Source organism: Luteimonas wenzhouensis, assembly GCF_007859305.1.
Taxonomy (GTDB): Bacteria; Pseudomonadota; Gammaproteobacteria; order Xanthomonadales; family Xanthomonadaceae; genus Luteimonas; species Luteimonas wenzhouensis.
In genome coordinates, this window is record NZ_VOHE01000005.1 from 1 (window position 1) to 55,357 (window position 55,357).

Sequence of the window (55,357 nt, forward strand, 5' to 3'; positions counted from 1 at the left end):
TGCGCTGGCTGCGCGACGCGGCGATCGGCCCGGCCTTCATCGCGCCGGGTAGCCCCTGGCAGAACGGGTTCGTCGAGAGCTTCAACGGCAAGCTTCGGGACGAGCTTCTGAACCGGGAATGGTTCCGCAGCCGCGCCGAAGCGAAGGTGCTGATCGAACGCTGGCGGCAGTTCTACAACGAGCAGCGGCCGCTCAGCGCCCATGGCTACAAACCCCCGGCGACCGTTCGCCGGAACTGGTCGGAACCCGATACCATTCGCCCCGGACTCACTGCCTGATTGGCTACAAGTTCCATACTCAGGTCAGGAGGAAGCACCATCTGCATTCCAACGGCAGGGCTAGTCTTACAGCCTGCAACAAGCACGACTATCAGAGCAGCGGCGGCGATTGTTCTGAAGCACTTTGCAGAGCTCTTCAAGTGAGCCTCCATGGCCTGGCGCGCGCCTAACACCAGAATTAAGCCGCGCCGCGAAGCGGTGTCGGCTTGAATGATTTGTTAGGCCGCAGCTTGCGGTATGCCAGCGATGCCAGCAACGCACCCACCGCCCATGCGACAAGGGTCTTGGTACCGAAAGTGAGCTGGCCCGCCAGCCCCATTGCAAGAAGCGCTGCGCCGAGGAACGATACGAGTGCCCAAGCAGCGTCCGCTTGGAACATGCGAAGCGCGACGAGCTGGGCGAGCAGCGCCACAAGTGCGGCTCCAATCCCGAAGACTACGACGGCCTCCCAAAGTACCAATGGTGCCCAAGACGGCATCACGAATGCGTTGGTGTAACCAAGCGCGGCGACGGATACGAAGTAGGTGGCGATACCCGACACCACGCCTGCAGCGATGCTCTTAAGTGGTCCTTGCATGATCCTCTCCCTTTGGCCTAACGCCTGAATTAAGCCGACCCGCGAAGCGGGTTCGGCTTGAATGAATTGTTAGGGGCTATGCGACTGGCAAATCAAGCTTGACGCCAAAGTGCCCCTGATCTGTCCGAGATCGACGCCACCCACCTACTACCATTGCATCACACCTACAAAGGATCCGCTCGTGCCCGAGCCGCTTGAGTTGCTGGCGATACGAGCGAGCATCCTTGCGAGACAAGTAGCCAACCGTTCGGCCATCAATGTCTACGCGGACCGCCAGATTGTCGTGCGGATTCGAATCCTCAAGGTGCAGAACGGCCTCAGTCATGTGCTCAGCACTGTCCTCGGTGCGGCCACCACAGATCGCCTCAAGTGCATCTTGGTACTTGGACTCACCAACAATGTCGAACTCGTATGTGCCGGGACCTGGCAAGTGGCCTTGCACGGATGGTCCGCCACGTTGAACAGATCGCTTGCGCCAGAAGAAGTAGGCGAGCGCTGCTATAGCCAAGAATACGAGAATGCTGGACATAGCCCCTAACACCTGAATTAAGCCGCGCCGCGAAGCGGCGTCGGCTTGAATGAACTGTTAGTTAGACCGCACCTGCCTCGTCCGCGATGACGCGAGAGGCGCATGCCGCAGTACTGAGGTCAACATTGCGAGCCATTTCCGTTGGTTCATATGCGTAGCGCCAGCTGATAAACACGTCCTTGGTGGCTGCGAGAACCGCGGTGATCTCTAGGGTCTGACTATCGCCACTATTTTTGTTTCTTGTTTTAGCAATGCGCTCGTACCGCTGCTCAAGGTTGCGCTGCACGTCAGCTGGCAAGGCCTTGAAGAGTTTAACGTGATCATGCGTACGTAAGGCCTTCCCGTGGTGCTTCAAAAGCAAGGCTTTAAGTGCTACTTCGATACTCAGCGATGTCAGAGCTACCGCACCAACAATGGGTCCGAGCGTAGCTGGATGAACCATGCCGGATTTCGTCTTTCGGGTCCTGCTGAAATCAAAATCATCCAAGAGCTTGTAAGCAGCCCACTCATACGCCTTCGCAAGATTTGTTGCTGCTTCACCTGGTGAGGACATGTCTGTGCGGTCTAACGCCAGAGTTAAGGGGTGCCGCGAAGCGGCATCCCCTTGAACGAATTGTTAGGTGTCAGTCTTACGTAGCGACTGAACCCACTCGTCGACTTTGTATTGCAGGGATAAGAACGTCTCGTCCGAAATGCGCTTGATTTGCCGCGCCAAGAAGCTGAGTGCATCTTTGTGCACCACCCTAACCGTACAGCTAAGTCGATCCGGGATATATGCGGTGAAGTTGAGCGAGGTGCAGTCGACCTCTCGAAGCCGGAGTTCTCCGTCGTCTGCAACCATGCATTCGAATATCGGAGCATCGACGACTATGACCGGAATCACAAATTTGTACCGTTCCGTCTTGCTATGTGATTCCTCGAGTTGGGCCTTTGCTGCCTTCATGACAGATATGCAGGCAGCATAGGCCGGATCATTGTCCTTGCAGAAGGCTTGTCTAAGCCCGTACCCATTCACGTGGAGGGTTTGCAGGGCGCTTCCCAAGCTGTGGCGCGTCGAAAGTGCCTCGGCGGAAAGTGCCTCGCGAGTCTTCTGGGTGGTGAGCCCAAGTGAGGAATACGTGTTGCCGGAAGGGCTTGAACTTACGAGCACGACCCAAGGGTTTGGTGAAGCCTTGCACTCAATCACGGCATAGCCCTGCAGCAAACCCGTGCCGTCGCGCGCATACGCTACGACATCGATTTCTCGCCCCTTGTCCAACTGAGGGTCTGCATAGACTGCGGAGTGTGTCACCTCGAAGTTCTGTTGTTTAAAGGCTGAGGCAGCAGCAATTTCTAGCGGCAGCCCTGTCTTGTGGAGCCACTCAGAGACCTTCGATGGCAAGGACTGTTGCGTCATGACACCTAACACCAGAATTAAGCCGCGCCGCGAAGCGGCGTCGGCTTGAACGAATTGTTAGGCCGCGCTCTCACTGCTTTAAAACCCCCTCGAGAACAGGCTCTAAAGCAAGCACGTGCCAACTGCCAAACACTACGACGACACGATCATGGTCGCGCAGTGCCCTACGAATTTCCGTGAGCAGATGTCGGTCCCGGACCGCATTTGTTGAGCGAGCCAAATCGCTGAGGCGTCCGGTGCGTTTGATTGGACTAAAAAGATCTCGATCCCAAGTGCCCGGCGAGAGCGGTTGGCCCGTGACGTTCTCATAGGCATCTAGAAACCCGCTCCAGGTTTTCCATTCCACTCTTGCAGGAAACCCGTTCCCGACTAAGTACCGCGCGAAGAACTCGGGGTACTCGGCGGCAGCGGAGTCCAGATTCGGAGCTTTCACATTTCCTATCAGACGCTGTGCCGTTAAGAAAACCAATACATCCTGTGGCGAGTACATACCAAGTAAGGCGTTGATCTCGTCCCTTAGAGGAGCGTCAGCGCTACGGGTTGCGGCGCCGTGCTTGCTTGCAAGGTGAACGGCAAATCCAAGGTCTGCCCCGACCTTGATTGCTTGATCTCTAGGCATGCTCTTCAGTTCCGCAGGGGCTTCACTTTCGTGCAGAACAAGCTGTGGCCGGACACGGCTAAAAACCTTCTCAATGCGCGGATACATCGGGGAAGTTGGGTCGAAAGCATGACGCGTGCCGAGCACAACGATGTGCTTGCCCCGGACACTTCGCTCCCAGATGTAAGGGAGTGCGTGCGGTTCGCCAGACGCGTCAATGGGCAGTTCAAGGTAGCTCCTTGTGCCAGTGACTGCTTCTATCTCTGTCGCATGAGAGCCTGTAAAAGCGCATAGCGTGCCTACGACAATGGCGGCGATTCTTGAAGTGGGCGAAGTTCTCTTCATGCTGCCTCGACAGTCAGAAAGCGGCCTAACACTAGAGTTAAGCCGTGCCGCGAAGCGGCATCGGCTTGAACGACTCGTTAGGCGCGCCCTTCATGGGACGTTGCCTACGGAAACCGCGCCCGTCTCTGTTACGGCGACATACCGTTGCATCACACGGCCTGACGTAAAGCCACGGGAGAACACTACATAGATTGTCCGGCCGCCCAAGTCCACATAGCCGCCCTCGTAACTGATCTGTACGCCATTGGCGTTGAAGCCATTGAGGCCGCGGAGCTGATGAGGCTGAAGCGTGAAATTCTTTCCGAAAGCCTCAATCCTGAGAAGGCTAATGCCACCATCGGATTGCGCTCCTGACACCTTGACCGGGCCCGACTGGCCAATGCCTGGCGACTCCAGAGCAAATGCGTTAAGAGGAAGCAGACCCTCTTTCGAGCCAGAGACCTCGCTCGATGCAGCCAGAAGGCCAAACACAAGAAGCAGGGAGAGCGACAATCTAGCCATAAGCGCCTAACACCTGAATTAAGCCGACCCGCGAAGCGGGTTCGGCTTGAATGAATTGTTAGACGGCAGGCTCACGAGCCCTGCTCGTCTGAAGAATGGCTGCCGCGACGAGCGCCTATTGCAGCACCAAGCGCGACACCAATAGCGATGCCAAGCGCGACATTGCCGATTATCAATCCAATAGCAGCGCCAAAGCCAAGGCCAGCGCCGATGCCTTTAGCCAAGCTGCTGCTTGAGTGGGCGGCTCTCCTCTTTAGGAAGTCCATTCCTGTCTCCTGCCGTCTAACGCTGGACTTAAGCCGCGCCGCGAAGCGGCGTCGGCTTGAAGGACTTGTTAGGCTGCTGTCCGCTCATCATGCAGCCGCCTACGTGAGATGACCTGGCCAAGGTATACGCCGAGTGCGACCGCTACCAGTGACGTGACCAGGCCCAAGGCGTTGAACTGAAGGATGCCAAGAACCGAAGCCTGCCCTGTTGGTGCGGCAACCTGATAAAGCAGAAAAACGATCAAAGTCCATAGGGCGCCCCAAACGGCAACGGCCGGGACGATGAATCTAGAACCGGCGTACCAAGCTGCAAGAAGGGCGGATACCAACCAAACAATCGGAACGTCAAATCCGTAAATCGTCCACGGCTCGATGCCCACGGCGGACATGATCTCACTAAGGATGATGTGCGCAGAGAAAAAGATCAGAGCCGCAACCAAGATCCGTTTGTTGATCACCTATGTTCTCTCCATAGCAGCCTAACACCTGAATTAAGCCGCGCCGCGAAGCGGCGTCGGCTTGAATGAATTGTTAGGTGCTAATCGAGATTCACAAATGAAAGATTTCTCTCCACAATGTTGCCGTTTGCATACATGGATATCAATCTCACGGATCCTGCCTTGACAGGGGTAACAGTGTGTTGCGTTGGTCCAAAGCTGAAGGTAATGCCGTTGTCAGACTCCACATATGAGTTGTCACCGGCCATGTCTGAACCTTCAAGCAATTGCCGAGAAATCTCTTCGCCTGTAGCAGGTGAAATTACCAATGCAATCTTCTTTCCAGGGAAAACTCTCATGTATAGCCTGTAAGGCTCAGTAGATGCATTGGGAGAATTGAGCGCGAATGGCTCTGATTGATACAGGCCGACTCGTACTTCAATTTCCGAACTGCAGCTCTGGCAGAAGTTTCGCTCGGTTTTGCTCACCGACCAAATCTTCTCGCGGTTGTCATAACGAAAGCAGACATCGCTACCAGGAAAGTCGTTGAAGCTGAAGTTGATGGTCTGAGTGATCAAACCGTCAACCATGAATGTTGCACTGTGTTGTTTCGCTGACTTGAGAACAGCAGCGGAGGCGAACGTACCTGGACGCAGAGCATCCAATTCGTATCCATTGTTGAACGACACGCCATGCATCTCCCCCACCTTGCTAGGCATGCCGCCGCTTATGCAGGCCAAAGCCTCATCTCCCATGATCGGTCTCGACCCGTATGCCGAAAACGCGAGGAAACTCATAATTAACAGTGCGAATGTTCTCATGGCACCTAACACCTGAGTTAAGCCGTGCCGCGAAGCGGCATCGGCTTGAACGAATTGTTAGGCATCAGGCCCGATACTCCGACACGCGCCACCGAATACACCGAATTCGCCTAAATCTACCGTAAGAGCTTTGCTGAGGGAGGAAAAATTGCCGCCAAGTTTGTTTGACGGGCCCCAAAGCTGAAGTTGATCTCCGACCTCTGTGATGTGTCCGAAGTAGCTGACTGTTTGACTGGGGAGCTCGACCCAAGCAGAACCGCTTGAGTCGCTCCATAGCCCAACCCAAGGGCGATAGGTCTCTAGCTTGAGGAAGATGGTTGAGGGTTGCTCGGCGCCACTGGACGAGAGAGTGCCAGAGCACTCATAGCGTGACTCCACCGCTGAGAAGTTTGCGACGAGCAGGAAGAGAGCGATGGCAACGACTAAGAGCCCCCCTAAAACTTTCAGAACCTTCATACGCTTCCCCTGATGCCTAACACCGGAGTTAAGCCGCCGCGCGTAGCGCGGTCGGCTTGAACGAATTGTTAGACATCATTTACCAACTGACTTGATGATCTCGCCTTTCACAAAGCGAATAAATTCTTCCAAGTGATCTGCGCGTGAGGCCAAGTGATCTTCTTTTTGTCCCAGATAAGCTTGCTTAGCTTCAAGTAAGACGGGCTGATACTGGGCAGGTAGGCGTTTTATTGCCCAGTCGGCAGCGACATCCTTCGGCGCGATTTTGCCGGTTATTGCGCTGTACCAAATGCGGGACAACGTAAGCACTACATTTCGCTCATCGCCGGCCCAGTCGGGCTGCGAGTTCCATAGCTTCAAGGTTTCCCTCAGCGCCTCGAATAGATCCTGTTCAGGAACCGGGTCAAAGAATTCCTCCGCTGCCGGACCTACCAAGGCAACGCTATGTTCTCTTGCTTTTGTAAGCAGGATAGCTAGATCAATGTCGATCATGGCTGGCTCGAAGATACCCGCAAGAATGTCATTGCGCTGCCATTCTCCAAATTGCAGCTCGCGCTTAGCCGGATAACGCCACGGGATGATGTCGTCATGCACGACAAGGGTGACTTCTATAGCGCGGAGCGTCTCGCTCTCGCCAGGGAAAGCCGAAGCCTCCATAAGGTCATTGAGCAATGCTCGCCGCGTCGTTTCATCAAGCTTTACGGCCACAGTAACCAACAAATCAATATCGCTGTATGGCTTCAGGCCGCCATCCACTGCGGAGCCGTACAAATGCACGGCCAGCAACGTTGATTCCAGATGGCGCTCAATGACGCTTAGCACCTCTGATAGTTGGTTCGAAATTTCGATGGTCACCGCTACCCTCATGATGTCTAACACCAAGTAGACCCCGCACCCGGGGAATATGGCCGAGTATTCAGCCGCCCCCTGCCCCAGTCAAATCGGAATTCCTACCCTGGATCAGGCATTTGCCCGATCCTCCGGCCCGGTGTCCCGGGCCACGCTGGACCCGGATATCGCCATGGACGGGGCGGTATCGATTCTCCGGCCGGAAACGGGTGATAAGCATGGATGCGAGTGAGCGGCAGGCTCCGCGCCTGTTCGACGAGGTTCGCCGCAGGATGCGGTTGCATCACTACAGCCTGCGGACCGAGCGGGCCTACCTGGGGTGGATTCGCCGGTTCATCCTGGCCAACGGCAGGCGCCATCCGCGCACGATGGGCGCGGTGGAGGTCGAGCGCTTCCTGACCACGCTCGCGGTCGAGGGCGGGGTCGCCGCGAGCACCCAGAACCAGGCCCTGTCGGCGCTGCTGTTCCTGTACCGGGAAGTGCTGGGGATCCGCCTGCCGTGGATGGACGAGGTCGTCCGCGCCAAGCGGCCGGCGCGGGTGCCGACGGTGCTCTCGCGCCGGGAAGTGGCGGCGCTGATGGCGGGGATGGACGGGCGCGCCGGCGTGGTGGCGCGCCTGCTGTACGGCACCGGGATGCGGCTGATGGAGGGGCTGCGGCTGCGGGTCAAGGACGTGGACTTCATCCGCAACGAGATCGTGGTGCGCGACGGCAAGGGCGGCCGCGACCGGCGCACCGTGCTGCCGGCGACGCTGGCCGGGCCGCTGCAGGCCGAGCTCGAACGCGCCAGGGTGTTGCACCGCGGCGACCTGGAGGACGGCTTCGGCGCGGTCTGGCTGCCGCATGCGCTGGCGCGCAAGTATCCGTCCGCCGCGCGCGAGTTCGGCTGGCAGTACGTGTTCCCCGCCCTGCGCCGCTCGAGGGATCCGCGCGACGGCGTCGTGCGCCGCCACCACCTGGACGACGCGGTGGTCTCGCGCGCGATCCGCAGGGCGCGGCGCGCGGCCGGCATCGACAAGCCGGTCTCGGCGCACACGCTGCGCCACTCCTTCGCCACCCACCTGCTCGAGGACGGCTACGACATCCGCACCATCCAGGAGCTGCTCGGGCACAAGGACGTCGCCACCACGCAGGTCTACACCCACGTGCTCAACCGGGGCGGCCGCGGCGTGGTCAGCCCGCTCGACCCCGGGCGGGCGCCGGCAGCGGCAGGCCGCGGTAGCCCTTGATGGTGCGCAGCACGAAGCTTGAATTGACGTCGGCCACGCCGGCCTGGGCGAGCAGGCGGTCGAGCAGGAAGCGCGAGAAGTGCTCGAGGTCCCCGACCACGATATGCAGCAGGTAGTCCATCTCGCCGGTCAGGGCGTGGCAGGCCACCACCTCGGGGCAGTCGTTGACGTGGGCGGCGAAGGTGGCCAGCGCCTCGGCGTCGTGGCGGGCCAGGTGGACGCGCACGAAGGCCTGCAGGCCCAGGCCCAGGCGCTCGCCGTCGAGTTCGGCGCGGTAGCCGGCGATCACGCCCTCGCGTTCGAGCCGCTGCACGCGGCGCAGGCAGGCCGAGGGCGACAGGTGCACCCGCTCGGCCAGCTCGGCGTTGGTCTGGCGGCCAGCGCGCTGGAGTTCGGCCAGCAGCTGGATGTCGATGCGGTCGAGTTCGATCGCGGTCATTTCGCGCGTCCTCCCGGCGTTGTCCGCACGAATGGTGCGCGCTCGCGCCCATGCGATGCAACGTTCGCAATCCTGTTGCGGCCGCGGCGCGATATCCTGCCGGTTGTATCCCATGCCCGCCGGCCAAGAGGAGACCGCCATGTCCACCGCACCGCGCCGCGTCGAGAACCTGCACACCGACAAGGGCAAGGTCCCGGTGTACGCCACCGGCATCGTGGAACAGCCCTGGGACGATTACAGCGCCGCCGACCATGCCACCTGGGCCACGCTGTACGCGCGCCAGCGCGGGGTGCTGGCCGGGCGCGCCAGCGCGCAGTTCCTGCAGGCCCAGGACGCGATGGGCATGAATCCGCGCGCGATCCCGCGCTTTCGCGACCTCAACGCGGTGCTGGGCCGGGCCACCGGCTGGGAGCTGGTGGGCGTGGAAGGCCTGCTGCCCGAGCTCGACTTCTTCGACCACCTGGCCAACCGGCGCTTCCCGGTCACCTGGTGGATCCGGCGCCCCGACCAGATCGACTACATCGAGGAGCCGGACCTGTTCCACGACCTGTTCGGCCACGTGCCGCTGCTGATGAACCCGGTGTTCGCCGACTACATGCAGGCCTACGGGCGCGGCGGGGTGAAGGCGCACGGCATCGGCCCGGAGGCGCTGCAGAACCTGACCCGGCTGTACTGGTACACGGTGGAGTTCGGCCTGATCCGCGAGGCCGGCGCGCTGCGGATCTACGGCGCCGGCATCGTCTCGTCGTCGGGCGAGTCGGTGTACGCGATGGAAAGCGCCGCGCCCAACCGGATCGGCTTCGACCTGGAGCGGATCATGCGCACCCGCTACCGGATCGACAGCTACCAGAAGACCTACTTCGTAATCGACAGCTTCGCGCAGCTGATGGACGCGACCCGGCCGGATTTCACCCCGATCTATGCCCGCCTGGCCGGGCAGCCTGCGATCCCCGCGGGCGAGGTGCTGGACACCGACCGCGTCCTGCACCGCGGCACCGGCGAGGGTTGGCCCGACGACGCCGACACCTGACGCCGCCCTCCCGACAGCACCTGTAGGAGCGGCTTCAGCCGCGACCCAAGGAAATCCCGGACCGACGGCAATCCCCATGTCCGCAGCCCCGTCCCCGGGCCGCCGCAGTTCGCGGCGGCGCGGGCGCGTTGCCGCGAATGCGCGGTAAGCGGAGACATCGGTCGCGGCTGAAGCCGCTCCTACAGGGATGGGATGGAGACGAAGGCGGGGGCTGGTGGGGAACGTTCCGGCCGCAACGAACGCGGCCGGCGTGGAGATCGCTGCTAGAATCAGGCGGTTTTTCGCCGCGGCCCGCGGCGCCCCTCCCCTCCTCCTGCGACGACTGCCGCCGTGTCCTTCTTTGCGAACGTTGAACTGGTCCCGGGCGATCCGATCCTGGGCCTGACCGAGGCCTACAACGCCGACCCCCGCGCCACCAAGGTGAACCTGGGCGTGGGCATCTACTACGACGAGGACGGGCGCATCCCGGTGCTGCGCGCGGTGCAGCAGGTCGAGCGCCAGCTGGCCGAGCAGAGCAAGCCGCGCGGCTACCTGCCGATCGACGGCCTGCCCGACTACACCCGCGCCACCCGCGACCTGCTGTTCGGCGCGCAGTCGCCGCTGGTGGTCGAAGGCCGCGCGGTCACCACCCAGACCATCGGCGGCAGCGGCGCCTTGCGCGTGGGCGCCGAGCTGCTGAAGAAGACGCTGCCGTTCGCGCGCATCGCGATCAGCTCGCCGAGCTGGGAGAACCACCGCGCGGTGTTCACCGCGGTCGGCTTCGAGGTGGTGGAGTACGCCTACTTCGACGCCGCCACCCGCGGCGTGGACTTCGACGGCATGCTCGCCGACCTGCGCAGGCTCGAGCCGGGCACCGTGGTGCTGCTGCACGCCTGCTGCCACAACCCCACCGGCGCCGACCTGACCCCGGCGCAGTGGGACCAGGTGGTGGCGCTGCTGCACGAGCGCGGCCTGTTCCCGTTCATCGACATGGCCTACCAGGGCTTCGACCGCGGGATCGAGGAGGACGCGCATGCGATCCGCTTGCTGGCCGCCTCGCCGATCCGCAACTTCGTGGTCGCCAGTTCGTACTCCAAGTCGTTCTCGCTCTATGGCGAGCGCGTGGGCGCGCTGACCGTGGTCGCCGACAGCGCCGACGAGGCGCGCCGGGTGCAGTCGCAGATCAAGCGCCTGGTGCGCGCCAACTACTCCAGCCCCTCCACCCACGGCGCGGCGCTGGTGGCCGGCGTGCTCAACGATCCGGCGCTGCGCGCGCAGTGGGAAGAGGAGCTCGGGCAGATGCGCACGCGCATCCACGCCCTGCGCGCGGGCCTGGTCGAGCGCCTGGCCGCGCACGGGGCGCCGCAGTACGACTTCATCCAGCGCCAGGCGGGGATGTTCTCGTACTCGGGCCTGTCGCGCGCGCAGGTCGACCGGCTGCGCGACGAGTACGGGATCTACGCCGTCGGCACCGGCCGGATCTGCGTGGCGGCGCTGAGCGCGCGCAACCTCGACTACGTGGCCAGCGCGGTGGCGGCGGTCAGCTGACCGCCCCGGGGAAGAGACGGTTGCGGTGGAAATCTTTCCCCATCCGCGACCATGACGATCGTCCCGCGCCGGCGCTCCGGGCACCGCATAGATTGCGGTGCATGCCCCCGATCCCCGCCCCCGCGCCGATGAGGGTGCGCCGCCCGGTCCTGCCCCTTCGCCTGCGCGCCTGCGCGCTCGCCGTGGCGCTGGCCCTGCCCGCGCTCGCAGCGGCCGAGGACGCGGCCGATGCGGTGACGCTCGACCGCCTCCAGGTCACCACCGCGCGGCTGCGCGACGTGCCCGCGTTCGAGGTGCCGGCCTCGGTCACCACGATCGCGCTCGACGGCGACGCCGCGGGCCAGGGCGTGGCGCTGGCCGAGGCCCTGGCCGGCGTGCCGGGCCTGGCTGCGCGCGAGCGGCAGAACTTCGCCCAGGACACCCAGCTGTCGATCCGCGGCTTCGGCGCGCGCTCGACCTTCGGCGTGCGCGGCCTGCGCCTGTATGCCGACGGCATCCCGGCGACCATGCCCGACGGCCAGGGCCAGGTCTCGCACGTCGTGATGGCCGGCGCCGAACGCATCGAGGTGATGCGCGGGCCGTTCTCGGCGCTGCACGGCAACTCCTCCGGCGGCGTCGTGCAGGTCACGAGCGCCGAAGGCCGGGCGCCCACGCGCGGCCACCTGCAGGCCAGCATCGGGCGCGACGATGCGCGCGCGCTGGCCGCCAGCCTGCGCGGCGCCGGGGACGTGCTGGGCTACGCACTGGCCGCGAGCCGTTTCCAGACCGACGGCTGGCGCGACCACAGCGCGGCCGAACGCAGCTGGCTCAACCTCAAGCTGCACGCCGGCCTGCCCGGCGACGGCCGCCTGGTGCTGGTGGGCAACCATTTCGATGCGCCCGATGCGCTCGATCCGCTCGGCCTGGACTGGGACCAGCTGCAGGCCGATCCGCGCCAGGCCACCGGCGTCGCCCACCAGTTCAACACCCGCAAGTCGGCGCGCCAGGACCAGCTCGGCCTGCGCTGGGAGCAGCCGCTGGGCGGCGGCCACGCGCTCGAGGCGATGGCCTATGCCGGGCAGCGCGACATCGAGCAGTTCCTCGCCATCCCCGCCGGCGCGCAGGCCAATCCGCTGCACTCGGGCGGCGTGATCGACCTGGACAACGACTACGGCGGCCTCGACCTGCGCTGGCGCTGGGGCGGGTCGCTGGCCGGGCGCACGGTCGAACTCACCGCCGGCGCCAATGCCGACCGCCAGCGCCAGCACCGGCGCGGCTACGAGAACTTCGTCGGCGAGGTGCTGGGTGTGCGCGGCGCACTGCGGCGCGACGAGCGCAACCGCGTCGACAACCGCGATCTCTACGCCCAGGCGTGGTGGCAGCTGGCCGACCGCTGGTCGCTGCTGGCCGGCGCGCGCCGCAGCCAGGTGCGTTTCGATTCGCGCGACGGCTATGTCACCGCCACCAATCCCGACGACAGCGGGCGCGTGGACTACGCGCGCACCACGCCGGTGCTCGGCCTGTCGTTCGCGCCCACCGGGCACTTGCGCCTGTATGCCTCGGCCGGACGCGGATTCGAGACGCCCACCTTCAACGAACTGGGCTACCGCGCCGACGGCGGCGCGGGCCTGGCCTTCGACCTGGCGCCGGCCACCAGCCGCAACCTCGAGCTCGGCGCGAAGTGGCGCAGCGGTGCAGGCGCGCAGGTCGAGGCGGCGCTGTTCCGCGTCGACACCCGCGACGAACTGGCGGTGGCGCGCAACGTGGGCGGCCGCAGCAGCTACCGCAACGTGGGGCGCAGCCGGCGCGAGGGCGCCGAACTCTCGGCCGCGCTGCCGCTGGCCACGGACTGGTCGCTGGAACTGGCGTGGACCTGGCTCGACGCGCGCTTCCGCGATGCGTTCCCGGTCTGCACCGGCGCCGGCTGCACCGATCCCTCGGTGCGGGTGCCGGCCGGCAGCCCGATCCCCGGCACGACCCGCCAGCAGGGACATGCCCGCCTGCGGTGGCAGCCGCGCGCGTGGAGCTTCGCGCTGGAGGCCTCGGGCAGCGCCTCGACCGCGGTCAGCGACACCGGCGCGCGCGAGGCGCCCGGCCACGTGCTGGCCCACCTCGAAGCGGCGCGCACTTGGACCACCGCGCACGGGCGGCTGCGCGGCTTCGCGCGCGTGGACAACCTGTTCGACCGCGACTGGGTCGGCTCGGTGATCGTCAACGAGGGCAACGGGCGCTATTACGAACCCGGTCCCGGGCGCGGGCTGCTGCTCGGGCTGCGCTGGGACTGGAGCGCCGGCGCCGACTGAACCGCGGGCGGCGCGCTGGCGCGCTCGACCAGGGCCTGGGCCAGCCAGCGCGCGGCCACGCGCAGCTCTGGCACGGCGGTGATCTCCCAGTAGCGGCCGCGCAGCAGCGGACCGAGGCAGTACAGCCCCGGCACCACCCTGCCGCGCGCGTCCACCACTTCCAGCGCATCGGTGGTGTCGAGGCCGAGCTCGTGCGCGTCCGGGCGCACCATGCCCGATTCGCGCAGCTGGGCGAGCAGCGGGTGCGTGGTGCGGGCCACGTCGGTGTTCAGGCCGGTCGCGCGCAGCAGCACGTCGTAGCGCTCGTGGCGCACGTCGCTGGCGCCGCGCGGCCGCAGCAGCACCGACACGCAGTCGTCGGTGCGGCCGCAGCGCATCGACCAGCGCGCGCCAGTCGACGAGGTTGGACAGCGCGCGGATCCGGCGCACCAGTTCGCGCAGGTCGTGCCCGGCCAGCACCTGCAGGATCGCCGGCGGCAGCGACACCGGGGCCAGCGGCTGCTCCGGATGCTCGGCCGGCAGCAGTCCGTGCCGCGACAGCACGTCGATGCGCGCGCGGTGGCCGCGCTGGTGCAGGGTCAGCACCACGTCGGCCATGGTCAGGCCGGTGCCGACCACCAGCACCCGCGCATCGGGATCGATGCGCTCGATCGCGTGCTCCTGCCAGGGCCAGCCGATGTAGGACGGATGCACCGCCAGGCGCGGCCCCACGCCGGCCAGCGGCGGCGGCGGCAGCGCGCCGACCGCCAGCACCACAGTGTCGCCGAGGATCGCCGCGCCGTCGTCCATGCGCACCGCGAAGCCGCGGTCCACGCGCTCGATCGCCACGGCCTCGCGCCGCACCGCGTGCACGCGCGCGCCGGGCGCCTGCAGCAGTTCGTGCAGGCGGTCGCGCAGGTAGTCGCCGTAGAGCTGGCGCGGCAGGAAGGCGTTGCGGCCGCGGTCGCCGAGGTTGAACCAGTTGGCGAAGTCCTCCGGGTCGTCGGCGTCGAGCCCGAGTTCGCGCGCACGCACGTTGAGCACGTGCTCGGGGCGCGCCTCGCCGTAGGCGACGCCGCCGCCGAAGCCGCGGTCCACGCCGACCAGGTGGATGCGCGCGTCGTCCGGCGCGATGCGCTGCAGCGACGCGGCCAGCGCGACGCCCGAGAACCCGCCTCCCACGATGGTGATCCGCATGGCCTGCTCCTGTCGCCAACGGGCCACTGTTTACGCAGCCGGGCGCGGCGATGCGTGAAGCGCGCGTTATCCGCGCAGGCGGGTTGGTTGGGTGCACATTCCGGATCGGCATGACGCGGCGCCGGAGCGGGTTCGCGCGCGCTCGACAGCGGGCGCGGCGGCAGGGAGCGGCGGCGTGGATGGCCGGTGGGTCGGGTCGCGGCTGAAGCCGCTCCTACAGAAGCCGCTCTTACAGTAGTGGCGCAGGGTTGCTGGCGGTCAGCTCGCGACGCGCGGCTGGTTGAGCACCAGCCAGTACAGGCCGATCTGCTTGACCACGTCGACGAAGCGCTCGAAGTCGACCGGCTTGCGGATGTAGCTGTTCACGCCCAGGGCGTAGGTGGCCTCGACGTCGAAGGGTTCGTCGCTGGTGGTGAGCACCACCACCGGCAGCGAGCGCGTGCGCTCGTCGCCGCGGATGGCCTGCAGCACCTCGCGGCCGTCGAGCTTGGGCAGGTTCAGGTCGAGCAGCACGATCGCCGGCAGCTGGCGCACGTCGCGCCCTGCGTACTGGCCCTTGGCGAACAGGTAGTCCAGCGCTTCGGCGCCATCGCGCACCACCACCAGCTGGCGATCGATGCCGGCCTGCGCGAACGCGATCCGGGTCAGTTCCGCATCGTCCGGATTGTCCTCGATCAGCAGGATGTCGTTCTGGTTCATTGCCCTGGTTCCGCGCCAGCGCCGGGGGACGCCGCCGGCAGTTCGATGAAGAAGGTACTGCCCTGCCCGGGCCGCGACTCGGCCCGGATGCTCCCGCCATGGCACTCGGCCACCCGCCTCGCGATCGCGAGACCGAGTCCGTGGCCGCCGCCCTGGTTGCTGCCGTGCAGGCGCTGGAACGGCAGGAACAGCTTGTCAGCATAGCGCATGTCGAAACCGCATCCGTGGTCGGTGACCGCCAGCTGCAGGCGCCCGTCGCTGACCGCGCCCTCGACCGTGATCCGCACCTCGTCGCGGTCGGCCGAGAACTTCCATGCATTGTCGAACACTTCCCGCAGCAGCACCTTGATCCAGTGCTCGTCGCCGCGCGCCCACAGGCCCGGGGCCACCTCGATCCGGGCTGCGCGGCCGCGGTCGCGGTCCTGCAGTTCGGCCGCCACCCACTCGCACAGCAGGCTCACGTCCACCGGCTCCTGGCGCATGGGCTGGCGCGAAGCGCGCAGGAACTCCAGCAGCGCCTGCACCAGCTGGTCGGCGCGCGCGGCGGCGGCGCGGATGCGCTCCAGGTCGGGCCGGCCGTCCGCCGCCACCTGGCCGGTCTCGTCGAGCCGGGCGGCGAATCCGGCGATGCTGCGCAGCGGCGCGCGCAGTTCGTGCGACAGGCCGTGCGCCAGGTACTCCTGCAGGGTGGCGCTGTCCTGCTCGCGCAGGTGGTGCGCGCGCTCGGCGGTGAGATCGTCGCAGCGCAGCAGCAGCGCGCCGCCATCGCCGGGCAACGGCGACAGTACGATCCGGCGGGCCGGGCCGGCGGCGGCGTCCGCGCCGGACTCGAGCACCAGCCGCGGCGCGCACGCCTGCGCCGGGGCGGCGAGCAGGGCGTCGATGGCATCGGCGACCGCGGGCTCGAACACCTGCCGGTGCGCTCGCTGGCCCTGCAAGGCCGCCGCCGGCTGCCCGGCCAGGGCGGCCAGCGCGGCATTCACCAGCAGCCACTCGCCCTGGGGCGAGAGCACGGCCAGCCCGGCATCGGCGGATTCGAAGGCCAGGCGGTACAGCGACGTCGGCTTGGTGTCCACGACTCCCCGCATGGCGCACGCTGCGCGCGCCCAATGCGGCAAGTCTACGAGACCCGGGGGTGGATGCGCGGTGCAGGGCCGGGGCGCGCAGGCCGCCCCGAAGGCACGGTTCAGAACAGCTGGCCCTGCGCCCCGGGCGCGGGCGGGACGCCGAAGGCGGACGTGTCCAGCGGCGGCAGTCCGGGGAACCCGAGCCGCCTGCGCGTGCGCGCGAAACGCTGCGCCAGCAGCTGCGCGAACGGCCCCTGCCCCTGCATGCGCCGCCCGAAGCCGCCGTCGTAGTCGCGCCCGCCGCGCATCTGCCGCACCAGGCTCATCACGTGCGCGGCGCGGTCGGGAAAGTGCAGTTGCAACCATTCCTTCCAGATTTCGCCCAGTTCGTGCGGCAGCCGCAGCAGCGCGTAGCCGGCGGCGCGGGCGCCGGCCTCGTGGGCGGCTTCGAGGATCGATTCGAGCTCGTGGTCGGTGATCGCCGGCACCACCGGCGCCACCAGCACCCCCACCGGCACGCCGGCGTCGGCAAGCGCGCGGATCGTGCGCAGGCGGGTGTGCGGCGCGCAGGCGCGCGGCTCCATCCGCGCCGACAGGCGGTTGTCGAGCGTGGTCACCGAGACATGCGCATTGACCAGGCCCTGCGCGGCCAGCGGCGCGAGCAGGTCGAGGTCGCGCTGCACCAGCGCGCTCTTGGTCACCAGCCGGAACGGGTGGCGGAACTCGGCCAGCACCTCGATCAGTTCGCGGGTGATCCGGTAGCGGCGCTCGATCGGCTGGTAGGCGTCGGTGTTCACGCCCAGCGCGATCGGCGAGCAGCGGTAGCCCTTGCGCGAGAGTTCGGCGCGCAGGCGTTCGGCGGCATTGGTCTTGGCGAACAGCCGGGTCTCGAAGTCCAGCCCCGGCGACAGGTTCACCCACGCGTGCGACGGGCGCGCGTAGCAGTACACGCAGCCGTGCTCGCAGCCGCGGTAGGGATTGATCGACTGGTCGAAGCCGAGGTCGGGCGACTGGTTGCGGCTGATGATGCCGCGCGCGGCCTCTTCGTGGACGCGGGTGTCCGGGTGCGGGGCCGGGGCGGTGTCGTCGCCGGGGTCGCGCGCGTCCCAGCCGTCGTCGCAGGCCTCGATGGTGGTGGCCTCGTAGCGGCCGGGCACGTACGAGGCCGCGCCGCGCCCCTTGATCGGGGCGGTCGCCGGGGCCCTGGCTTTCGTCGCCATCGACATCCCGCTAGCCTAGCGCCGGGGCGTCGCAGCCGACGCGACGACGGGCCTGCCGTGCCGATTCTCGATCTCCTGCGACAGGGCTGGGACGCGCTCGCGGCGGTGCGGCACCTGCGGCTCTACCTCGCGTTGGGCTGGGCGGTGTACCTGCTGCTGCTCGGCGGCTGGATCGTGCTGCAGAAACGCGAGCCGGTGGCCACGCTGAGCTGGCTGCTGGGCCTGGCCCTGCTGCCCTACGTCGGCTTCCTGGTCTACCACGTGTTCGGCCCGCAGCGGATCCGCCGCCAGCGCCTGCGCCGGGCGAAGGTGCGCGGCGAACTGCCGACCCAGGACCTGGTGGACAACGAGGAGGTGGCCGAACTGGCGCGCATGGCGCACGAAGTCACCGGTCTGCCGATGACCACCGCCACCGACGTGCGCCTGCTGGTGGACGGCGCGGCCAAGTACGACGCGCTGCTGGCCGACATCGCTTCGGCGCGCGCGCACATCCACCTCGAGTACTACATCTGGCACCCCGACCGCACCGGCACCGCGCTGCGCGATGCGCTGGTGGAGCGCGCGAAGGCCGGGGTCAAGGTGCGGCTGCTGGTCGACGCCTTCGGCGGCGGCAAGTGCGCCAGGCTGTTCCGTCCGCTGGTGGAGGCCGGCGGCGAGCTGGCCTGGTTCCATCCCACCCGCTTCGGCCGCGTCTGGCAGCGGCCGTGGGCCAACCTGCGCAATCACCGCAAGCTGGTGGTGATCGACGGGCGCATCGGCTACACCGGCGGGATGAACATCACCGACGACCAGAACGAGCGGGTCTATCCGGCGGCCTACCGCGACCTGCACCTGCGCCTGGAAGGCAACGTGGTACGCGCGCTGCAGCTGGTGTTCGTCGAGGACTGGGCCTACGCCACGGGCGAACGCGACTTCATCGGCGAGGTCGCGCGGCAGACCCCGCGCCAGCCGACCGGCCCGGTCTGCGCCCAGGTGGTGCCGTCCGGCCCCGATTCGCCGTGGGAGGCGATCCACCGCATGCACGTCGGCGCGATCCATGCCGCGCGCGAGCGGGTATGGCTGGTCACGCCGTACTTCGTGCCCGGCGAGGCGGCGATGATGGCGCTGACCTCGGCCGCGCTCGCCGGCCTGGACGTGCGCCTGCTGGTGCCACGGATGAGCGACTCGCGCCTGGTCACGCTGGCGGCGCGCTCCTACTTCGGTCCGCTGCTGGTGGCCGGGGTGAAGATCTACGAATACGGCCCGCGGATGCTGCACACCAAGGCGCTGCTGGTCGACGACAGCACCGTGCTGGTGGGCAGCGCCAATTTCGACCACCGCAGTTTCCGGCTCAATTTCGAGGTGTCGGTGCTGTTCGAGGACGCGGCGATGGGCGCGGCGCTGGCCCAGCTGATCGAGGGCGAGCTGGCCAGCGCCCCGCGCGTGCGCCAGGGCCGCCGCCGCAGCCTGCTCGGCGCGCGCCTGCCCGAGGCCCTGGCGCGGCTGCTGTCGCCGTTGCTCTAGCCGCGGCCCGGACCCTCGCCCGCCGCTGCCGCCGGCCACGTCCCGACGCAGGCGCCGGCCGCGACGGTACCGCTCCGGCGCGGGCGCGGCCACGGGTCGCCGAAGCGGGGCCGCCGCCACGGCACGGGCGGTCGCTCCGCGGCGCCGGACGGCGTGCGCGCGCGGCGACAGGCGGTAGACTTGCGCCATCCCCGCAACGGAGCCTGCGCATGCCCTGGTTGTTCCTGTTGCTCGCGGTCGCGGCGCTCGCGATCGCCTTCATGGCCTCGTCCATGGCGGTGGTGGTGGTTTGCCTGCTGGCGGCGATGGTCCTGCTGGTGCTGTGGGTGCTGGGCCTGCTGTCGCAACGCATCGACACGCGCAGCCGCGACGATGCGCAGATGCTCGACCCGCGCGAACTGCAGCGCATGCGGGAACTGGCCGAGGCCCGCCGTGCCGGCGCCGAGCAGCCGCAGGCGGCCGCGCCCGGCGACCCGCCACGCGCGTCGTGAGCATGGCGATGCCTGGATCCCGGCGCCCGTGAGCACGCGACTGAGCGTCAACCTCAACAAGATCGCGGTGCTGCGCAACTCGCGCGGCGGCGCGGAGCCGTGCGTGGTGCGCGCGGCGCGCACCTGCCTGGACGCCGGCGCCCACGGCATCACCGTGCACCCCCGGCCCGACGCCCGCCACATCCGCCACGACGACGTGCTCGCCCTGGCGGAGGTGTGCAGGGAGTACGGCGTCGAGTTCAACATCGAAGGCAACCCGTTCGCGCCGCCGCGCGAGGGGTACGCCGGCTTCGTCGCGCTGTGCGAGGCGGTGCGGCCGGCGCAGGCCACCCTGGTGCCCGACGACGACGCGCAGATCACCTCCGACCACGGCTTCGATTTCGCCCGCGATGCCGATGCGCTGGCGCCGCTGGTCGCGCGCCTGAAGGATGCCGGGTGCCGGGTCAGCCTGTTCGCCGACGCCGGCAGCGAGGTCGCGCACGCGGCGCGGATCGGCGCCGACCGGGTGGAACTCTACACCGGCCCCTATGCCGAAGCGTTCGCCGCCGGCCGCGCCGGCGACGTGCTGCCCGCCTTCGCCGCGACCGCGACGGCGGCGCAGGCCGCCGGACTCGCCGTCAATGCCGGCCACGACCTGAGCCAGGCCAACCTCGGCGCCTTCCTCGACGCGGTGCCGGGGGTGGAAGAGGTCTCGATCGGGCACGCGCTGATCGGCGAGGCCCTGTACGAAGGCCTGGCCACCACGATCGCCCGCTACCTGGCGATCCTCTCCCCGCGCTAAAAAAAACGCCGCCCGAAGGCGGCGTTGGAAACGTGTGGCGGTAAGCGGCCGGCGCGCTGCAGGCGGCGCCGGACGGTCGAGCTTTACTTCTTGACGAACCCGATCTTCTGCATGTGGGCGTTCTTGGCCGCCGCCAGCACCTTGGCCAGCACGCCGTACTCGGCATCCTCGCTCATGTCGATCTCGAGCGTGGGCTGGTTGCTGATGTCGCGCTGGACCTCGGCCTCCATCATCTGGCGCAGGGCCGACAACGGGGTCGGGCTGTCGTTCCAGTAGATGGTGCCGCCGGCGTCGATCCGCAGGCGGATCGGCTCCGGCGGATCCACCGGGTTCTCCGGCGGGTTGAGCGAACGCTGCGGAAGGTCGATGTCGATCGGATAGGACACCTGCGGCGCCGTGACCATGAAGATGATCAGGAGCACCAGCATGATGTCGCACAGGGGAATGATGTTGATGTCGGCCATCGGCGCGCCATCGCCACCACCTGATGAAAAAGCCATCGTGCGTTCTCCCGATCAGTTCTTTTCGCGGGCCGAGACGAAGCCCACCTTGCGCATGCCCTTCTGCTGCGCAAGGGTGACTACCTCGTTGACGATCCGGTAGGGCGTGGTCGCGTCCCCACGCACGTTGACGGCGGGTTGCGGCGTCTTCTGCGCTTCCACCGCCAGCGTGCTGTCGAGCAGGTCCATCGTCACCGGCTGGTCGTTGAGGTAGAGGTTGCCGTTGGACGTGATCGCGACCGTCAGGGGCGGCACCGGCGGTGCCGTGTCCGGACGCTCATCGAGGTTGGCCTGGGGCAGGTCGACCTTGACCTTGTGCGCCATCAGTGGCGCGGTGACCATGAAGATGATCAGCAGCACCAGCATCACGTCGACCAGCGGCACGATGTTGATCGTGGCATTGACGTTGTTGTGGCCGCCGTCACCGCCTGAACTGAAGGCCATGTCGGATCTCCGTCAGTCTTGGGTCGGGATCAGCGCGACTCGCCGACGCGGGAGCCGGTGGCGAAGAAGTCGTGCAGGTCGTGCGCGAAGGTGTCGAGCTTGTTGTTCGTGCTGCGGTTCAGGCGCACGAAGAAGTTGTAGCCCAGCACCGCCGGGATGGCCACGGCCAGACCAATCGCGGTCATGATCAGCGCCTCGCCCACCGGGCCGGCGACCGCGCCGATGTCGGCCTGGCCGGTGGCACCGATGCGGATCAGCGCGTTGTAGATGCCCCACACCGTGCCGAGCAGGCCGACGAACGGAGCGGTCGCACCGACGGTGGCGAGCACGGTCAGGCCGGCTTCCAGGCCCAGCGACTCGCGGGTCACCGCCTGGCGCAGGGCGCGGTCGACGAACTCGGAGCGGCTGAGCGACTCGGCCAGGCGCGAACCGTCGTGGCGCTGGTGGTGGGCGGCGGCCTGCGCGGCGTCGAGCGCGATCTTGGAGAACGGCTCGCTGCGCGGCTGCTCTTCCATGAAGCGGATCGCGTCCTGCGCGTTCGGGGTCTCCCAGAACGTCGCGATCACCCGGTCGGAGTTCTTCTTCAGCCGGATGTTCTTGATGAAGTTGTAGATGATCCAGTAGATCGACAGGACCGACATCAGGATGAGCACGATGAACACGATCCAGTTGACCACGGTCATGTGTTCAATCAGGTTCGCGAAGCCCATCTGGGTCAGTGCCTGGGCGTTGCCGGCTCCGGCAGCTGGGGCGGTGGTTTCCTGCAGCATGACGCTTACCTTCTAGATGTTGTTGAGTGTAGGAGTTGGAACGGTGTAGCGGGTTGGAGAAACCTGCGGGGACCGGTGGCCGTCAGCCACCGAGCCTGAAGTCGACCGGCACGCGGACGCGACCCGGGGCGGGCTGGCCGTTGACGATCGAAGGGTTGAAGCGCCACCTGCGGGCCGCCTGCATCGCGGCGCGGTCGAGGTCGCGGTTGCGGCTGGACTTCTCGACCGACACGTTGGTGACGTTGCCGCTCGCATCGACGTCGATGACCAGGATCACCGTGCCCTCGATGCCGGCACGCGCCGCGGCGGGCGGGTATTGCGGCGGGTTCATGTTCTTGGACGAGATGTCGACGCTGGCGCCGATGTCCGGCTGCGGCGCGGGCGGGGTCGGCGGGGCCGGCGGCGGCGCGGGCGTGTCCATCGGCGAGGGCTCGTCGAACACGACCGGCGGCTCTTCCGGCGGCGGCGGCAGCGGCGTGGGCTGCGGCGGCACCAGCTCCTTGATCGGCTGGGGCTTGGGCGGCTCCGGCGGCGGCGGCGGCGGCGGCGGCGGCGGCGGCGGTGGCTCGATGATCACCACGCGGGTGGTGTCGTCGTCCTGCTGCTCGGCTTGGGGTGGCGTGGCGGGCGCCAGCAGCAGCAGCAGTGCCGCTGCGTGGATGGCCACCACGAGGGTGAATCCGGCGATTCGCGCCCAGTCCAGACCTTCGTCTTCGTCTTTCTTGTCGGTCGTCGGCAAGCGGTCGGTCATGCGTTGAACTCAAGTCTGGCTGGGCGCTCGGCGCCCCGTGGTCGTGTCGTAAACCGCCGCCGGTTTTCGGCGACGGGAATCCCCAAGCTTATACCAATCCGCTGGCGCGATACCAACAGGTTTCCCGTGCAATTGGTCAGTTGCTGCGCGAGAGGATGCGGCGTGCTTCCTCGGGCGAACGGATGCCCTTGTCGAGGGCGCGCTGGGCCGCTTCCTTGGCCTCCGCCAGGCGGCCCTCGTTGGACAGCAGCCTGGCGAGATTGAGGTAGGTCTCCCCGGTCGGCGCCAGCGGCGCGGCCTTCTGGTAGGCCGCGATCGACTCGGCCACGTTCTGCGGCTCGCCGAAGTAGTGCGCCTGGGCCAGGGCGATGTAGGTCTGGTAGTCGGGCGGCAGGATGTTCTTCTCCAGCCCCTCATTGATGATGCCTATCGCCCTGGCATGGCCGTCGTCCAGGCTCAGGTAGGAGGCGATGAGGTTGCGGTACTCGCGCTCCTCGGTCAGCTCGCCCCGGGCGCGCAGGGCCTCGTAGACCCCGGCCGCCTTCTCGTACTGGTCGGTCTGCAGGTAGACCGCGGCCAGGTTGAGCTGCGAGCGCTTGTCGTCGGGGGTGGCGGCGGCGATGCGCTCGGCCAGGCGGGTGGCCTCCTCGCCGCGGTCGCTCTCGGCGTAGGCCGCCATCAGCAGCTGCTGCCACTGGGTCTTGGCCTCGGGCGATTCGGCCAGCGGCTGGAGGGTGGCGATCGCCTCGTCGTAGCGCTCCAGGCGCAGCAGCACGTTGCCGCGCAAAGCGGCGATGTCCGGATCGGTGGTGCTGGTCTCGGCGACCAGCCGGTCGATCGTGGCCAGGGCCTGGTCGTAGCGTTCGTCCTGCGCGTGCAGCTGGGCGATGATGTACATCACCTCATAGTGCTCGCGGTTCTTCAGCCCGTCGAACTCCAGCGCGCGCTCGAAGTACTCCAGCGCCTTGGCTTCGTCCTCGCCCAGCATCAGCGCGCCGGCGATGCGCGCGGCCACCGAGCGCTCGTACGCGTTGGACTTCTCGTCGGCGATGATCTCGTCGGCCAGTGCCTGGGTCCGGGCCACGTCCTGCGCCTCGTAGGCGTCCGAGAGCTTGCCCAGGCGGGTGCTCGACGCGCGCGAGGAGGCCCTGCCTTCGGGCTCCTTGCGGGTGGCGCCGGCGAACTTGTCGACCTGCTGCGCTTCGTCCGCCTTCGCCGCGCGCTCGGCCCGCCGCTGCTCGGCGCGGCTCGTGCCCTGGGCCAGCGCGGCAGTGGTCGCCAGCATCAGGCCGGTTGCCATCATCGCGGTCAGCAGGCGGGTCGGGAGCGTCTTGTGGGGCATGGGTCTGGCCTCGTGGCACGCGCGCTGTGGGGCGCGGGGGTTGGAAGGGTATTGCGAAACGGCGTCGGGGCGAAACCCCGGGGGGCCGTTCAGCCGCAGGCGGGTCGTCGTCCTGCCGCGCGCGCCTGCTGCCAGGTCGGCACGAGCTGCTCGGCCCGCGCCCGCAACTCGGCGATCCGGCTCTGGGGGTCGGGGTGGGTGGACAGCCACTGCGGCGGACGGCTGCCGCCGGCGGCGATCATGTTCTCCCACAGGCCCACCGCGGCGCGCGGGTCGAATCCGGCCTGGGCCATGAGCCGCTGGCCGACGACGTCGGCCTCGCTCTCCTGGGCGCGCGATCCCGGCAGCAGGAACCCGGTCTGCGCCAGCAGCCCGCCGCCCTGGGTGGCCAGCTGGCCGTAGTCGCCGGCGAGCGCGCCCAGCAGCTGGACCACGCCGGCCGCGCCCATCTGCCGGGTGATGCGCTCGTCGTGGTGGCGTTCGACCACGTGGCCGATCTCGTGCGCGACCACCGCCGCCAGCTGGTCCTGGCTCCTGGCGACCTTGAACAGGCCGGAATTGATGCCGACCTTGCCGCCGGGCAGGGCGAAGGCGTTGGGCTCGTCCTGGGCGAAGACCGCGGTCTCCCACGCCAGCTGGCGCTGGGCGGCCGGAAGCTGGCGCACCAGCGCGTCGACCACGCAGCGCACGTAGGCGTTCTGGCGCGCATCGGTGCTGAGCGGACCCTTCTGCCTGGCCTCGGTGAAGGCCTGTGCGCCGAGCTGGTGGAGCTGCTGCTCGGACACCGCGCCCACGTACTGGGTCCGCCCGGTGGACGAGGTCGTGGTGGCACAGGCGGACAGGACGCCGACCATCACCAGCGCGGCGAGGGAGTGCTTCATGGACGTGGGTTCCGGGTACTGCAGGTGGCGAGTTTGGCGACGAAGATCTTAATTTTTCGTCAATCGGGCGTGATCGCCGCCACTGTATGCCGACTTCGTCGGGCTGCGCGTCCGATGCCGCATGTTCCCGCCACCGCCGCCCCCCGCCGCGGCGGCCCCCCCGGGGGCGCCGCGAGCGACGAGCACCCCGGGGTCAGATGTCGAGGTTGGACACCTTGAGCGCGTTGTCCTCGATGAACTCGCGCCGCGGCTCCACCACGTCCCCCATCAGGGTGCTGAAGATCTGGTCGGCGGCCACCGCGTCCTCGATCCGCACCTGCAGCAGGCGCCGGGTCTCGGGATTGACCGTGGTCTCCCACAGCTGTTCGGGGTTCATCTCGCCCAGGCCCTTGAAGCGCTGGATCTGACGCCCCTTCTTGGCCTCCTCCAGCAGCCAGGCGTGGGCCTGGGCGAAGCTGGTCACCGGCTGGGCGCGGTTGCCGCGCAGGATCTGCGCGCCTTCGCGGACCAGGCCGTGGAGCAGGTCGGCCGCGTCCTTGAGCGCGCGCAGCTCGCCGCCCTCGAAGGCCGACAGCGGCAGCACCTGGATCGCCTCCACGCCCATGTGGCGCCGATGCGCGATCAGCGCCGCAGGGCGGTCGCCCTGCGCCGGCTGCCACTCCAGGCGGTAGCGCGGGCGGCCGAGGCCTTCGTGGTTGAGGCGCTTTTCCAGCGCGTCGAGCTCGTGGCGCTCGTCGGTGTTGGCGCTGAGGATCTCCGGCTCGAGCGGGGTGAAGTCGATCAGCGCCTCGAGCAGCTGCGGGTCGTAGCGGTGGGCGTTGCGGGCGATCGCCTCGCGCGCGCCGGCGTAGGCCAGCAGCAGCTTCTCCAGCGCCGCGCCCTCGATCGGCGGCTCGCCCTCGGCCGGCACCAGCGCCGCGCCCTCGACCGCGTTCGCGGCCAGGTAGGCGTCGAGCGCCGCGTCGTCCTTGAGGTAGAGCTCGGTCTTGCCCTGCTTGACCTTGTACAGCGGCGGCAGGCCGATGTAGACGTGGCCGCGTTCGATCAGCTCCGGCATCTGCCGGTAGAAGAAGGTCAGCAGCAGGGTGCGGATGTGGGAGCCGTCCACGTCCGCGTCGGTCATGATGATGATGCGGTGGTAGCGCAGCTTGTCGGGGTTGTACTCGTCCTTGCCGATGCCGGTGCCCAGCGCGGTGATCAGCGTGCCCACCTCGGCCGACGAGAGCATGCGGTCGAAACGCGCGCGCTCGACGTTGAGGATCTTGCCGCGCAGCGGCAGCACCGCCTGATTCCTGCGGTTGCGGCCCTGCTTGGCCGAGCCGCCGGCCGAGTCGCCCTCGACGATGAACAGCTCCGACAGCGCCGGATCCTTCTCCTGGCAGTCGGCGAGCTTGCCGGGCAGGCCGGCGATGTCCAGCGCGCCCTTGCGGCGGGTGAGGTCGCGCGCCTTGCGCGCGGCTTCGCGCGCGCGCGCGGCCTCGACGATCTTGCCCGCGATCGCGCGGGCCTCATGGGGGTGTTCCTGCAGGAACTCCTCCAAACGCGCAGAGAACGTGCTGTCAACGACCGGTCTCACATCCGATGAGACAAGCTTTTCCTTGGTTTGCGAGGAAAAGCTCGGGTCCGGCACCTTCACCGACAGCACCGCGATCAGGCCCTCGCGCATGTCGTCGCCGGTGAAGCTCACCTTGGCCTGCCTGGCGATTCCGCTCTGCTCGATGTAGTTGGTGAGCGTGCGCGTGAGCGCCGAACGGAAGCCCTGCAGGTGGGTGCCGCCGTCCTTCTGCGGGATGTTGTTGGTGAAGCAGAACATCGTCTCCTGGTAGGAGTCGGTCCACTGCAGGGCGACCTCCACCGTGATGCCGTTCTGCTCGCCAGACACCGAGATCACGTTCGGGTGCAGCGGGGTCTTGAGCTGGGCCAGGTGCTCGACGAAGCTGGCGATGCCGCCCTCGTACTGGAACACGTCGCGCCGGCCCTCGCCGCGCTCGTCGGCCAGCACGATCCGCACCCCGGAATTGAGGAACGACAGCTCGCGCAGGCGCCGGGCGAGGATGTCGTAGTGGAACTCGGTGTCGGTGAAGATCTCCGTCGACGGCCAGAAGCGGGTGAGGGTGCCGCGGCGGGTGGACGGTTCGCGCCGCTCGAGCGGATGCAGCGGCTCGCCCAGGGCGTACTCCTGGTGGTGGTGGTAGCCGTCGCGCCAGATGTCCAGGGTCAGCTTCGAGGACAGCGCGTTGACCACCGACACGCCCACGCCATGCAGGCCGCCGGACACCTTGTAGCTGTTGTCGTCGAACTTTCCGCCGGCGTGCAGCACGGTCATGATGACCTCGGCCGCCGAGCGCCCTTCCTCCTTGTGGATGTCCACCGGGATGCCGCGGCCGTTGTCCGCGACCGAGACCGAACCGTCCTCGTGGATCGTCACCACGACCTCGTCGGCGAAGCCGGCCAGGGCTTCGTCGATCGAGTTGTCGACCACCTCGAACACCATGTGGTGCAGGCCGGTGCCATCGTGCACGTCGCCGATGTACATGCCCGGGCGCTTGCGCACGGCCTCCAGGCCGCGCAGCACGGTGATCCGGCTCGAATCGTAGGTCGGGGCGGGGGTTCCGCCGGTTGCTTGGGGCTGTTCGGTCATTGCACCACCAGTGCAGCGGCGCGGCGCGCAGGGGCGCCACGCCAGCGACACATTAGTAATAGGGACTCAGGCGACATTATACCGCGCGCACCGGCCACCACCGCGCCGGTGGTCGGGACCGTTTGCCGGCGGTTGGGGGCGCGGGCCGCAGCCCACGTGCGTGAGTGCCGGCGGAACCGTGGCGGCACCGGGACGGCGCGGGCGCAGGCTCCGCCAGCCACCGCGCACAGGCCAGGCGGGTCGTGACGGCGCCGGCGGCAGCGGGGGGCCGCGCGGACGGGCCGCGGGCGTCTCCACCCAGTCAGGCGCGCGGGGCAGGGCACACACCTGGGCCCGGCGCACCCCGGCCGCCACGCCCCCGCCTTCCGGCCCCAGGTCGCGGCTGAGCGGGACCCGCCCTCCGGACCCGCGATGAGGCCGACGCAGGCAGGAGCGCGAACACAGGCGTCAGGACGCACAGCCGGGCTGGCGACGCCCCGCCCTTGGCCGGGGCAGGGCGTCTGTCAATGTGCGTTGCTGGCGTCCGCGGCGTCCGCGCGCCGGACCCGACCGTGTTCCACGTGGAACACGGCTGGCGTCCAGCCGCTGGCCGCCAGCCCGGCGGGCACATCGGTCCCGGTCACGAAGACCTGGGCGCCGCTGGCGCGCAGGCGGGCCAGCAGGCGTCCCTGGTGGCCGCGGTCCAGTTCGGCGGTCAGGTCATCGAGCAGGAAGACCGGCCAGTGGCCCCGCCGGGCGGCGTAGTCCTCGGCCTGCGCCAGCAGGCAGGCCAGGGCGGTGAGCTTGGCTTGGCCGCGCGAGAGGGCTTCCCCCGCCGGCCGCAGTGCATGCTCGATGCGCCAGTCCGCCCGGTGCGGCCCGACCGACGTGAAGCCGGTCGCCAGGTCCCGTTCGCGCGCAAGCAGCAGGGCGTCGGCCAGCGGCAGCTGGTCCGCACGCCAGCCCGGCCGGTACGCCAAGCGGCCCTCGCCGAGCTGGGGCACGAGCTCCGCGGACAGGGACTGGACCAGCGGCTGCAGGCGATCGACGTAGGCCCGGCGCTGCCGGTCCAGCGGCTCGGCGGCCTGGACCAGTTCCGCATCCCAGGCATCGAGCTGGTCCGCCGCCACGCGCTGCTTGAGCAGGGCATTGCGCTGCTTCAGCGCCCGCGTGTAACGGCGCCACACGGGGCGGAAGGCTTCGTCGCCGTCGTGTTCCACGTGGAACAGGCCCCAGTCGAGATAGCGTCGCCGGGCCTCGCTGCCGGCGGTGACCAGGGCATGGCTGCCGGGTTCGAAGGTGATCGCGGCCAGTGCGGCGCACAGATCGCCGAGCTGTTCCACCGGCTCCCCGTCCAGGCGACCGGTCCAGGCCTGGCCGCCATGCCGCAGCCCCGCGCGCCGCCGCCCCCCGGGCTCTTCCCATTCGGCGAACACCTCCAGTGCCGGGGCGCCGGTCCGGACCAGGCCGTCGCGGACCCGGCCGCGGAAGCTGCGCCCGTAGGCCAGCAGGTGGATCGCTTCCAGCAGGCTGGTCTTGCCCGCGCCGTTGCCGCCCAGTACCAGGTTGAGGCCGGGATCCGGATGCAGTTCGAGCGGCTCGAGATTGCGGACCGCGCTGACCGTGAGCCGGGTCAGATGCATGCGCACCCCCGCGGGTCGGCTCGACCGGCGCCGGAGTCCGGCCGGGAAAACGAATTCGCCCGGCACGGGCCGGGCGAATCAGGACGTTCCACGTGGAACATGGCCAGGGTCACAGCCGCAGCGGCATCACCACGTGGCGGCAGCGCTCGCTGCCCGCCTCGCGCACCAGGGCCGAAGAGTTGGCATCGCGCAGCTGCAGGACCACGAACTCGTCGCGCAGGGCGCCCAGCGCGTCGAGCAGGTAGTTGACGTTGAAGCCCACGGCCAGGCCGTCGACCCGGGTCTCGGCCTCGACCTCTTCCTGGGCTTCCTCCTGCTCGGGGTTGTGGGCGTTGATCCGCACCAGTCCCGGCGACACCTCCAGCCGCACGCCGCGGTACTTCTCGTTGGACAGGATCGCCGCACGCTGCAGGGCGGCGCGCAGTGCTTCGCGGTCGATCTTCACCTCGCGGTCGGCGCCGATCGGAATCACCGCCTCGTAGTCGGGGAAGCGGCCATCGATCAGCTTGCTGGTGAAGGTCACGTCGTCGCGCTTGACCCGCACGTGGCTGCGGCCCATTTCCAGTTCGAGCGTGCGCTCTCCGCCCTCCAGCAGGCGCTGCAGCTCCTGCACGCCCTTGCGCGGCACGATGATCTGGCGCTTGGCCTGCACCGCCGACTCCAGCGCGGTCTCGCACAGCGCCAGGCGATGGCCATCGGTCGCCACGCAGCGCAGGCGGGTCTCGGCCAGGTCGAACAGCAGGCCGTTGAGGTAGTAGCGCACGTCCTGCTGGGCCATGGCGAAGGCGGTGCGCTCGATCAGTTCCTTGAGCGCAGCCTCGGGCACGGCCACGCGCTCGGTCGCCTCGACCTCGTCCACGGACGGGAAGTCGTTGGCCGGCAGGCTCGACAGGGTGAAGCGGCTGCGCCCGGCCTGCACCGTGATCTTGTCGCCCGACTGCGACACCGTGACCTTGCTGCCGTCGGGCAGGGCACGGACGATGTCGAACAGCTTGCGCGCCGGGATCGTGGTCTCGCCGTCCTGGGAATCGTCCACGCTGCTGCGCGCCACCATCTCCACTTCCAGGTCGGTGCCGGTCAGAGACAGCTCCCCGCCGGAGACCTGGGTCAGCAGGTTGGCCAGCACCGGCAGGGTCTGCCGGCGTTCGACGACGTTGACCACTTGCGCGAGCGGCTTCAGGAGGGCTTCGCGTTGCAGGCTGAAACGCATGCGTAGGATTCCTGTGGCAAGGCTTCTAAGAAACGGGAAAATCTTGAAAAGCGGTGGGGCTGGGGGGCCTGCACAGCGGGAATAACTCACATAACCCACTGTTTTGTATGGTTTTTCTTCTCCTGGGCGGGTGTGGACAAGTGCCCGGCCTGCAGGCCGCAAAGCTGTGGATCATTCCGTCCCCTGCGGCTTGTCCACAGCTTGTGCCACTGCTGTCCACGCACACCCCAACATCTAGTGTAGCGAAGGTTTCAGGCCGCAGGTGGGGCCGGCCCGGCGGCTTCCTGGCCTGTCCCCGGGCGGGCGTGGGAAGGGGCGGGAGGTCGGCGCGGGGAAGCGGCCGATCCGGTCCCGGAGCGCCTGGCCGCGTCCCGTGGGCGCCACTGTGTACTCGCTGCGTCCCATTGGCACGTCTTGGCGTGGGCGTTGCAGGGGCAGCCGGCCCGGTCCCGGCCGCGTCGCAGCGGTGCGGCCGGCCGCGCCGGCGGGCCGCGCGCCGCCGACTCACTCCGAAAGCTTGCGGATCAGCTTGTCCCAGTCCTCGCGCAGCTTGCCGTCGGTGGCCATCAGGTTGCGCACCTGGCGGCAGGCGTGCAGCACGGTGGTGTGGTCGCGGCCGGCGAAGGCGTCGCCGATCTCGGGCAACGAGTGCTCGGTGAGTTCCTTGGCCAGCGCCATCGCCACCTGGCGTGGGCGCGCCAGCGAGCGGGTGCGGCGCTTGGACAGCAGGTCCTTGATCTGCAGCCCGTAGTAGTCGGCCACCACCTTCTGGATGTTGGGGATGCCGATCGACTGCTGCTGCGCCCGCAGCAGGTCGCGCAGGGTCTCCTGGGCGAACTCCACGGTGATCGTGCGGCCGGTGAAGTTGGCGCGCGCGGCCAGCGAGTTGAGCGCGCCCTCGAGGTCGCGCACGTTGCCGTGCATCTTCTTGGCCAGCAGGAACGCCACCTCGTCCGGCACCAGGATGCCGCGCTCCTGGGCCTTGGCCAGTACGATCGCGGCGCGGGTCTCGAAGTCGGGCGGGTCGATCGCCACCGACAGGCCCCAGGACAGGCGCGACTTGAGTCGCGGCTCGAGCCCTTCCACCTCGCGCGGGTAGCGGTCGCAGGTCATGATGATCTGCTGCCGGCTCTCGAACAGCGCGTTGAAGGTGTGGAAGAACTCCTCCTGGGTGCGGTCCTTGCCGGCGAAGAACTGGATGTCGTCGATCAGCAGCGCGTCGACCTGCTGGAACTGGCGCTTGAAGCGGTCGGTGGTCTTCTCCTGCAGCGAGCGGAAGAAGGCGCTGTAGAACTGCTCCGAGCGCAGGTAGAGCACGCGCGCGGACGGGTTCTGCCGCCGCATCTCGTTGCCGGCGGCGAACATCAGGTGGGTCTTGCCCAGGCCGGTGCCGCCGTACAGCAGCAGCGGGTTGTGGGTGCGGTCACCGGGCTTGAGCGCGGCCTGCCAGGCGGCGGCGCGTCCGAGCTGGTTGCTGCGGCCCTCGACGAAGTTGTCGAAGGTGTAGTGCGGGTCGAGGTGGCCGGCGAAGGCCTCCATCGGCGGCGCGGGCTGCGCCGGGGCGGCGGCCACCGTGGCCGGCGCCGCGGCCGCGCGCGGCAGCGAGCCGATTTCCAGCGCCACCTCGTCGCTGCCGCCGAAGTGCGCGAGCAGCTCGCGGATCCGCTGCAGGTAGCGGCTCTCGACCTCGTCGCGGACGAAGGCGTTGGGCGCGTACAGCACCGTCCGGCTGTCCTGTCGGCTCGCCTGCAGCGGCTTGAGCCAGGTATGAACGTCCTCGGCGGGCAGTTCGGCTTCGAGGCGTTCTAGGCAGCGGGGCCAGGCATCCATAGGGTCGTGACGGAGGAAATCGGGGCCGGCCGGCCCGCTCGGGGCGGGCCGGTCGTCCGGTGTGGCGGGAGCAGGCCAGCCTACCACCCGCACCCCGGGCGTGCATCCGCCGGCGCGCCCGTCGACTTGACCCGGATCGTGGGCCGTCGCTAGAATCGCCGGTTCTTTCCGCCCGCCGTACCCACAGCATCCCGCCATGGCCACCAAGCGCACCTTCCAGCCCAGCAACCTCAAGCGCAAGCGCGACCACGGCTTCCGTGCGCGCATGGCGACCGCCGACGGCCGCAAGATCATCGCCCGCCGCCGCGCCAAGGGCCGCAAGCGCCTGTCGGCCTGAGCCGCGCCGGACCCGCGCCTGGACCGGGTCCTGTCCTGCCTCGCATGAGCCAAGCGCGCTTCCCGCCGACGGCGCGGGTCCGGGCGCGCGCCGACTTCGACCGCATCTTCCGCGACGGCCGCCGCGTCGCGCTGCCCGTGCTCGCCCTGCACTGGCGCCGCGAGACCGGCCCCGCGCGGCTGGGCCTGGCGGTCTCGCGCAAGGTGGATCGCCGGGCCGTGGTGCGTAACCGCATCCGCCGCGTCCTGCGCGAACATTTCCGCCTGCTGCGCAGCCAGCTGCCCGGCGGCGACTACGTGCTGGTGGCCCGGCCCCCGGCCGCCAGCGCCAGTGCGGCGGCGCTGCGCGAGGCCTGCAGCCAGCTGCTCCGGCGCGCCGGTGCGTTGCCGCCCCCAGCCGCGGACGGCACAATGCCGGCCCCGCATTCCTCCCCGGCCTCCCCGCCTTCCTCCGACCCGCCGCCGCTTGCCGGCGAATGAGCCTGCCCGCCCGATGAACCAGACCCGCACCTTCCTGATCCTCGCCTGGCTGATGGTGGCGGTGCTGCTGTGGATGGAGTGGAACAAGGAGCAGTCCACGCCGCTGGCCCCGCCGCCCGCCGCGCAGGCGGCCGCCGACGTCCCGGCCGCGGTGCCGTCGGCGCCGGCCGCCGCGCCCGCGGGGGTGCCCGATGCCCCGGCGGTGGCACCCGCCGGGGCCCAGGCCGAGAGCCACGCCGCCCCCGCCTCCGGGGTGGTCGAGGTCGAGACCGACGTGCTGCGCCTGCTGGTCGACGGTGGCAGCGTGCTGCGCGCCGAGCTGCTGGCGTATCCGCAGACCCGCGACCCGGGCAGCCCGCCGGTGGTGCTGTTCGACAACAGCGGCACCAGCTTCTACGCCGCCCAGAGCGGCTGGGTGAGCGCCGGCGGCGCCGCCCCCAACCACCTGCAGGGCTTCGTGCCGGCCGGCGACAAGCGCCGCCTCGCCCTGGCCCCGGGGCAGGACGAACTGGTGGTGCCGTTCGTGTGGCAGGGCCCGGACGGGGTGAGCATCCGCCGCAGCTACGTCCTGTCCCGCGGCCAGTACGCGATCACCGTGCGCGACGAGATCGTCAACGCCGGCGGCGAGCCGTGGCAGGGCTTCGCCTACCGCCAGCTGATGCGCGGCAGCCCGAACGTCAAGCGCGGGATGACCAACCCCGAGTCGTTCAGCCTCACCGGCGCGACCTGGTTCGGCGATTCGCAAGGCTACCTGCGCCGCTGGTTCAGCGACTACGAGGACGGCGCGGTCAACGCCACCGACACCAACACCTGGATCGCGTTCGTCCAGCACCACTTCTTCGGCGCGTGGCTGCCGGGCGAGGCCGCCGGCGCGCGCAACGCGATTACCCTGGACACCGACCGCTCCAGCGGCGCGCCGCGCTACCTGATCCGCGAGATGGCCAGCGAGCCGGTGGTGGTCGCGCCGGGCCAGCAGGCGACCGCCAGCGCCCGGCTGTGGGTCGGTCCCAAGCTGGTCAACCAGATCAAGGCGCAGCAGGTGCCCGGGCTGGAGCGGGTGGTGGACTACAGCCGCTTCTCGGTCATGGCCTGGCTGGGCGAGGGCCTGTTCTGGGTGCTGGAGAAGCTGCACCGGCTGTTCGGCAACTGGGGCTGGGCGATCGTGGGCCTGGTGCTGCTGGTGAAGGTGCTGCTGTTCCCGCTGGCCAACGCGCAGTACAAGTCGATGGCGAAGATGCGCAAGTTCCAGCCGCGCATGCAGCAGCTCAAGGAGCGCTACGGCGACGACCGGCAGAAGTTCCAGGTCGCGATGATGGAGCTGTACAAGAAGGAGAAGATCAACCCGGTCGGCGGCTGCCTGCCGGTGCTGCTGCAGATGCCGATCTTCTTCGCCCTGTACTGGGTGCTGCTCGAGTCGGTGGAGCTGCGCCACGCGCCGTGGATCGGCTGGATCCAGGACCTGACCGCGCGCGACCCGTGGTTCATCCTGCCGGTGATCAACGTGGCGGTGATGTGGGCCACCCAGAAGCTCTCGCCGATGACCGGCATGGATCCGATGCAGCAGCGGATGATGCAGATGATGCCGATCGTGTTCGGCGTCATGATGGTCTTCTTCCCGGCCGGCCTGGTGCTGTACTGGGTGGTCAACGGCGGCCTGGGCCTGCTGCAGCAGTGGTACATGCTGCGCAAGTACGCCGACGCGCCGGCCAGGGCCTGAGCCCGGCCGCGCGCGGGCGCGCCGCGCCCGCCGCCCGTCCCGCCCGCGCCGGCGCGTCGCCCATGCCCGCCGCCGTCGCGGCCCGCGGCGACACGTGCATCCGATCGCGTGACGCCCGGCGCGCGCGCCGCGTCCCGCCTCTTCCCTTCCCGCGACCATCACCGGCTTGACCGACCTGCGCACCATCGCCGCCATCGCCACCGCCCCCGGCGCCGCCGGCATCGGCATCGTGCGCCTGTCCGGGCCGCGCGCGCGGGAGATCGCGGCCGCGCTGTGCGGGCGCCGGTTGCGGCCGCGCCATGCCCACTACGTGCGTTTCCGCGACCACGACGGCAGCGTGATCGACGACGGCATCGCGCTGCTGTTCGCGGCGCCGGCCAGCTACACCGGCGAGGACGTGGTCGAACTGCAGGCGCACGGCAGCCTGCCGGTGCTGCGGCAGCTGCTCGCGCGCTGCCGCGCGCTGGGCGCGGAGGATGCGCGGCCGGGCGAATTCAGCGAGCGCGCCTGCCTCAACGGCCGCCTGGACCTGGCCCAGGCCGAGGCGGTGGCCGACCTGATCGCCGCGGCCGACCTGCGCGCGGCGCGCGCGGCCAGGCGTTCGCTCGAAGGCGAGTTCTCCGCCCGGGTCGAGGCGATTGCCGCCGACCTGCTCGCGATCCGGGTCCAGGTGGAGGCGGCGATCGACTTCGCCGACGAACCGCTCGACACCCTCGGCGGCGAGGCCCTGCGCCAGCGCCTGGAGCAGGCGCGTGGCCGGCTGCGCGACCTGCGTGCCGCCGCCGAACGCGGGCGCCGGCTGCGCGACGGCCTGCACGCGGTGCTGGTCGGTCCGCCCAACGCCGGCAAGAGTTCGCTGCTCAACGCGCTCGCCGGCAGCGAACGGGCGATCGTCACCGCGATCCCCGGCACCACCCGCGACCTGCTGCAGGAAACGCTGCAGTTCGACGGCCTGGAACTGACCCTGGTCGACACCGCCGGCCTGCGCGAGGACGGCGACGCGATCGAGCGCGAGGGCATGCGCCGCGCCCGCGCCGAACTCGCCCGCGCCGACCTGGCCCTGGTGGTGCTGGACGCGCGCGACCCCGAGGCCGGCCTGCGCGCGCTGGACGCCGACCTTGACCCGGTGCCCGGGCGCATCGTGCTGCACAACAAGGCCGACCTGCTCGCGCCCGGCGCCGGCGCGCCGGACGACGGCGCGCTGCGGGTCTCGGCGCTGACCGGTGCGGGGCTCGACGCGCTGCGCGCGCGCCTGCGCGAGGCCGCCGCCGCGATCGCGCCGGGCGAGGGCGGGTTCAGCGCCCGGCTGCGGCACGTGCAGGCGCTCGAACGCACCGCCACCGCCTGCGCGCAGGCGGCGGAGCGACTGCAGGGCGAGCAGCTCGAGCTGGCGGCCGAGCACCTGCGGCTGGCGCACGATGCGCTGGGCGAGATCACCGGGCGGACGTTGCCTGATGACCTGCTGGGCCATATCTTCTCCACGTTCTGCATCGGCAAGTAGCCGGCGGCGCGCGCGGGAATTCCGCAAACCGCGTCACAGTTTGCCCGCGCGTCGCCGCGCAGACTTGCCGGCCATGGCCGCGCAGTTGACAAACGTCGCGGCCTGTCGCGTCCTAGATGCGCAGCACCACCGTCACCACAGGGGAAAACCGAATGTCCACCAACACCACCGCGGCCGGCCGGAGGGTGCCGCCGCGTCTGCCGACCGGCGCGCTCGCGCTGGGACTCGGGCTTGCCGTGCTGCTGGCAGGCTGCAAGCAGGACGCGCCGCCCGCCCAGGCGCCGGCCACGCCGTCCACGCCGGCCGCGGGCGAGCCCGCCCAGGCGCCGCAGGCGCCGGCCGAGGCGGTCTCGGCCGAGGTCGCCGCCATGGACGCCGAGCAGCTGCGCGAGGCCGCGTCCAAGGCCTACCAGGAGAGCCGGCTGTACGCGCCCGGCGGCGACAACGCGATGGAGTACTACCTTGCCCTGCGCGACAAGCAGCCGGCCGACGCCGGCGTGTCCAGCGCGCTGGTCGACCTGCTGCCGATGACCGTGATCGCCACCGAGCAGAGCCGCGACCGCGGCGACTTCGCCGAGGCCAAGCGCCTGCTGGCGCTGATCGAGAAGACCGACTCGTCGTACCCGGCGATCGAACGGCTCAAGACCACCATCGCCAGCGCCGAGGCCGAGGCGGCGCGGCGTGCGGCCCAGGAGCAGCTCACCGCCGAACAGGAGGCGCAGCGCCAGCGCGAGCTCGAGCGCCAGCGCCAGGAGCAGCAGCGCCTGGCCCAGGAACAGGCAGCGCGCGAACTGGCCGCGCAGCAGGCCGCGCAGGAAGAGGCGGCGCGCCAGGAGGCCGCACGCCAGGAGGCGGCGCGCCAGGAAGCCGCGCGCCGCGAGGCCGAGCGTCTGGAAGCCGAACGCCGCCAGGCCGAGGCCGCGCGCCGCGCCGCGCCCGCGGCCACCGAACTGCGTGCGATCAGCACGCCGGCGCCGCGCTATCCGCCCGACGCGCTGCGCTCGGGCACCTCGGGCGAGGTCCAGGTCGAGTTCACCGTCGGCGTCGACGGTACGGTCACCGCCGCGCGCGTGGTCCAGGCCACCCCGCCGCGGGTGTTCGACCGCGAGGCGCTCAACGCGGTCCGGCGCTGGCGCTTCGAGCCGGTGCCGGCGCCGGTCACCAGCCGGCGCACGATCAACTTCGCGCCGTCGCAGTAACCCCGCGGCCGCGGCCGCGCAAGAAGAAGCCCGGCCCTGGCCGGGCTTCTTCTTGGCCGGATCCCGGCCTCAGGCCGAGATCGCCAGCTTCTCGCGGTGGTACAGGCGCGCGGCCAGCAGCCACAGCGCCAGGCCGGCGCCGAACCCGGCCCCCAGGTACACCAGCCATTCCTGGGCGGTGATCGCCTCGCTGCGCACCAGCTTGAGGATCATCTGGTTCTGCGCCAGGAACGGCACCGCGAACTGCCACAGCTGGGTCTTCACCGGGTTCACCATCAGCACGATGGTCGGGACCATCGGCAGGAACATCAGCACGCTCATGTAGCTCTGCGCTTCCTTCACCGACTTCACGCTGGCCGCGATCAGGGTCAGCAGGGTGGTGCCCACCAGCACCATCGGCAGCAGCACCAGCAGCAGCTGGGCCATCACCGGCACGGACACGTCCACCATCCGCATCGGCCCCGGCGCCAGCTGGAACGAGAGCTTGAGCGAGACCACGATCAGCAGCAGCGACAGCATGCCGAACAGGCAGGCGGCCAGGATCTTGCCGCTCATGATCGCCGCGCGCGGCGCGGGCGTGGCCAGCAGCGGCTCGAGCGACTGCCGCTCGCGTTCGCCGGCGGTGACGTCGATCACCAGCGCCGCCCCGCCCAGGAAGCTGAAAAGCACCAGCAGGTAGGGCAGGAACACCAGCAGCATCCCGCGCCGCGCCTCCGGGGTGGCGACGTCGCGCTGGCCGATCTGCACCGCGAACGCGACCTCGGGGCTGATCCCGCGGTGGATCCCGCGCAGCACGCCCACGGTGCGGCTGTACTCGGTCAGTACTCCGCGCACCCGGCTCACCGGGATCTGCGAGTCCTGGCGCGAGCTGTCGTACACCAGCTCGACCTTGGCGGCGCGGCTGCCGCGCCACTGCTCGCCGAACTCCGGGTCGATCCGCAGCACCAGGTCGTGTTCCTGGTCGCGCACCGCCCGGTCGGGATCGGCGGGCGGCGGCAGGATGTCGATGTTGCGCGACTCCAGGAACGCCACCAGGTTGGGCGCGTGCTCGGCGCCGACCACCGGCAGTTCCAGGGTCGATTCGAGTTGGGTGCGCACCCGCTTCTCGGCCAGCGCGCCCACGCCCAGGAACATCGCCGGGATCAGCACCGGGCCCATGAACAGGCCCAGGGCCATGGTCTTGCGGTCGCGGAACAGGTCGATCAGTTCCTTCTTCGCGACGGTCCAGATCACAGCCAGGTTCATGCGGCGTCTCCTTCCAGTCCGGCCAGGCGCACGAACACGTCCTCCAGGTCCGGCAGGCCGGTCATCGCGCGCAGTTCGTCAGGGGTGCCGATCGCGCGCACCTCGCCGTGGGCGATCACCACGATCCGGTCGCACAGCGCGGCCACCTCCTGCATGATGTGGCTGGAGAACACCACGCAGCGGCCCTCGTCGCGCAGTTCGCGCAGGAAGCCGCGCAACCCGCGCGTGGTCATCACGTCCAGGCCGTTGGTGGGTTCGTCGAGGATCACGTTGCGCGGATCGTGGACCAGGGCGCGCGCGATCGCGGTCTTGGTGCGCTGGCCCTGGCTGAAGCCCTCGGTGCGGCGGTCGAGGAAGTCGTCCATCGCCAGGGTCTTCGCCATCGCCTCGGTGCGCGCGCGGATCGTGGCTTCGTCCAGGCCGTGCAGGCGGCCGAAGTAGGCGATGTTCTCGCGCGCGGTCAGGCGCTTGTAGATGCCGCGTGCGTCGGGCAGCACGCCCAGGCGGCGGCGCACCGCCGCCGGATCTCTGGCCACGTCGATGCCGTCGACCTCGATCCGGCCCTGCTCGGGCGCCATCAGGGTGTAGAGCATGCGCAGGGTGGTGGTCTTGCCGGCGCCGTTGGGGCCGAGCAGGCCGGTGATCTCGCCGTCGCGGGCCTCGAAGCCGACGCCTTTCACCGCGTGCACGGTGCCGGCCTTGCCGCGGAAGGACTTGTGCAGGTTCTCGAGCAGGATCATCTCAGGGCTCCCAGCCGTAGTTGCCGGCGAACGGCGGCTGCGCGGACAGGCGCTCCAGGCAGCCGGCGTCCAGCGACGCGGCATCGGTGGTTTCGAGGAACTGGGCGAACAGCTTGGGCATGCAGCCGGCGCCGAGCACGCTGTGGCCCTGGCCAGGCAACACCAGGTGGCGCGCGTTGGCCAGCCGCTCCACCACCGCGTCGCCGTAGCGCGGCGGCGTGACCGGATCGTGTTCACCGCTGACCGCCAGCACCGGCAGCGCGCCCGACAGCGGTTCGCGGAAGCCTTCGGCGCGGGTGCCCCTGGGCCACACCGAGCACTGCGCGCGCATGGCATCCACCAGCAGCGTGCCCAGCACCGTCGCGTCCTCGCCCTGCGGCGGGTCGGCGAGTTCGTGGACGTCGTCGGTGCAGCTCACCGACAGGCCCATGCCCATCGCCATCGAATCGCCGACCTGGGTGGTGAGCATGCGCGACTGTGCGAGCAGGCTCTCGTAGCGCTCCTGCGAGGCCTCGTGCAGCAGCAGCGGCAGGGTGGCGGCCATCGAGGGGTGGTAGGCGTACAGCCGCAGCAGGCTGACCAGGTGGATCTCGCGCGGCACCTCCTCGCGCCACTCGCCGGACACCGGGTCGCGGTAGCGCACCGGGGCGATGCCGCCGGCGCGCAGGCGTTCGCGCACCGTGGCCAGCTGCGCGCGCGGATCGCCGAGGTTGGCGAGGCAGGCCTGGTCGTCGCGGCAGCGCGCGAACTGCGCGTCGAGCGCGTCCTCCAGGTTGCGCGCGTGCTCCTGGCCCAGCACCAGGGTGTTGGGCACCACCGAATCGAGCACCAGCGCCCGGGTCTGCGCCGGATAGGTGGCCGCGTACTGCTGCGCCACCCGGGTGCCGTAGGACACGCCCACCAGGTTGACCTGCTCCACCCCCAGCGCCTGGCGCACCAGCTCTAGGTCGCGGACGTGGTCGCCGGTGGCGTAGTGGCGCAGGTCCGCGCGCTGCGCGAGCTCGTCGCGGCAGGCCTCGGTCATGCGGACCACGGCCGCGAGGTCGTCGTTGGCCGGGTCGGCCAGCGCATCGTCGTCGTTGAAGCCGGAGCAGTGCAGCGGGTTGGAGCCGCCGGTGCCGCGCGCGTCGACCAGGACCACGTGGCGGTTGCGGCTGACGTCGGAGAACGCGTCGGCCACCATCGGGAAGCTTTCGATCGCGGACTGGCCCGGCCCGCCGGCGATCATGTAGACCGGATCCGGCGCGGCCATGCCGCGCGCCGGCACCAGCGCGATCGAGAGGCTGATCCTGCGCCCGTCCGGCGATGCGTGGTCCTCGGGGACCTCGTAGGTGGTGCACTGCGCTTCCACCGAACTGCCGCCGGGCGCGGCCAGCGCGCAGGGCTCGAACGACAGTTCGCCGTAGTGCAGCCTGCCCGCGGCGTCGGCATGGATGCCGACCTGCTGGCGCGGGCCGCCCTCGCAGGCGGCCAGCAGCAGCGCGCTGGCGAGCAGGGCGAAGGTGGGTGGCAATGGCTTCATTCGGAAGGCTCCGGGAAGACGATCGGTTGGGGTCTGGAACACGGCGGCGATGCGCGCCGGGCGGGCGCGGGCGCTGCCGCCCGTCACGAGAACAGCAGACGTGGGCCGGGGGGCGCCTGTGACCGGGCGGGCGCGCGGCGGGCAGCCTACTTGCTGCTGACGTACTTCTCGCGGCGGATCCGCGGCACCGGCAGCCCGGCCGCCTTGAGCGCCTCGAAGCAGGCATCGACCATGTTGGGGTTGCCGCACAGGTAGGCGATGTCGCCCTGCGCATCGGGCGCGAATTCGGCCAGGAACAGCTGCACGTAGCCATGGCGCACGTCCGGGTGGTCGTGCGGCGATCCGGGTTCGGGCAGCTGGCGCGAGAAGCACGGCACGAAGCGGAAGCCGGGGTTGCGCCGGGCGAACGCGCGGAACTCCTCGCCGTACAGCAGCTCCTCGGGCGAGCGCGCGCCGAACAGCAGCACCACCTCGATCCCGCGCGCGGCGATCGCCTGCTCCAGCAGCGGCAGCATCGACCGGTACGGCGTCACCCCGGTGCCGGTGCCGATCAGCAGGTAGCGCCGGTTGTCGTCGCCGGGCATCAGGCAGAAGCGCCCGAACGGGCCGCTCGCCTGCACCGTCCCGCCGGGCTCCAGGCCCTCGAACAGGGCGGTGGCCGCGCCACCGGGGACGTAGCTCACCGCGATCTCGACCGCGTCGCCCGGGCCGAGCGCATGGTCGTGGATGGTGGCCAGCGAATACGAGCGCCGGGTTGGCGTGCCGTCGGCGTAGTTGAAATGCACCTGGATGAACTGGCCGGGCACGAAGTCCAGCGGCTGGCCGTCGTCGCGGGTGAAGGTCAGGTGCGCCACCGACGGGGCGAGCATGCGCTTGCCGACGAGCTTGAGCGGAAACTGGGCGATGGCCAAGGCGGGGGGAGCAGACCAGAGGGGTGCCTATACTAGCCCCTCGCCGTGAAGCACGCGGCCGGCCCCGCCGGGACGCGCCGCTGCGCGCCGCGTTCCCCGGCAGCCGGGTGGATCCTTTGCCGCGGCGGCAGCGCCCTGTAGCATCCGCCAGCGTGCCCAGCGCCGCATGGGAGGGGGACGCGCACGCGCCATCGCGCGCGCGACCGCCCCGGCGTGGCATCCCTCGGGTCGATCCCGGGCAGCATCGCCACGCCCGGCCGCTCGAGCGGGCATGGAAGGCTGGATCGGATGCGCCCTCGATCGATGCGGGGAAGACAGGAGGCGGCATGAGCACAGGCACGCGCGCAACTGCGCCGCTGTTTGGGGGCGGCGCCCACGGCTACCGCTTCGACGCCTACGTGGCGGCGATGACCCGGCAGATGCTGGAGAGCCTGCTGGCCAGGCGTGACGGGATCCCGCAGCCCGTGCGCAAGCTGCACTGGACCGGCCACCAGGGATACAACCAGCTGGCCTGCCTGGCGATCAACGGGCAGGAATGGCCGGACGACTTCGGCGTCGAGACCAGCATCCCCGCGAACTGCGAATGGCCGGAGGAGGACGAGGTCATGCTCCGGTTCCTGCGCGTGCATGGCCAGCGCATCGACGACGGCGCCGGCCAGGACGGGGACGACGCGATCGGGGAACACGAGGAGATCGGGAACTTCGAGTGGGGCGACCGCTTCGAACTGCCGGCCTGCGCCCTGATCCACGAACAGCTGCTCGGACTGCAATGGCTCGCCGGCGAACTTGGGCGCGCTGGCGTCCGGTTGAACGACGACTGCAAGGTGGTCGTCGGCGACGAGGACAACGAGTGGGAGGACTTCGGCGACTTGGTGCTGGAGAACGTCGCCGGCCTGCCGCAAGCGTGGCACGAGGACGTGGCCGCCATGTTCTACGAGCGCCCGGAGCGCCAGGCCTGGCTCCGCGGCGGTGCCGGCTGAGGACGCCGCTGCGCCCGCAGCGGGCCGTTCCCGGCGCCGCAGCGCCACGGATCCGGGACGGTGTGGCCCGGAAGTGGGCCAGTCGGCCACCTATACTAGTGGCTTGCCGCGAGCCGCGCGGCCATGTTCCGTGACGATCCCGATGACCATCCATCCAGACGCGGGCCCCGGCGCTCCGGCGCTGCGGATACGCGACCTCTGCAAGACCTACGACAACGGCGTGCAGGCGCTGCGCGGCGTGTCGCTGGACGTCGAACCGGGCGACTTCTACGCCCTGCTCGGCCCCAACGGCGCCGGAAAGAGCACCCTGATCGGCATCATCTCCTCGCTGGTCAACAAGACCTCCGGCCAGGTGTCGGTGTTCGGCATTGACCTGGAGGCCGATCGCGGCGCGGCCATGCGCCAGATCGGCCTGGTGCCCCAGGAGATCAACTTCAACATGTTCGAGAAACCGCTCGACATCCTGGTCAACTACGCCGGCTTCTACGGGGTGCCGCGCGCCGAGGCGCTGGCGCGCGCTGAGCAGGAGCTGCGCCGCGCCTTCCTCTGGGACAAGGCGCGGCTGATGAGCCGCACGCTCTCGGGCGGCATGAAGCGCCGGCTGATGATCGCGCGGGCGATGATGACCCGGCCGCGGCTGCTGATCCTGGACGAACCCACCGCCGGCGTCGACATCGAGATCCGCCGCGACATGTGGCGGGTGCTGCGCGAGATCAACGCCGCCGGCACCACCATCATCCTCACCACCCACTACCTCGAGGAAGCCGAGTCGCTGTGCCGCAACCTGGCGATCATCGACCGCGGCACCATCGTCGAGCAGGGTCCGATGCGCGCGCTGCTGGCCAAGCTCGACGTCGAGGGGTTCCTGTTCGATGTCGAGGGCGCGCTGCCGGCCACGCTGCCGGCGATCGAGGGCGCCGCCCTGGCCGCGCGCGACGACCACACCCTCGACCTCGACATGCCGCGGGCGATGGACCTCAACCGGGTGTTCGCGGCGTTCGACGCGGCCGGGATCCGGGTGCGTTCGATGCGCACCAAGTCGAACCGGCTCGAGGAGCTGTTCGTGCGCCTGACCGGCAGCGCCCGCGACCGGGAGCAGGCCGCATGAGCCGGGTCGATCCGCATTCCGGCATCGTGGCCGCGCCGCCGGGCGCGCGCCTGCACTGGGTCGCGCTGTACACGATCACCCGGCGCGAGATCGCGCGCATCCTGCGCATCTGGGGCCAGACCCTGGTGCCGCCGGCGATCACGATGACCCTGTACTTCCTGATCTTCGGCGGCCTGATCGGCTCGCGCATCGGGCAGATGGGCGGCTACAGCTACATGGAGTTCATCGTCCCCGGCCTGGTGATGATGAGCGTGATCCAGAACAGCTACGGCAACATCTCCTCCAGCTTCTTCGGCGCCAAGTTCGGGCGCCACATCGAGGAGCTGCTGGTCAGCCCGATGCCCAACTGGGTGATTCTGGGCGGCTACGTGGCCGGCGCGGTGCTGCGCGGGCTGATGGTGGGCGTGATCGTGCTCGGGATCGCGATGTGCTTCACCACGGTGCGCATCCCGCACCCGCTGGTGACCCTGACCACCGTCCTGCTGGGTTCGACGATCTTCTCGCTGGCCGGCTTCGTCAACGCGGTCTACGCGAAGAAGTTCGACGACGTGGCGATCGTGCCCACCTTCATCCTGACCCCGCTGACCTACCTGGGCGGCGTGTTCTATTCGGTCAAGCTGCTGCCGGGCTGGGCCGAGACGGCCACGCATTTCAACCCGATCTTCTACATGGTCAACGCGTTCCGCTACGGCCTGCTGGGCACCTCGGACGTGCCGCTGTGGATCGCCTACGCGCTGATGCTGGCCTTCGTCGCCGTGCTCGGCGCGCTGTCGCTGTGGCTGCTGCGCCGCGGCGTGGGGCTGCGCAGCTGATGCGGGTGCTGGTGCTCGGCGCCGGGGGGACCGGCGGATACTTCGGCGGGCGCCTGGCGCAGTCCGGCGCCGACGTCGCGTTCCTGGTCCGGCCGGCGCGCGCGGCGCAGCTGGCGCGCGACGGCCTGCGCATCCGCAGTGCGCTCGGCGACGCCGACCTGCCGGTGCGCGTGGTCACCGCCCAGGCGCTGCCCGGCGTGCTGCGCGACGAACGCTTCGACCTGGTCGTGCTGAGCTGCAAGGCCTGGGACCTGGAAGCGGCGATCGCCGACGTGGCGCCGGCGGTGGACGCCGGCGCGACGGTGATGCCGATCCTCAACGGGCTGCTGCACTACGCCGCACTGGATGCGCGCTTCGGCCGCGAGCGCGTGCTCGGCGGGCTGTGCTTCATCAGCGTGGCCAAGGCTGCGGACGGCAGCATCGTGCACATGGGGCGGCCGGCCTCGATCACCTTCGGCGAGCGCGACGGCGGCCGCAGCGCGCGCGTGGACGCGTTCGCCGCGCTGTGCGCACGCGCCGGCCTTGACCACCGCGCCAGCGACGACATCGCCACCGAGCAGTGGATCAAGTTCAGCTTCCTCGCCACGCTGGCCGCGGGCACCTGCCTGATGCGCGACGGCGTGGGAGCGATCGTGGCCTGCGAGGGCGGCGCGGCGTTCATGGCCGCGCTGCACGACGAATGCCTGGCGGTGGCCGCGGCCGAAGGCCATCGGGTGCCGGAGAAGGCGCGCGCCATCGCCCGCGACAGCCTGGTCGATCCGGCTTCGCAGGTGAAGGCCTCGATGCTGCGCGACCTCGAAGCCGGTGGCCCGGTCGAGGCCGCGCACATCGTCGGCGACATGTGGCACCGCGCGCGTGCGGCCGGTCTGGACACGCCGCTGCTGCAGGCGGCCTGGGTGCACCTGCAGGCCTACCAGGCGCGCCGCCAGCACTGAGCGCGTGCGCGAACCGCATCGCACCGCGCCGGGCCGGTCGCGCGCGTGGTGTACCCTGCGCCGGTTCGCCAACGGAGACCGCAACGGATGCAGAAGGGAGCACTGCCGGCCATCGCGCTGGCGCTGGCGTTGTGCGCATGCGGCGGGTCCGCGCCCGGCCCCACCGACACCGACGCCACCAACGCCACCGACGCCACCCGACGCGCGGCCGACGCCGCGCCCGGCCCGGCGGTCGACGCCACCAACCAGCCGCCGCCCGATCCCGCGACCCCGTCGCCGCCGGCCGACATCGTCCACGACACCGACGGCCAGCCGGTGCCGCTGCTCGGGTTCGACATCGCGGCGGTGCCGCCAAGCCAGGCGACGCTGGGCGAGCTGCCGTTCTTCTCGCTGCCCGAAGGCTACGCGGCGCAGAACCGTCCGCACGTGCGCCGCCACGCGCGCTTCCCGTTCCGGCTCGGCGATGGCGTGCACTGGGTCGAGGGCGCGAGCTGGAACGCCATGCTGGCGGTCGCGCGCGACCGCCGCCGCGACAAGGAGTTCTCCGAGCGCGAACTGCGCCGCAACCTCGAGGCGGTGCTGGCGCAGGCCGGTGCGCAGCAGGTGTTCGAGGGCCCGCTGCGGCGTGGCATCTATTACGGGCCGGAGCTGAAGGAGGAGATCGGCGGCGGCTTCATCGACGGCGTGAACCTCGACCGCGACGCCCGCACCAGCGTGCACGTGCTGCGGCTGGCCGACCGCAACGTCTGGGTGCAGCTGGCCACGACCCGGTCGCGCGCCGGGCTGGTGGTGGTCGAGGAGCGTCCGTTCACCGCCACCGCGCGCTGGACCGGCCAGTTCCCCTACCTGTCGATGCCCGAGGGCTACGACGAGGGCAACCGGCCGCGGCAGCGCGATTTCGACATGTATCCGTTCTGGACCGGCGAAGGCTTCGAGGAAGTGGAGGGGCGCACCTGGGCCGGGCAGGTCATGGCGGGCAAGCGCGCCCGTTCCATGCACGAGGTGCGGCGCAACCTGCAGGCGATGATGGCCGAGGCCGGCGGCGAGCTGGTATTCGAGGGCCGGATGCCGAAGGAGGCCTCCGAGCGCTACGGGCCCGACCTCAAGGGCACCTTCAGCGACGGCACTGGCTACAGCTGGCACGACTACGAGTCGCTGGTGTACCGCGTGCCGCTGCCCGCGGGACGCGAGGCCTGGGTCCACGCCAGGCTCGAGTACGGCAGCGCCGGCTGGGTGGTGGTGGAACGCGAGGCGTTCATGCAGACCGCGGCGCTGCTGCCGGCCGACGCGCTCAAGCGACAGCTCGACGCCGACGGGCGGGTTGCGATCGAGGTGAACTTTGCCGTCGACAGCGACCGGATCCTGCCCGGGTCGCAGCCGCAGATCGAACAGGTGCTGGCGCTGCTGCAGCAGGCGCCGGACCTGCAGCTGGCGGTCGAGGGCCACACCGACGACACCGGCGCGGCCGAGCACAACCGCACGCTGTCCCGGGCCCGCGCGGCTTCGGTGGTAGCGGCACTGGTCGGGCGCGGCATCGCCGCTTCGCGGCTCTCGGCCGCGGGCTTCGGCGCCGACCGGCCGGTCGCCGACAACGCGACCGACGCGGGCCGGGCGCGCAACCGCCGGGTGGAGCTGGTCAGGCGCTGAGCGCGCGCCGGACGCGGGCCGCTGTCCGGTGGCCCGGCCCGGCTGCCGTTTGCCAAGGGGGTACGAGGCGCCGGGGAGGCCGGCGCATCCACAGGGAGGAAGCGATGCAACGACGCACGGGAATGCTGGGGCTGGTGCTGGTGCTGGCGGCGGGCGCGTGTGCGGGGCCCGCGGCGGGGCGCGATGCCTGCCTGGTCGGCCGCTGGAAGCCGGTGGGTAACGGCGCGGCGGAATGGATCGCGCGCCAGGGCAGCGGCCTGCGGGTCGCCGTCCACAACCAGGTCGCGAGCATGCGCCTGGATGCGGACGGGCGCTATTGGGCCGGGTCCACGATCGACGCCAGTTCCAGCCTCGGCGGGCGCAGCGCCCGCGGCACCGCCACCCATGCCGCCAGCGGCACCTGGACCAGCGCCAATGGCACTCTGGTCCTGCAGCCGTCGCAGGCCGATTCGGGCGGCAGCGTCGAGGTGCGGGCGGGCGACGGGCGCGCCACCCGGATGCCGATCCCCGCCCAGGGCGGCGGCGCGCTGGCCCAGGAATACCGCTGCAGCGGCGATACGCTCGAAACCCGGATCCGGATCCCGGGATCGAACGACCCGATCGTGCAGCGTTTCGTCCGCGAGTAGCGCCGCCGCGCCTCGCCGCGCCCCGCGGCCGGTGGATCAGCCGGCTGCGGGCCCGGAGGGCAGGCGGAAGAACGCGCTGGCGGTGGCGGTGGTCGCGGCCGCGGTCACCGCGGGATCCTCGCCGCGGCAGCGGGCCAGGTCTTCGACGATGTGCGGCAGGAACGCCGGTTCGTTGCGGCGGTCCTTCGGCATCGGCCGCAGCGAGCGCGGCAGCAGGTAGGGCGCGTCGGTCTCCACCATCAGCCGGTTGGCGGGGATCTGGCCGACGATCCCGCGCAGGTGCTGGCCGCGGCGCTCGTCGCACAGCCAGCCGGTGATGCCGATGTGCCAGTCGTGGTCGAGGTAGTCGAACAGTTCCTCGCGGCTGCCGGTGAAGCAGTGCACCACCGCCGGCCCGATCCGGCCTTCGAACTGCCGCATGATGGCCATGAAGTCCGCGTGCGCGTCGCGCTGGTGCAGGAACAGCGGCTTGCCGGTGTCCACGGCGATCTCCAGCTGGCGCTCGAACGCCTTGCGCTGCGCCGGGCGCGGCGAGAAGTCGCGGAAGTAGTCCAGGCCGCATTCGCCCACCGCCACCACTTCCGGGTGGCGGTGCAGTTCGCGCATCTGCGCGTCGCACTCGGCGGTGTACTCCACCGCGTGGTGCGGATGCACGCCGGCGGTCGCGAACAGCACGCCCGGATGCGCGCGCGCCAGCGCCAGCGCCCTGGGCGAATGCTCGCGGCTGGCCCCGGTCACCACCATCCGCACCACGCCGGCCGCGCGCGCGCGTTCGAGCACGGCGTCGCGGTCATGGTCGAAGCTGTCGTGGGTGAGGTTGAGGCCGATGTCGATCAGCTGCATGGAACGGATGTCGGGTTGCGGGCCGCGCATTCTAGCCGGCGCCCCGCGGGGCGGGCCCGGCACGGTCGCGGCCGCGCCCGGCCGGATCGCCGGATAATGGGCGCTCCCGCTCCGCCGCGACCAGCGCGGCCGCGACCAAGCCGATCCATGGATCTTCCGATCACGCCACTGCTGCCCGCGATCCGGGACCGCCTGGCCGCGCATCCGCGGCTGGTGCTCGAAGCGCCGCCCGGCGCCGGCAAGACCACCGCGGTGCCGCCGGCGCTGCTCGAGGCACCGTGGCTGGCCGGGCGCCGGATCGTGATGCTCGAGCCGCGGCGCGTGGCCGCGCGCAGCGCCGCGGGCTTCATGGCCGCGCGGATGGGCGAGGAGGTCGGCGGCACCGTCGGCTACCGCATCCGCTTCGAGCACCGGGTGTCGGCGCGGACCCGGATCGAGGTGGTGACCGAAGGCATCCTCACCCGCATGATCCAGGACGACCCGGAGCTGCCGGGCGTGGGCGCGCTGCTGTTCGACGAGTTCCACGAGCGCCACCTGTCGGCCGACCTGGGCCTGGCGCTGGCGCTGGACGTGCAGGCCTCGCTGCGCGAGGACCTGCGGATCGTGGTGATGTCGGCCACGCTCGACGGCGAGCGGCTGGCCGCGTTCCTCGACGCGCCGCGGCTGTCGAGCCAAGGCCGCAGCCATCCGGTGCAGGTCGAACACTTCCCGGCGCGCCGCGACGAGGCGCTGGAGGCGCAGGTGCGGCGCGCGGTGGAGCACGCGCTCGCGCGGCATCCGGGCGACGTGCTGGTGTTCCTGCCGGGCCGGCGCGAGATCGCGCGCGCGGCGCTGGCGCTGGAAGGCGCGGCGGTGGACGCCGAGGTGCTGGAGCTGCACGGCGAGCTGCCGGTCGAGCGCCAGGCGCAGGTCCTGCGCCCTGCCGCGGACGGCCGTCGCCGCGTGGTGCTGGCGACCAACGTCGCCGAATCCAGCGTGACCCTGCCGGGCGTGCGCGTGGTCATCGACAGCGGCCTGGCGCGCGAGCCGCGCTACGACCCGGGCAGTGGCTTCCCGCGCCTGGACGTGGTGCCGATCGCGCAGGCCTCGGCCGACCAGCGTGCCGGCCGCGCCGGCCGCGTTGCCGAAGGCTGGGCCTACCGCCTGTGGCCGGCCTCGCAGCGGCTGGAGCCGCAGCGCCGGCCCGAGATCGCGCAGGTCGAACTGGCCGGCCTGGTGCTGGAACTGGCCGCCTGGGGCGACGCCGCGTTGCGCTTCGTCGATCCGCCGCCGCCGGGCGCGCTCGCGGCCGCGCGCGATCTGCTGCGGCGCCTGGGCGCGCTCGACGATCAGCACCGGATCACTTCGACCGGCCGGCGCATGCTCGCCCTCGGCACCCATCCGCGGCTGGCGGCGATGCTGCTGGCCGCGCGCGACGGCGACGAGCGCGCGCTGGCCTGCGACCTCGCCGCGCTGGTCGAGGCGCGCGATCCGCTGCGCGGCCGCGACGACGGCTGGCGCGCGCGCTGGGCGGCGCTGGCCGCGTTCCGCGCCGGCCGCACCGATGCCGACGCCCACCGCGCCACGCTCGCCGCGATCGATACCGCCGCGCGGCAGTGGCGGCGCCGCCTCGGCGCCCGCGACGCGCCGCCGCGCGAGGCGCCCGCGCACGCGCTCGGAGACCTGCTCGCGCACGCCTTCCCCGACCGCATCGGCCGCGTGCATCCGCGCGATCCGCAGCGCTACCTGCTCGCCAACGGCCGCACGGCGCGGCTGGCCGACGACAGCGCGCTGCGCGGCGAGCCCTGGATCGTGGCCAGCGAACTGCGCCACGAGGCGCGCGACGCGCTGGTGCTGCGCGCCGCGCCGGTGGACGAAGCGCGATTGCGGCGCGACTTCGGCGAGCGCTTCATCGAGCGCGACGAAGTGCGCTGGGACGAGGCACGCCGCGCGCTGGTGGCCGAGCGCGTGCGCCGCTTCGACGGCATCGTGCTCGATGCGCGGCCGGCCGGATCGGTGGATCCCGCGCTGGCGGCGCAGGCGCTGACCGATGCGGTCGCCGCGCTGGGGCTCGACGCGCTGCCGTGGACGCAGGGTCTGCGCCAGTGGCAGGCGCGGGTGCAGTCGCTGCGCGCGTGGATGCCGGACCTGGGCCTGCCGGACGTGTCGGACGCGGCGCTGCTGGCCACGCGCGAAGCGTGGCTGCGGCCGCCGTTCGAGGGCGCGACCCGGCTCGATGCGCTGTCGGCCGAAGCCTTGGGCGAGGCGCTGCGTTCGCAGCTCGATTGGCCGCTGCGGCAGCAACTGGATGCATTGGCGCCGGTGCGGATCGTCGTGCCTTCGGGCATGGAGCGTCGCATCGATTACGCGCTTGCTGCCGACGGCACGCCGGAACCGCCGGTACTCGCGGTCAAGCTGCAGGAACTGTTCGGTCTGGCCGACACCCCGCGCATCGCCGACGGTCGCGTCCCGCTCACCCTGCACCTGCTCTCGCCGGCTGGCCGGCCGCTGCAGGTGACCCGCGACCTGCGCGGGTTCTGGGACCGCACCTACCCGGAGGTGCGCAAGGAAATGAAGGGTCGCTATCCGAAGCACCCGTGGCCGGAAGATCCGTGGAGCGCCACCGCGACCCATCGGGCGAAGCCGCGTGGAACCTAGCCGCGCGTTCCTTCCCCGCAAGCGGGGAGGGATGTCGGTGCGACGGAAGCGCGGTCCCTGCTCCTTCCCCCGCTTGCGGGGGGGAAGGCTGGGATGGGGGCAGGTTCCGCAGCGAGGACACCTGGCGTAGCGATGGATGCGGCCCCCACCCCGGCCCTCCCCCGCGAGCGGGGGAGGGGGTGTCAGGTGCAATGGTGGTGCGGTCCCTGCTCCTTCCCCCGCTTGCGGGGGAAGGCCGGGATGGGGGCAGGGGGTAAATCGTCGCGCCGCAGCGCATCACGCCGCGGCGACGGCGGCGGCCGCAGACTGTGCCACTATCGGCTTCCCGCCCAGGATTCCCCCATGAGCAGACTCGATTCGATCTCCGGAAAAATGATGGACCTGGTCGGCCAGGTCGGCGACAGCGTCCGCCACACCCTGCCCGACGGCGCCGGCAAATGGCTGCAGGCGGGCATGGCGCTGGGCGCGGCGAAAACCGGTTCGCGTGCCGTGGGCGGTGTCCTGCGCCGCAATCCGGCGGTGCTGGCCGCGGCCGCGGTCGGGATCGGTGCGGCGTGGTACGCGGTCCATCGCTACCGCCGCAAGCAACAGGCCAATGGCGACGGCCAGGTGATCGAGGGCAAGGCGCGCCGGGTCGAGGCGCGGCGTGCGTCGCGCAAGGGCGACGCGCCTTCGGGTGACGGCACCAGCGTGCGGCGGCGGTCCTCGCGTGCCAGGCAGGCCACGGCCGACACGCCCGCCGGCAACGAATGACACCGGGCATGGGCCGGCCCGCGCCGGCCCGGCCTCAGCCCGAAGCCGCGGCGGCGGCCGCCTCGGGCAGTTCCAGCACGAAGCGCGCGCCGCCGCCCTCGCGGTCCTCGTAGCGCAGTTCGCCGCCCACCGCGCCCACGATCTGGCGCGCCAGCGACAGCCCGAGCCCGCTCGATACCGCGTCGTTCCCCCCGTCGTTGGGGTTGACCCGGAAGAACGGCGTGAACAGCGACGACTGCTTGGACGCCGGGATCCCCGGCCCGCGATCCTCCACCCGCAGCTGCTGGTAGCCCGGCGCGCCGGGCTGCACCGACAGGTCGATGTCGCTGCCCGGCGCGTACTTGATCGCGTTGCTGATCAGGTTCTCGCACACCTGGCGCAGCACCAGCGGATCGATCGCCACCGTCGCATCCGACACCGACAGCACGCGCAGTCGCGCGCCGCGGTCCTCGAGCTGCAGTGCGTAGCGCCGCTCCAGCCATTCCACCAGCTCGGGCAGCGCCGCCCGGGCCGGTTCGCGCGCGGCCTGCGAGCGCGCCGATGCCTGGGTCTCGAGGTAGCGGCGGATGTAGCCCAGCGCGTCCTCGGCGCTGTCGCGGATCATCTGCAGGTAGCGCGGGACCCGCTCCGCGCGGGTCTGCCCGGTAAGCAGCAGGTCGCTAGCGAAGAAGATGCTGCTGAGCGGGTTCTTGAGGTCGTGCGCGACCAGGTTTACCAGTTCCTGGCGCTCGCGCGCCACCCGCTCGAGCCGGTCGCGGGTGAGCTTGAGGCCGATGTGCGCCTGCACCCGCGCCAGCAGTTCCTCCGGCATGAACGGCTTGGTGACGTAGTCCACCGCGCCCGAGTCGAACGCGCGCAGCAGCAGGTCGCGGTCGTGGGCGGCGGTGAGGAACACCACCGGCAGCCCCGACCAGGCCGGATTGGCGCGGATCTCGTCGAGCAGTTCGAAGCCGTCCATGCCCGGCATCATCATGTCCAGCAGCACCAGGTCGGAGGACTGCTGCTCCAGGCGCTGCAGCGCTTCCTCGCCGCTCTCGGCGGTGTACACCGAATAGCCCTGGCGCGACAGCAGGGCGCTGATGATGCGGAGGTTGGAGGGCTGGTCGTCGACGACCAGGACCCGGCCGGCGCTGGCTTTGGTATTGGGCATGGGTTCCGGCGTTCCTGCGGTGCTCCGTACCGCGGCGGGTTGCCCGAACGTTAACAGACGCCCCTGCCGCCGGGAATCCGCCCGCGCCGGCTGCGCGCCGACCGCCCGGGCCGGGCGTCGAGCAACCGCCATTGCCCCGGCGCCAGCCCGTCGAGCGCGTGCTCGCCGATCGCCATCCGCACCAGGCGCAGGGTGGGCAGCCCGACCGCCGCGGTCATGCGCCGCACCTGCCGGTTGCGGCCCTCGTGGATCTGCAGCCGCAGCCACGCGTCGGGCACGGTCAGGCGCCGGCGGATGGGGGGATCGCGGGGCCACAGCGCGGGCGGGTCGATGGCCTCGACCCGCGCCGGCCGGGTGGGTCCGTCGTTGAGCAGCACGCCCTCGCGCAGTGCCTGCAGCTGCGCGGGGGTCGGCATGCCTTCCACCTGCACCAGGTAGGTCTTGGGCAGTTTGTGGCGCGGATCGGTGATGCGGTGGGCGAGCGTGCCATCGTCGGTGAGCAGCAGCAGGCCCTCGCTGTCGTGGTCGAGCCGCCCGGCCGGATACACGTCCGGCGGCAGGCCGAACTCGGCCAGGGTGCGCCGCGGCGGGGTGCTGCGGTCGGTGAACTGGCACAGCACCCCGTACGGCTTGTTGAGCGCGACCAGCGCCACGCCGCGCTCAGTGCCCGTCGAGGACCAACGCGCGCACGCTGTAGTCGCCCAGGGTGTCCCCGCCGATCGGCAGCGAGTTGACCCGCACCGTGTAGTCGCCGCTGACCGGCGCGGTGACCACCACCGCGGCGTTGGTGGAAGCGTTCTCGTGGTCGTCGTTCTCGGCCAGCGGCTCGCCGTCGGGCTGGAACACCATCAGCACCGGGTCGAAGTCCGTGGAGCGGACCACGATCGCCACCAGCTGGCCCTGCTCCAGGCGCAGGTGGTAGTCGTGGCTGCGGCCGCCGCGGTCGCCGGGGCGGTCGCTGGATTCGAGCCGGGCCTGGCGGGTCTGGCCGGGTACCAGGACGTCGGCCGCGACGGCCGGCAGCGCCAGGGCGGCGAACAACAGGGCGAGGAGCGGTTTGCGCATGGAGGATCCTGTGAGGCGCGCGCATGGCGCGTGGCCGCGGTGCGCCGCGCGGCAACGGTCCCGGGGAGTTGCCCGGGAGGCATAGCTTAGAGGGATGCGGGGCGGATGGTGCGCCGGTCCGCGCGCGCGGTGCAGATGGGGGGCCGGAAGGCTCCTGGCAGGCGCCCCGCGCGCGCGGCGTGGTGCGGTCGAGGCGGCTATTCGCGCGCGGGCTTCACGAAGCGCAAGGTCATGCGGTCGCTCTCGCCGACGGCGCGGTACTTCTCCGCGTCGGCAGGATCGTGGCGCCCCACCGGGAACAGGGTCCACACGCCGTTGGGGTGGTCCTTGGTGTCGGCCGGGTTGGCGTTGACCTCGCTGGTCGCGTCGAGGCGGAAGCCGGCGGCCTCGGCCAGCGCGATCACCTGGTCCTGGCCGACGTAGCCGCTGCGGTCCTCCTCGGCCACGTCGGCCGCGGCGCGGTGTTCGACCACGCCCAGCACGCCGCCCTCGCGCAGCACTTCGAAGAAGCCTTCGAACATCCGGTGCGCCTGGCCGCTGCCGCGCCAGTTGTGCACGTTGCGGAAGGTCACCACCAGGTCGGCCGAGCCGGGCTCGCCGAACTTCGGCGCGGCCGGGTCGTAGGCGACCACGGCGGCACGGTCGAACTGCGCCGGCGCGCC

54 protein-coding genes and 1 pseudogene (1 of these 55 cut by a window edge) are annotated in these 55,357 nt (G+C 70.2%); 21 read left to right on the forward strand and 34 right to left on the reverse strand.

The features are described 5' to 3' along the window. Positions 1–278, forward strand: a 278-nt coding sequence (locus tag FQY79_RS10210) for an integrase core domain-containing protein (RefSeq protein WP_146312827.1), incomplete at its 5' end; no start/stop codon positions are given. Between the two features lie 178 nt (positions 279–456). Here the strand turns inward: FQY79_RS10210 and FQY79_RS10220 are convergent. The 10 genes from FQY79_RS10220 to FQY79_RS10265 all read right to left on the reverse strand — a co-directional run bounded on the left by FQY79_RS10220 (position 457) and on the right by FQY79_RS10265 (position 7,071). Continuing rightward, entirely contained in the window at positions 457–855 is a 399-nt protein-coding gene (locus tag FQY79_RS10220; protein WP_146312829.1) for a hypothetical protein, read from the reverse strand. Positions 856–931: 76 nt separating this feature from the next. After that, a complete protein-coding gene (locus FQY79_RS10225) occupies positions 932–1,384 on the reverse strand; it encodes a hypothetical protein (protein ID WP_146312830.1) in 453 nt (150 codons plus the stop codon). 61 nt (positions 1,385–1,445) lie between these two features. Continuing rightward, the gene (locus tag FQY79_RS10230; RefSeq protein ID WP_146312831.1) at positions 1,446–1,937 is read right to left on the reverse strand and encodes a HEPN domain-containing protein; all 492 of its coding nucleotides are present in this window, start codon (positions 1,935–1,937) and stop codon (positions 1,446–1,448) included. Between the two features lie 63 nt (positions 1,938–2,000). Further along, complete coding sequence (locus FQY79_RS10235) at positions 2,001–2,780, reverse strand: hypothetical protein (protein WP_146312832.1); 780 nt, start codon at positions 2,778–2,780, stop codon at positions 2,001–2,003. A 70-nt stretch (positions 2,781–2,850) separates the two neighbouring features. After that, on the reverse strand, positions 2,851–3,723 hold the full coding sequence (locus FQY79_RS10240) for a hypothetical protein (protein ID WP_146312833.1): 873 nt from the start codon (positions 3,721–3,723) through the stop codon (positions 2,851–2,853). 90 nt (positions 3,724–3,813) lie between these two features. After that, positions 3,814–4,215: a hypothetical protein gene (locus tag FQY79_RS10245; RefSeq protein ID WP_146312834.1), complete on the reverse strand. Its 402-nt coding sequence runs from the start codon at positions 4,213–4,215 to the stop codon at positions 3,814–3,816. Between the two features lie 80 nt (positions 4,216–4,295). After that, a complete protein-coding gene (locus FQY79_RS15910) occupies positions 4,296–4,490 on the reverse strand; it encodes a glycine zipper domain-containing protein (protein ID WP_146312835.1) in 195 nt (64 codons plus the stop codon). Positions 4,491–4,558: 68 nt separating this feature from the next. Continuing rightward, positions 4,559–4,948: a hypothetical protein gene (locus FQY79_RS10255; protein ID WP_146312836.1), complete on the reverse strand. Its 390-nt coding sequence runs from the start codon at positions 4,946–4,948 to the stop codon at positions 4,559–4,561. An 80-nt stretch (positions 4,949–5,028) separates the two neighbouring features. Next, entirely contained in the window at positions 5,029–5,682 is a 654-nt protein-coding gene (locus FQY79_RS10260) for a hypothetical protein (RefSeq protein ID WP_146312837.1), read from the reverse strand. A 597-nt stretch (positions 5,683–6,279) separates the two neighbouring features. Beyond that, a complete protein-coding gene (locus FQY79_RS10265) occupies positions 6,280–7,071 on the reverse strand; it encodes an ANT(3'')-Ia family aminoglycoside nucleotidyltransferase AadA2 (protein ID WP_001261740.1) in 792 nt (263 codons plus the stop codon). 200 nt (positions 7,072–7,271) lie between these two features. Here FQY79_RS10265 and FQY79_RS10270 point away from each other — a divergent pair, with 200 nt between their 5' ends. Beyond that, a complete protein-coding gene (locus FQY79_RS10270; protein ID WP_146312838.1) occupies positions 7,272–8,282 on the forward strand; it encodes an integron integrase in 1,011 nt (336 codons plus the stop codon). Here the strand turns inward: FQY79_RS10270 and FQY79_RS10275 are convergent. Then, on the reverse strand, positions 8,227–8,721 hold the full coding sequence (locus FQY79_RS10275) for an Lrp/AsnC family transcriptional regulator (protein WP_146312839.1): 495 nt from the start codon (positions 8,719–8,721) through the stop codon (positions 8,227–8,229). The two genes, FQY79_RS10270 and FQY79_RS10275, sit on opposite strands and share 56 nt — an antisense overlap. A 139-nt stretch (positions 8,722–8,860) precedes the next feature. Between FQY79_RS10275 and phhA the strand changes: the two genes are divergently transcribed. From phhA to FQY79_RS10290, 3 genes are all read left to right on the forward strand, one after another. Then, positions 8,861–9,751 carry a phenylalanine 4-monooxygenase gene (gene phhA, locus FQY79_RS10280; RefSeq protein WP_146312840.1) on the forward strand — a complete coding sequence of 297 codons (891 nt, stop codon included), beginning with the start codon at positions 8,861–8,863 and terminating at the stop codon, positions 9,749–9,751. Positions 9,752–10,081: 330 nt separating this feature from the next. Next, positions 10,082–11,278 carry an amino acid aminotransferase gene (locus FQY79_RS10285; protein WP_146312841.1) on the forward strand — a complete coding sequence of 399 codons (1,197 nt, stop codon included), beginning with the start codon at positions 10,082–10,084 and terminating at the stop codon, positions 11,276–11,278. A gap of 101 nt (positions 11,279–11,379) precedes the next feature. Beyond that, entirely contained in the window at positions 11,380–13,560 is a 2,181-nt protein-coding gene (locus FQY79_RS10290; RefSeq protein WP_246123089.1) for a TonB-dependent receptor family protein, read from the forward strand. On the opposite strand, the pseudogene FQY79_RS10295 reads toward FQY79_RS10290, so the two are convergent. The 4 genes and pseudogenes from FQY79_RS10295 to FQY79_RS10310 form a co-directional block, all read right to left on the reverse strand. Then, positions 13,491–14,736, reverse strand: a pseudogene (locus FQY79_RS10295) (FAD/NAD(P)-binding protein). The gene FQY79_RS10290 and the pseudogene FQY79_RS10295 overlap by 70 nt on opposite strands. A gap of 258 nt (positions 14,737–14,994) precedes the next feature. Then, a complete protein-coding gene (locus FQY79_RS10300; RefSeq protein ID WP_146312842.1) occupies positions 14,995–15,435 on the reverse strand; it encodes a response regulator in 441 nt (146 codons plus the stop codon). Then, positions 15,432–16,511, reverse strand: a complete 1,080-nt coding sequence (locus tag FQY79_RS10305) for a sensor histidine kinase (RefSeq protein WP_186759940.1) — start codon at positions 16,509–16,511, stop codon at positions 15,432–15,434. The genes FQY79_RS10300 and FQY79_RS10305 overlap by 4 nt, the downstream gene beginning before the upstream one ends. A gap of 110 nt (positions 16,512–16,621) precedes the next feature. Next, positions 16,622–17,728 (reverse strand): PA0069 family radical SAM protein, encoded by a 1,107-nt coding sequence (locus FQY79_RS10310; protein WP_186759942.1) that lies wholly within the window; start codon positions 17,726–17,728, stop codon positions 16,622–16,624. Positions 17,729–17,785: 57 nt separating this feature from the next. On the opposite strand from FQY79_RS10310, the gene cls reads away from it, so the two are divergent. From cls to FQY79_RS10325, 3 genes are all read left to right on the forward strand, one after another. Further along, a complete protein-coding gene (cls, locus tag FQY79_RS10315; protein ID WP_146312994.1) occupies positions 17,786–19,225 on the forward strand; it encodes a cardiolipin synthase in 1,440 nt (479 codons plus the stop codon). Between the two features lie 209 nt (positions 19,226–19,434). After that, positions 19,435–19,716 carry a hypothetical protein gene (locus tag FQY79_RS10320; protein WP_146312845.1) on the forward strand — a complete coding sequence of 94 codons (282 nt, stop codon included), beginning with the start codon at positions 19,435–19,437 and terminating at the stop codon, positions 19,714–19,716. A gap of 28 nt (positions 19,717–19,744) precedes the next feature. Beyond that, complete coding sequence (locus tag FQY79_RS10325; protein WP_186759944.1) at positions 19,745–20,497, forward strand: pyridoxine 5'-phosphate synthase; 753 nt, start codon at positions 19,745–19,747, stop codon at positions 20,495–20,497. Positions 20,498–20,580: 83 nt separating this feature from the next. On the opposite strand, the gene FQY79_RS10330 is transcribed toward FQY79_RS10325, so the two are convergent. The 10 genes from FQY79_RS10330 to dnaA form a co-directional block, all read right to left on the reverse strand. Then, positions 20,581–20,997 (reverse strand): ExbD/TolR family protein, encoded by a 417-nt coding sequence (locus FQY79_RS10330; protein ID WP_146312847.1) that lies wholly within the window; start codon positions 20,995–20,997, stop codon positions 20,581–20,583. A 15-nt stretch (positions 20,998–21,012) separates the two neighbouring features. Then, positions 21,013–21,441: an ExbD/TolR family protein gene (locus FQY79_RS10335; RefSeq protein ID WP_146312848.1), complete on the reverse strand. Its 429-nt coding sequence runs from the start codon at positions 21,439–21,441 to the stop codon at positions 21,013–21,015. A gap of 29 nt (positions 21,442–21,470) precedes the next feature. Beyond that, positions 21,471–22,211, reverse strand: coding sequence for a MotA/TolQ/ExbB proton channel family protein (locus FQY79_RS10340; RefSeq protein ID WP_146312849.1), 741 nt, complete (start codon positions 22,209–22,211; stop codon positions 21,471–21,473). 82 nt (positions 22,212–22,293) lie between these two features. After that, the gene (locus tag FQY79_RS10345) at positions 22,294–22,962 is read right to left on the reverse strand and encodes an energy transducer TonB (protein WP_146312850.1); all 669 of its coding nucleotides are present in this window, start codon (positions 22,960–22,962) and stop codon (positions 22,294–22,296) included. Between the two features lie 136 nt (positions 22,963–23,098). After that, entirely contained in the window at positions 23,099–24,304 is a 1,206-nt protein-coding gene (locus FQY79_RS10350) for a tetratricopeptide repeat protein (protein ID WP_146312851.1), read from the reverse strand. 89 nt (positions 24,305–24,393) lie between these two features. Next, entirely contained in the window at positions 24,394–25,185 is a 792-nt protein-coding gene (locus FQY79_RS10355; protein WP_146312852.1) for a M48 family metallopeptidase, read from the reverse strand. A 193-nt stretch (positions 25,186–25,378) separates the two neighbouring features. Beyond that, positions 25,379–27,826, reverse strand: coding sequence for a DNA topoisomerase (ATP-hydrolyzing) subunit B (gyrB, locus tag FQY79_RS10360; protein WP_146312853.1), 2,448 nt, complete (start codon positions 27,824–27,826; stop codon positions 25,379–25,381). A gap of 503 nt (positions 27,827–28,329) precedes the next feature. Next, positions 28,330–29,448 carry a DNA replication/repair protein RecF gene (gene recF, locus FQY79_RS10365; protein ID WP_146312854.1) on the reverse strand — a complete coding sequence of 373 codons (1,119 nt, stop codon included), beginning with the start codon at positions 29,446–29,448 and terminating at the stop codon, positions 28,330–28,332. A gap of 109 nt (positions 29,449–29,557) precedes the next feature. Further along, positions 29,558–30,658, reverse strand: a complete 1,101-nt coding sequence (dnaN, locus tag FQY79_RS10370; protein ID WP_146312855.1) for a DNA polymerase III subunit beta — start codon at positions 30,656–30,658, stop codon at positions 29,558–29,560. A gap of 504 nt (positions 30,659–31,162) precedes the next feature. Further along, positions 31,163–32,488, reverse strand: a complete 1,326-nt coding sequence (gene dnaA, locus FQY79_RS10375; protein WP_146312856.1) for a chromosomal replication initiator protein DnaA — start codon at positions 32,486–32,488, stop codon at positions 31,163–31,165. Between the two features lie 196 nt (positions 32,489–32,684). On the opposite strand from dnaA, the gene rpmH reads away from it, so the two are divergent. The 5 genes from rpmH to FQY79_RS10400 all read left to right on the forward strand — a co-directional run bounded on the left by rpmH (position 32,685) and on the right by FQY79_RS10400 (position 37,721). Further along, on the forward strand, positions 32,685–32,825 hold the full coding sequence (gene rpmH / locus FQY79_RS10380; protein ID WP_146312857.1) for a 50S ribosomal protein L34: 141 nt from the start codon (positions 32,685–32,687) through the stop codon (positions 32,823–32,825). Between the two features lie 44 nt (positions 32,826–32,869). After that, on the forward strand, positions 32,870–33,304 hold the full coding sequence (gene rnpA / locus FQY79_RS10385) for a ribonuclease P protein component (protein ID WP_146312858.1): 435 nt from the start codon (positions 32,870–32,872) through the stop codon (positions 33,302–33,304). Between the two features lie 13 nt (positions 33,305–33,317). Further along, a complete protein-coding gene (gene yidC, locus FQY79_RS10390; RefSeq protein ID WP_146312859.1) occupies positions 33,318–35,021 on the forward strand; it encodes a membrane protein insertase YidC in 1,704 nt (567 codons plus the stop codon). Between the two features lie 166 nt (positions 35,022–35,187). Continuing rightward, the gene (mnmE, locus tag FQY79_RS10395) at positions 35,188–36,522 is read left to right on the forward strand and encodes a tRNA uridine-5-carboxymethylaminomethyl(34) synthesis GTPase MnmE (protein ID WP_146312860.1); all 1,335 of its coding nucleotides are present in this window, start codon (positions 35,188–35,190) and stop codon (positions 36,520–36,522) included. Between the two features lie 152 nt (positions 36,523–36,674). Then, the gene (locus FQY79_RS10400; RefSeq protein WP_146312861.1) at positions 36,675–37,721 is read left to right on the forward strand and encodes an energy transducer TonB; all 1,047 of its coding nucleotides are present in this window, start codon (positions 36,675–36,677) and stop codon (positions 37,719–37,721) included. A 69-nt stretch (positions 37,722–37,790) separates the two neighbouring features. Here FQY79_RS10400 and FQY79_RS10405 read toward each other — a convergent pair whose 3' ends face one another. From FQY79_RS10405 to FQY79_RS10420, 4 genes are all read right to left on the reverse strand, one after another. Beyond that, complete coding sequence (locus FQY79_RS10405) at positions 37,791–38,966, reverse strand: ABC transporter permease (protein WP_146312862.1); 1,176 nt, start codon at positions 38,964–38,966, stop codon at positions 37,791–37,793. Continuing rightward, entirely contained in the window at positions 38,963–39,706 is a 744-nt protein-coding gene (locus FQY79_RS10410) for an ABC transporter ATP-binding protein (protein WP_146312863.1), read from the reverse strand. Before FQY79_RS10410 ends, FQY79_RS10405 begins: the two co-directional genes overlap by 4 nt. Before the next feature lies 1 nt (position 39,707). Further along, on the reverse strand, positions 39,708–41,228 hold the full coding sequence (locus tag FQY79_RS10415; protein ID WP_146312864.1) for an alpha/beta hydrolase: 1,521 nt from the start codon (positions 41,226–41,228) through the stop codon (positions 39,708–39,710). A 146-nt stretch (positions 41,229–41,374) separates the two neighbouring features. After that, positions 41,375–42,139, reverse strand: coding sequence for a ferredoxin--NADP reductase (locus FQY79_RS10420; protein ID WP_281289310.1), 765 nt, complete (start codon positions 42,137–42,139; stop codon positions 41,375–41,377). 326 nt (positions 42,140–42,465) lie between these two features. Between FQY79_RS10420 and FQY79_RS10425 the strand changes: the two genes are divergently transcribed. From FQY79_RS10425 to FQY79_RS10450, 6 genes are all read left to right on the forward strand, one after another. Continuing rightward, positions 42,466–43,119: a hypothetical protein gene (locus tag FQY79_RS10425; protein ID WP_146312865.1), complete on the forward strand. Its 654-nt coding sequence runs from the start codon at positions 42,466–42,468 to the stop codon at positions 43,117–43,119. A gap of 142 nt (positions 43,120–43,261) precedes the next feature. Further along, positions 43,262–44,227 (forward strand): ABC transporter ATP-binding protein, encoded by a 966-nt coding sequence (locus FQY79_RS10430; protein ID WP_146312866.1) that lies wholly within the window; start codon positions 43,262–43,264, stop codon positions 44,225–44,227. Continuing rightward, a complete protein-coding gene (locus FQY79_RS10435; protein ID WP_027070772.1) occupies positions 44,224–45,039 on the forward strand; it encodes an ABC transporter permease in 816 nt (271 codons plus the stop codon). The genes FQY79_RS10430 and FQY79_RS10435 overlap by 4 nt, the downstream gene beginning before the upstream one ends. Continuing rightward, positions 45,039–45,974 (forward strand): 2-dehydropantoate 2-reductase, encoded by a 936-nt coding sequence (gene panE / locus FQY79_RS10440; RefSeq protein WP_146312996.1) that lies wholly within the window; start codon positions 45,039–45,041, stop codon positions 45,972–45,974. Before FQY79_RS10435 ends, panE begins: the two co-directional genes overlap by 1 nt. An 87-nt stretch (positions 45,975–46,061) precedes the next feature. Beyond that, positions 46,062–47,621 (forward strand): OmpA family protein, encoded by a 1,560-nt coding sequence (locus FQY79_RS10445; RefSeq protein ID WP_222434276.1) that lies wholly within the window; start codon positions 46,062–46,064, stop codon positions 47,619–47,621. Between the two features lie 104 nt (positions 47,622–47,725). Next, the gene (locus tag FQY79_RS10450) at positions 47,726–48,247 is read left to right on the forward strand and encodes a hypothetical protein (protein ID WP_146312867.1); all 522 of its coding nucleotides are present in this window, start codon (positions 47,726–47,728) and stop codon (positions 48,245–48,247) included. 36 nt (positions 48,248–48,283) lie between these two features. On the opposite strand, the gene FQY79_RS10455 is transcribed toward FQY79_RS10450, so the two are convergent. Further along, complete coding sequence (locus FQY79_RS10455) at positions 48,284–49,090, reverse strand: TatD family hydrolase (RefSeq protein ID WP_146312868.1); 807 nt, start codon at positions 49,088–49,090, stop codon at positions 48,284–48,286. 147 nt (positions 49,091–49,237) lie between these two features. Between FQY79_RS10455 and hrpB the strand changes: the two genes are divergently transcribed. Both hrpB and FQY79_RS10465 read left to right on the forward strand, forming a co-directional pair. Beyond that, positions 49,238–51,727 (forward strand): ATP-dependent helicase HrpB, encoded by a 2,490-nt coding sequence (gene hrpB, locus FQY79_RS10460; protein WP_146312869.1) that lies wholly within the window; start codon positions 49,238–49,240, stop codon positions 51,725–51,727. 342 nt (positions 51,728–52,069) lie between these two features. After that, positions 52,070–52,480, forward strand: a complete 411-nt coding sequence (locus FQY79_RS10465) for a hypothetical protein (RefSeq protein ID WP_146312870.1) — start codon at positions 52,070–52,072, stop codon at positions 52,478–52,480. Between the two features lie 34 nt (positions 52,481–52,514). On the opposite strand, the gene FQY79_RS10470 is transcribed toward FQY79_RS10465, so the two are convergent. The 4 genes from FQY79_RS10470 to FQY79_RS10485 form a co-directional block, all read right to left on the reverse strand. Beyond that, on the reverse strand, positions 52,515–53,630 hold the full coding sequence (locus FQY79_RS10470; protein WP_186759946.1) for a hybrid sensor histidine kinase/response regulator: 1,116 nt from the start codon (positions 53,628–53,630) through the stop codon (positions 52,515–52,517). Between the two features lie 50 nt (positions 53,631–53,680). Then, positions 53,681–54,277 carry a pseudouridine synthase gene (locus FQY79_RS10475; protein ID WP_146312998.1) on the reverse strand — a complete coding sequence of 199 codons (597 nt, stop codon included), beginning with the start codon at positions 54,275–54,277 and terminating at the stop codon, positions 53,681–53,683. A gap of 13 nt (positions 54,278–54,290) precedes the next feature. Then, positions 54,291–54,695 carry a PPC domain-containing protein gene (locus tag FQY79_RS10480; protein WP_146312872.1) on the reverse strand — a complete coding sequence of 135 codons (405 nt, stop codon included), beginning with the start codon at positions 54,693–54,695 and terminating at the stop codon, positions 54,291–54,293. A 197-nt stretch (positions 54,696–54,892) separates the two neighbouring features. Next, positions 54,893–55,357, reverse strand: partial view of a class I SAM-dependent methyltransferase gene (locus tag FQY79_RS10485; RefSeq protein WP_146312873.1) — the 3' portion only. It continues 402 nt past the right edge of the window; only the last 465 of its 867 coding nucleotides appear in the window; the start codon falls outside the window, past its right edge; the stop codon is at positions 54,893–54,895.

Excerpts from the sequence above, each read along its gene's own strand:
- FQY79_RS10230 (WP_146312831.1), bottom strand. The coding sequence starts at position 1,937 with ATGTCCTCACCAGGTGAAGCAGCAACAAATCTTGCGAAGGCGTATGAG.
- FQY79_RS10235 (WP_146312832.1), bottom strand. The coding sequence starts at position 2,780 with ATGACGCAACAGTCCTTGCCATCGAAGGTCTCTGAGTGGCTCCACAAG.
- FQY79_RS10470 (WP_186759946.1), bottom strand. The coding sequence starts at position 53,630 with ATGCCCAATACCAAAGCCAGCGCCGGCCGGGTCCTGGTCGTCGACGAC.
- FQY79_RS10220 (WP_146312829.1), bottom strand. The coding sequence starts at position 855 with ATGCAAGGACCACTTAAGAGCATCGCTGCAGGCGTGGTGTCGGGTATC.
- yidC (WP_146312859.1), top strand. The coding sequence starts at position 33,318 with ATGAACCAGACCCGCACCTTCCTGATCCTCGCCTGGCTGATGGTGGCG.
- FQY79_RS10330 (WP_146312847.1), bottom strand. The coding sequence starts at position 20,997 with ATGGCTTTTTCATCAGGTGGTGGCGATGGCGCGCCGATGGCCGACATC.
- FQY79_RS10405 (WP_146312862.1), bottom strand. The coding sequence starts at position 38,966 with ATGAACCTGGCTGTGATCTGGACCGTCGCGAAGAAGGAACTGATCGAC.
- FQY79_RS15910 (WP_146312835.1), bottom strand. The coding sequence starts at position 4,490 with ATGGACTTCCTAAAGAGGAGAGCCGCCCACTCAAGCAGCAGCTTGGCT.
- FQY79_RS10415 (WP_146312864.1), bottom strand. The coding sequence starts at position 41,228 with ATGAAGCCATTGCCACCCACCTTCGCCCTGCTCGCCAGCGCGCTGCTG.
- FQY79_RS10435 (WP_027070772.1), top strand. The coding sequence starts at position 44,224 with ATGAGCCGGGTCGATCCGCATTCCGGCATCGTGGCCGCGCCGCCGGGC.
- panE (WP_146312996.1), top strand. The coding sequence starts at position 45,039 with ATGCGGGTGCTGGTGCTCGGCGCCGGGGGGACCGGCGGATACTTCGGC.
- hrpB (WP_146312869.1), top strand. The coding sequence starts at position 49,238 with ATGGATCTTCCGATCACGCCACTGCTGCCCGCGATCCGGGACCGCCTG.
- FQY79_RS10300 (WP_146312842.1), bottom strand. The coding sequence starts at position 15,435 with ATGAACCAGAACGACATCCTGCTGATCGAGGACAATCCGGACGATGCG.
- FQY79_RS10400 (WP_146312861.1), top strand. The coding sequence starts at position 36,675 with ATGTCCACCAACACCACCGCGGCCGGCCGGAGGGTGCCGCCGCGTCTG.
- FQY79_RS10340 (WP_146312849.1), bottom strand. The coding sequence starts at position 22,211 with ATGCTGCAGGAAACCACCGCCCCAGCTGCCGGAGCCGGCAACGCCCAG.
- FQY79_RS10335 (WP_146312848.1), bottom strand. The coding sequence starts at position 21,441 with ATGGCCTTCAGTTCAGGCGGTGACGGCGGCCACAACAACGTCAATGCC.
- rnpA (WP_146312858.1), top strand. The coding sequence starts at position 32,870 with ATGAGCCAAGCGCGCTTCCCGCCGACGGCGCGGGTCCGGGCGCGCGCC.
- FQY79_RS10465 (WP_146312870.1), top strand. The coding sequence starts at position 52,070 with ATGAGCAGACTCGATTCGATCTCCGGAAAAATGATGGACCTGGTCGGC.
- FQY79_RS10320 (WP_146312845.1), top strand. The coding sequence starts at position 19,435 with ATGCCCTGGTTGTTCCTGTTGCTCGCGGTCGCGGCGCTCGCGATCGCC.
- gyrB (WP_146312853.1), bottom strand. The coding sequence starts at position 27,826 with ATGACCGAACAGCCCCAAGCAACCGGCGGAACCCCCGCCCCGACCTAC.
- FQY79_RS10355 (WP_146312852.1), bottom strand. The coding sequence starts at position 25,185 with ATGAAGCACTCCCTCGCCGCGCTGGTGATGGTCGGCGTCCTGTCCGCC.
- FQY79_RS10260 (WP_146312837.1), bottom strand. The coding sequence starts at position 5,682 with ATGGGAGATGAGGCTTTGGCCTGCATAAGCGGCGGCATGCCTAGCAAG.
- FQY79_RS10310 (WP_186759942.1), bottom strand. The coding sequence starts at position 17,728 with ATGTCGATGGCGACGAAAGCCAGGGCCCCGGCGACCGCCCCGATCAAG.
- FQY79_RS10425 (WP_146312865.1), top strand. The coding sequence starts at position 42,466 with ATGAGCACAGGCACGCGCGCAACTGCGCCGCTGTTTGGGGGCGGCGCC.
- FQY79_RS10450 (WP_146312867.1), top strand. The coding sequence starts at position 47,726 with ATGCAACGACGCACGGGAATGCTGGGGCTGGTGCTGGTGCTGGCGGCG.
- FQY79_RS10240 (WP_146312833.1), bottom strand. The coding sequence starts at position 3,723 with ATGAAGAGAACTTCGCCCACTTCAAGAATCGCCGCCATTGTCGTAGGC.
- FQY79_RS10350 (WP_146312851.1), bottom strand. The coding sequence starts at position 24,304 with ATGCCCCACAAGACGCTCCCGACCCGCCTGCTGACCGCGATGATGGCA.
- dnaA (WP_146312856.1), bottom strand. The coding sequence starts at position 32,488 with ATGGATGCCTGGCCCCGCTGCCTAGAACGCCTCGAAGCCGAACTGCCC.
- FQY79_RS10345 (WP_146312850.1), bottom strand. The coding sequence starts at position 22,962 with ATGACCGACCGCTTGCCGACGACCGACAAGAAAGACGAAGACGAAGGT.
- FQY79_RS10275 (WP_146312839.1), bottom strand. The coding sequence starts at position 8,721 with ATGACCGCGATCGAACTCGACCGCATCGACATCCAGCTGCTGGCCGAA.
- FQY79_RS10265 (WP_001261740.1), bottom strand. The coding sequence starts at position 7,071 with ATGAGGGTAGCGGTGACCATCGAAATTTCGAACCAACTATCAGAGGTG.
- FQY79_RS10430 (WP_146312866.1), top strand. The coding sequence starts at position 43,262 with ATGACCATCCATCCAGACGCGGGCCCCGGCGCTCCGGCGCTGCGGATA.
- FQY79_RS10410 (WP_146312863.1), bottom strand. The coding sequence starts at position 39,706 with ATGATCCTGCTCGAGAACCTGCACAAGTCCTTCCGCGGCAAGGCCGGC.
- FQY79_RS10225 (WP_146312830.1), bottom strand. The coding sequence starts at position 1,384 with ATGTCCAGCATTCTCGTATTCTTGGCTATAGCAGCGCTCGCCTACTTC.
- FQY79_RS10270 (WP_146312838.1), top strand. The coding sequence starts at position 7,272 with ATGGATGCGAGTGAGCGGCAGGCTCCGCGCCTGTTCGACGAGGTTCGC.
- dnaN (WP_146312855.1), bottom strand. The coding sequence starts at position 30,658 with ATGCGTTTCAGCCTGCAACGCGAAGCCCTCCTGAAGCCGCTCGCGCAA.
- rpmH (WP_146312857.1), top strand. The coding sequence starts at position 32,685 with ATGGCCACCAAGCGCACCTTCCAGCCCAGCAACCTCAAGCGCAAGCGC.
- FQY79_RS10290 (WP_246123089.1), top strand. The coding sequence starts at position 11,380 with ATGCCCCCGATCCCCGCCCCCGCGCCGATGAGGGTGCGCCGCCCGGTC.
- FQY79_RS10455 (WP_146312868.1), bottom strand. The coding sequence starts at position 49,090 with ATGCAGCTGATCGACATCGGCCTCAACCTCACCCACGACAGCTTCGAC.
- phhA (WP_146312840.1), top strand. The coding sequence starts at position 8,861 with ATGTCCACCGCACCGCGCCGCGTCGAGAACCTGCACACCGACAAGGGC.
- recF (WP_146312854.1), bottom strand. The coding sequence starts at position 29,448 with ATGCATCTGACCCGGCTCACGGTCAGCGCGGTCCGCAATCTCGAGCCG.
- FQY79_RS10445 (WP_222434276.1), top strand. The coding sequence starts at position 46,062 with ATGCAGAAGGGAGCACTGCCGGCCATCGCGCTGGCGCTGGCGTTGTGC.
- FQY79_RS10480 (WP_146312872.1), bottom strand. The coding sequence starts at position 54,695 with ATGCGCAAACCGCTCCTCGCCCTGTTGTTCGCCGCCCTGGCGCTGCCG.